Origin of the sequence: Pseudomonas sp. SJZ103 (genome assembly GCF_007828335.1) — a bacterium.
Classification (GTDB): domain Bacteria; phylum Pseudomonadota; class Gammaproteobacteria; order Pseudomonadales; family Pseudomonadaceae; genus Aquipseudomonas.
The window spans coordinates 1-55,636 of record NZ_VIUN01000018.1 but is presented as its reverse complement, the minus strand read 5'-3'; the positions used below and the strand labels follow the sequence as shown (position 1 = coordinate 55,636).

General features: G+C 60.8%; 55 protein-coding genes and 3 pseudogenes (1 of these 58 cut by a window edge). 21 read left to right on the top strand and 37 right to left on the bottom strand.

Annotated features, from left to right (window positions below; translation table 11 throughout):
• The 4 genes from glsB to FBY10_RS27750 form a co-directional block, all read right to left on the bottom strand.
• A protein-coding gene (glsB, locus tag FBY10_RS27765; RefSeq protein ID WP_145338449.1) for a glutaminase B crosses the window boundary here: on the bottom strand, nt 1-338 show its start. It extends 571 nt beyond the left edge of the window; 338 of the gene's 909 nt are visible here — the first part of the coding sequence; its start codon is at nt 336-338; its stop codon lies off the left edge, out of view.
• Between the two features lie 80 nt (nt 339-418).
• Nucleotides 419-805: a hypothetical protein gene (locus tag FBY10_RS27760; protein WP_131699890.1), complete on the bottom strand. Its 387-nt coding sequence runs from the start codon at nt 803-805 to the stop codon at nt 419-421.
• Nucleotides 795-1,190 (bottom strand): hypothetical protein, encoded by a 396-nt coding sequence (locus FBY10_RS27755; RefSeq protein ID WP_256663600.1) that lies wholly within the window; start codon nt 1,188-1,190, stop codon nt 795-797. The genes FBY10_RS27760 and FBY10_RS27755 overlap by 11 nt, the downstream gene beginning before the upstream one ends.
• Before the next feature lie 59 nt (nt 1,191-1,249).
• On the bottom strand, nt 1,250-1,594 hold the full coding sequence (locus FBY10_RS27750; protein ID WP_090402992.1) for a hypothetical protein: 345 nt from the start codon (nt 1,592-1,594) through the stop codon (nt 1,250-1,252).
• Nucleotides 1,595-1,685: 91 nt separating this feature from the next.
• On the opposite strand from FBY10_RS27750, the gene FBY10_RS27745 reads away from it, so the two are divergent.
• On the top strand, nt 1,686-2,021 hold the full coding sequence (locus FBY10_RS27745) for a hypothetical protein (RefSeq protein WP_032889532.1): 336 nt from the start codon (nt 1,686-1,688) through the stop codon (nt 2,019-2,021).
• Nucleotides 2,022-2,220: 199 nt separating this feature from the next.
• Here the strand turns inward: FBY10_RS27745 and FBY10_RS27740 are convergent, their stop codons facing one another.
• Genes FBY10_RS27740 through FBY10_RS27730 form a run of 3 tightly spaced genes read right to left on the bottom strand, consistent with a single transcriptional unit; the run spans nt 2,221 to nt 5,460 of the window.
• A complete protein-coding gene (locus FBY10_RS27740; protein WP_145338447.1) occupies nt 2,221-3,696 on the bottom strand; it encodes an FGGY family carbohydrate kinase in 1,476 nt (491 codons plus the stop codon).
• A 5-nt stretch (nt 3,697-3,701) separates the two neighbouring features.
• A complete protein-coding gene (locus tag FBY10_RS27735; RefSeq protein ID WP_131699886.1) occupies nt 3,702-4,634 on the bottom strand; it encodes a transketolase family protein in 933 nt (310 codons plus the stop codon).
• The gene (locus FBY10_RS27730) at nt 4,624-5,460 is read right to left on the bottom strand and encodes a transketolase (RefSeq protein ID WP_145338446.1); all 837 of its coding nucleotides are present in this window, start codon (nt 5,458-5,460) and stop codon (nt 4,624-4,626) included. The genes FBY10_RS27735 and FBY10_RS27730 overlap by 11 nt, the downstream gene beginning before the upstream one ends.
• Before the next feature lie 362 nt (nt 5,461-5,822).
• On the opposite strand from FBY10_RS27730, the gene FBY10_RS27725 reads away from it, so the two are divergent.
• From FBY10_RS27725 to tal, 7 genes are all read left to right on the top strand, one after another.
• Nucleotides 5,823-6,830: an ABC transporter permease gene (locus FBY10_RS27725; RefSeq protein ID WP_131699884.1), complete on the top strand. Its 1,008-nt coding sequence runs from the start codon at nt 5,823-5,825 to the stop codon at nt 6,828-6,830.
• Nucleotides 6,831-6,880: 50 nt separating this feature from the next.
• A complete protein-coding gene (locus FBY10_RS27720) occupies nt 6,881-7,813 on the top strand; it encodes a sugar ABC transporter substrate-binding protein (protein ID WP_131699883.1) in 933 nt (310 codons plus the stop codon).
• 15 nt (nt 7,814-7,828) lie between these two features.
• On the top strand, nt 7,829-9,340 hold the full coding sequence (locus FBY10_RS27715; RefSeq protein WP_145338445.1) for a sugar ABC transporter ATP-binding protein: 1,512 nt from the start codon (nt 7,829-7,831) through the stop codon (nt 9,338-9,340).
• 163 nt (nt 9,341-9,503) lie between these two features.
• Entirely contained in the window at nt 9,504-10,268 is a 765-nt protein-coding gene (locus FBY10_RS27710; protein ID WP_145338444.1) for an SDR family oxidoreductase, read from the top strand.
• 11 nt (nt 10,269-10,279) lie between these two features.
• Nucleotides 10,280-11,080, top strand: coding sequence for an SDR family oxidoreductase (locus FBY10_RS27705; protein WP_145338443.1), 801 nt, complete (start codon nt 10,280-10,282; stop codon nt 11,078-11,080).
• Between the two features lie 45 nt (nt 11,081-11,125).
• Nucleotides 11,126-12,079, top strand: a complete 954-nt coding sequence (locus FBY10_RS27700; RefSeq protein WP_145338442.1) for a sugar-binding transcriptional regulator — start codon at nt 11,126-11,128, stop codon at nt 12,077-12,079.
• A 22-nt stretch (nt 12,080-12,101) separates the two neighbouring features.
• Complete coding sequence (gene tal, locus FBY10_RS27695) at nt 12,102-13,025, top strand: transaldolase (RefSeq protein WP_145338441.1); 924 nt, start codon at nt 12,102-12,104, stop codon at nt 13,023-13,025.
• Between the two features lie 39 nt (nt 13,026-13,064).
• Here the strand turns inward: tal and FBY10_RS27690 are convergent, their stop codons facing one another.
• Together FBY10_RS27690 and FBY10_RS27685 are read right to left on the bottom strand one after the other, a co-directional pair.
• The gene (locus tag FBY10_RS27690) at nt 13,065-14,249 is read right to left on the bottom strand and encodes a sugar transporter (protein WP_131699878.1); all 1,185 of its coding nucleotides are present in this window, start codon (nt 14,247-14,249) and stop codon (nt 13,065-13,067) included.
• Nucleotides 14,250-14,514: 265 nt separating this feature from the next.
• Nucleotides 14,515-15,513, bottom strand: a complete 999-nt coding sequence (locus FBY10_RS27685) for a bile acid:sodium symporter family protein (RefSeq protein ID WP_145338440.1) — start codon at nt 15,511-15,513, stop codon at nt 14,515-14,517.
• An 85-nt stretch (nt 15,514-15,598) separates the two neighbouring features.
• Here FBY10_RS27685 and FBY10_RS27680 point away from each other — a divergent pair, with 85 nt between their 5' ends.
• On the top strand, nt 15,599-16,387 hold the full coding sequence (locus FBY10_RS27680) for a helix-turn-helix domain-containing protein (RefSeq protein WP_145338439.1): 789 nt from the start codon (nt 15,599-15,601) through the stop codon (nt 16,385-16,387).
• A gap of 255 nt (nt 16,388-16,642) precedes the next feature.
• On the opposite strand, the pseudogene FBY10_RS27670 reads toward FBY10_RS27680, so the two are convergent.
• A pseudogene (locus tag FBY10_RS27670) lies at nt 16,643-16,924 on the bottom strand (sulfonate ABC transporter substrate-binding protein); the annotation flags it as partial.
• Nucleotides 16,925-17,052: 128 nt separating this feature from the next.
• On the opposite strand from FBY10_RS27670, the gene FBY10_RS27665 reads away from it, so the two are divergent.
• A complete protein-coding gene (locus tag FBY10_RS27665) occupies nt 17,053-17,484 on the top strand; it encodes a hypothetical protein (RefSeq protein ID WP_145338438.1) in 432 nt (143 codons plus the stop codon).
• Nucleotides 17,485-17,493: 9 nt separating this feature from the next.
• On the opposite strand, the gene FBY10_RS27660 is transcribed toward FBY10_RS27665, so the two are convergent.
• The 3 genes from FBY10_RS27660 to FBY10_RS27650 form a co-directional block, all read right to left on the bottom strand.
• The gene (locus tag FBY10_RS27660) at nt 17,494-18,438 is read right to left on the bottom strand and encodes a class I SAM-dependent methyltransferase (RefSeq protein ID WP_145338437.1); all 945 of its coding nucleotides are present in this window, start codon (nt 18,436-18,438) and stop codon (nt 17,494-17,496) included.
• An 11-nt stretch (nt 18,439-18,449) separates the two neighbouring features.
• A complete protein-coding gene (locus tag FBY10_RS27655) occupies nt 18,450-19,823 on the bottom strand; it encodes an iron-containing redox enzyme family protein (protein WP_145338436.1) in 1,374 nt (457 codons plus the stop codon).
• 149 nt (nt 19,824-19,972) lie between these two features.
• Nucleotides 19,973-20,722, bottom strand: coding sequence for a glucose 1-dehydrogenase (locus tag FBY10_RS27650; protein WP_131699873.1), 750 nt, complete (start codon nt 20,720-20,722; stop codon nt 19,973-19,975).
• A gap of 144 nt (nt 20,723-20,866) precedes the next feature.
• Between FBY10_RS27650 and FBY10_RS27645 the strand changes: the two genes are divergently transcribed.
• Nucleotides 20,867-21,727 carry an AraC family transcriptional regulator gene (locus FBY10_RS27645; RefSeq protein WP_145338435.1) on the top strand — a complete coding sequence of 287 codons (861 nt, stop codon included), beginning with the start codon at nt 20,867-20,869 and terminating at the stop codon, nt 21,725-21,727.
• 24 nt (nt 21,728-21,751) lie between these two features.
• On the opposite strand, the gene FBY10_RS27640 is transcribed toward FBY10_RS27645, so the two are convergent.
• Genes FBY10_RS27640 through FBY10_RS27630 form a run of 3 tightly spaced genes read right to left on the bottom strand, consistent with a single transcriptional unit; the run spans nt 21,752 to nt 23,887 of the window.
• On the bottom strand, nt 21,752-22,729 hold the full coding sequence (locus FBY10_RS27640; protein WP_145338434.1) for a trans-acting enoyl reductase family protein: 978 nt from the start codon (nt 22,727-22,729) through the stop codon (nt 21,752-21,754).
• Nucleotides 22,726-23,127 (bottom strand): VOC family protein, encoded by a 402-nt coding sequence (locus tag FBY10_RS27635; RefSeq protein ID WP_145338433.1) that lies wholly within the window; start codon nt 23,125-23,127, stop codon nt 22,726-22,728. The genes FBY10_RS27640 and FBY10_RS27635 overlap by 4 nt, the downstream gene beginning before the upstream one ends.
• A 16-nt stretch (nt 23,128-23,143) precedes the next feature.
• Nucleotides 23,144-23,887: an SDR family NAD(P)-dependent oxidoreductase gene (locus FBY10_RS27630; RefSeq protein WP_145338432.1), complete on the bottom strand. Its 744-nt coding sequence runs from the start codon at nt 23,885-23,887 to the stop codon at nt 23,144-23,146.
• Nucleotides 23,888-24,025: 138 nt separating this feature from the next.
• Here FBY10_RS27630 and FBY10_RS27625 point away from each other — a divergent pair, with 138 nt between their 5' ends.
• Nucleotides 24,026-24,913, top strand: a complete 888-nt coding sequence (locus FBY10_RS27625; RefSeq protein WP_178116806.1) for an AraC family transcriptional regulator — start codon at nt 24,026-24,028, stop codon at nt 24,911-24,913.
• Nucleotides 24,914-24,933: 20 nt separating this feature from the next.
• Here the strand turns inward: FBY10_RS27625 and FBY10_RS27620 are convergent, their stop codons facing one another.
• The 15 genes from FBY10_RS27620 to FBY10_RS27550 form a co-directional block, all read right to left on the bottom strand.
• Nucleotides 24,934-26,010: a chemotaxis response regulator protein-glutamate methylesterase gene (locus FBY10_RS27620; protein ID WP_131699869.1), complete on the bottom strand. Its 1,077-nt coding sequence runs from the start codon at nt 26,008-26,010 to the stop codon at nt 24,934-24,936.
• Nucleotides 25,973-26,506, bottom strand: coding sequence for a chemoreceptor glutamine deamidase CheD (gene cheD / locus FBY10_RS27615; RefSeq protein WP_131699868.1), 534 nt, complete (start codon nt 26,504-26,506; stop codon nt 25,973-25,975). The genes FBY10_RS27620 and cheD overlap by 38 nt, the downstream gene beginning before the upstream one ends.
• On the bottom strand, nt 26,503-27,312 hold the full coding sequence (locus FBY10_RS27610) for a protein-glutamate O-methyltransferase CheR (protein ID WP_131699867.1): 810 nt from the start codon (nt 27,310-27,312) through the stop codon (nt 26,503-26,505). Before FBY10_RS27610 ends, cheD begins: the two co-directional genes overlap by 4 nt.
• Nucleotides 27,313-27,321: 9 nt before the next feature.
• On the bottom strand, nt 27,322-27,861 hold the full coding sequence (locus FBY10_RS27605) for a chemotaxis protein CheW (RefSeq protein WP_131699866.1): 540 nt from the start codon (nt 27,859-27,861) through the stop codon (nt 27,322-27,324).
• A 36-nt stretch (nt 27,862-27,897) separates the two neighbouring features.
• Nucleotides 27,898-29,556 carry a methyl-accepting chemotaxis protein gene (locus FBY10_RS27600; protein WP_131699865.1) on the bottom strand — a complete coding sequence of 553 codons (1,659 nt, stop codon included), beginning with the start codon at nt 29,554-29,556 and terminating at the stop codon, nt 27,898-27,900.
• Nucleotides 29,557-29,585: 29 nt separating this feature from the next.
• The gene (locus tag FBY10_RS27595) at nt 29,586-31,622 is read right to left on the bottom strand and encodes a chemotaxis protein CheA (protein WP_145338431.1); all 2,037 of its coding nucleotides are present in this window, start codon (nt 31,620-31,622) and stop codon (nt 29,586-29,588) included.
• 40 nt (nt 31,623-31,662) lie between these two features.
• The gene (locus FBY10_RS27590; RefSeq protein ID WP_131699863.1) at nt 31,663-31,950 is read right to left on the bottom strand and encodes a lipid asymmetry maintenance protein MlaB; all 288 of its coding nucleotides are present in this window, start codon (nt 31,948-31,950) and stop codon (nt 31,663-31,665) included.
• A 23-nt stretch (nt 31,951-31,973) separates the two neighbouring features.
• On the bottom strand, nt 31,974-32,342 hold the full coding sequence (locus FBY10_RS27585; RefSeq protein WP_065873103.1) for a response regulator: 369 nt from the start codon (nt 32,340-32,342) through the stop codon (nt 31,974-31,976).
• A gap of 9 nt (nt 32,343-32,351) precedes the next feature.
• The gene (locus tag FBY10_RS27580) at nt 32,352-33,263 is read right to left on the bottom strand and encodes a methyl-accepting chemotaxis protein (protein ID WP_371921005.1); all 912 of its coding nucleotides are present in this window, start codon (nt 33,261-33,263) and stop codon (nt 32,352-32,354) included.
• A gap of 1,267 nt (nt 33,264-34,530) precedes the next feature.
• Complete coding sequence (locus FBY10_RS27575) at nt 34,531-36,273, bottom strand: ABC transporter substrate-binding protein (protein WP_131698013.1); 1,743 nt, start codon at nt 36,271-36,273, stop codon at nt 34,531-34,533.
• A gap of 32 nt (nt 36,274-36,305) precedes the next feature.
• On the bottom strand, nt 36,306-36,578 hold the full coding sequence (locus tag FBY10_RS27570) for a DUF2160 domain-containing protein (protein WP_027607297.1): 273 nt from the start codon (nt 36,576-36,578) through the stop codon (nt 36,306-36,308).
• 10 nt (nt 36,579-36,588) lie between these two features.
• Nucleotides 36,589-37,389, bottom strand: coding sequence for a carbohydrate ABC transporter permease (locus FBY10_RS27565; protein WP_003174634.1), 801 nt, complete (start codon nt 37,387-37,389; stop codon nt 36,589-36,591).
• Nucleotides 37,390-37,399: 10 nt separating this feature from the next.
• Complete coding sequence (locus FBY10_RS27560) at nt 37,400-38,266, bottom strand: carbohydrate ABC transporter permease (RefSeq protein ID WP_131698014.1); 867 nt, start codon at nt 38,264-38,266, stop codon at nt 37,400-37,402.
• Nucleotides 38,263-39,360 (bottom strand): ABC transporter ATP-binding protein, encoded by a 1,098-nt coding sequence (locus FBY10_RS27555; protein WP_145338429.1) that lies wholly within the window; start codon nt 39,358-39,360, stop codon nt 38,263-38,265. Before FBY10_RS27555 ends, FBY10_RS27560 begins: the two co-directional genes overlap by 4 nt.
• A complete protein-coding gene (locus tag FBY10_RS27550; protein WP_090402916.1) occupies nt 39,360-40,454 on the bottom strand; it encodes an ABC transporter ATP-binding protein in 1,095 nt (364 codons plus the stop codon). The genes FBY10_RS27555 and FBY10_RS27550 overlap by 1 nt, the downstream gene beginning before the upstream one ends.
• Nucleotides 40,455-40,717: 263 nt before the next feature.
• On the opposite strand from FBY10_RS27550, the gene FBY10_RS27545 reads away from it, so the two are divergent.
• Nucleotides 40,718-42,535, top strand: coding sequence for a sigma-54-dependent Fis family transcriptional regulator (locus FBY10_RS27545; protein WP_131698016.1), 1,818 nt, complete (start codon nt 40,718-40,720; stop codon nt 42,533-42,535).
• 246 nt (nt 42,536-42,781) lie between these two features.
• Here FBY10_RS27545 and FBY10_RS27540 read toward each other — a convergent pair whose 3' ends face one another.
• Nucleotides 42,782-44,893 (bottom strand): TonB-dependent receptor domain-containing protein, encoded by a 2,112-nt coding sequence (locus FBY10_RS27540; protein ID WP_145338428.1) that lies wholly within the window; start codon nt 44,891-44,893, stop codon nt 42,782-42,784.
• A 239-nt stretch (nt 44,894-45,132) separates the two neighbouring features.
• On the opposite strand from FBY10_RS27540, the gene FBY10_RS27535 reads away from it, so the two are divergent.
• Nucleotides 45,133-45,561 carry a helix-turn-helix domain-containing protein gene (locus tag FBY10_RS27535; RefSeq protein WP_256663599.1) on the top strand — a complete coding sequence of 143 codons (429 nt, stop codon included), beginning with the start codon at nt 45,133-45,135 and terminating at the stop codon, nt 45,559-45,561.
• Nucleotides 45,539-45,835, top strand: a complete 297-nt coding sequence (locus FBY10_RS31920; RefSeq protein ID WP_256663598.1) for a cupin domain-containing protein — start codon at nt 45,539-45,541, stop codon at nt 45,833-45,835. Before FBY10_RS27535 ends, FBY10_RS31920 begins: the two co-directional genes overlap by 23 nt.
• A gap of 251 nt (nt 45,836-46,086) precedes the next feature.
• Here FBY10_RS31920 and FBY10_RS27530 read toward each other — a convergent pair whose 3' ends face one another.
• The gene (locus FBY10_RS27530; protein WP_145338427.1) at nt 46,087-46,356 is read right to left on the bottom strand and encodes a hypothetical protein; all 270 of its coding nucleotides are present in this window, start codon (nt 46,354-46,356) and stop codon (nt 46,087-46,089) included.
• 124 nt (nt 46,357-46,480) lie between these two features.
• The gene (locus tag FBY10_RS27525; protein WP_131698019.1) at nt 46,481-47,230 is read right to left on the bottom strand and encodes a hypothetical protein; all 750 of its coding nucleotides are present in this window, start codon (nt 47,228-47,230) and stop codon (nt 46,481-46,483) included.
• Between the two features lie 516 nt (nt 47,231-47,746).
• Between FBY10_RS27525 and FBY10_RS27520 the strand changes: the two genes are divergently transcribed.
• Nucleotides 47,747-48,703 carry a hypothetical protein gene (locus FBY10_RS27520; RefSeq protein WP_131698020.1) on the top strand — a complete coding sequence of 319 codons (957 nt, stop codon included), beginning with the start codon at nt 47,747-47,749 and terminating at the stop codon, nt 48,701-48,703.
• An 82-nt stretch (nt 48,704-48,785) separates the two neighbouring features.
• Here the strand turns inward: FBY10_RS27520 and FBY10_RS27515 are convergent, their stop codons facing one another.
• Together FBY10_RS27515 and FBY10_RS27510 are read right to left on the bottom strand one after the other, a co-directional pair.
• Nucleotides 48,786-49,007: a hypothetical protein gene (locus FBY10_RS27515; RefSeq protein ID WP_306100931.1), complete on the bottom strand. Its 222-nt coding sequence runs from the start codon at nt 49,005-49,007 to the stop codon at nt 48,786-48,788.
• Between the two features lie 134 nt (nt 49,008-49,141).
• Entirely contained in the window at nt 49,142-50,038 is an 897-nt protein-coding gene (locus FBY10_RS27510) for a hypothetical protein (protein ID WP_145338426.1), read from the bottom strand.
• 607 nt (nt 50,039-50,645) lie between these two features.
• Here FBY10_RS27510 and FBY10_RS27505 point away from each other — a divergent pair.
• From FBY10_RS27505 to FBY10_RS27495, 4 genes and pseudogenes are all read left to right on the top strand, one after another.
• Nucleotides 50,646-51,368, top strand: a complete 723-nt coding sequence (locus FBY10_RS27505; protein WP_256663597.1) for a metallophosphoesterase — start codon at nt 50,646-50,648, stop codon at nt 51,366-51,368.
• A 70-nt stretch (nt 51,369-51,438) separates the two neighbouring features.
• On the top strand, nt 51,439-51,591 hold the full coding sequence (locus FBY10_RS31605) for a hypothetical protein (RefSeq protein ID WP_167657080.1): 153 nt from the start codon (nt 51,439-51,441) through the stop codon (nt 51,589-51,591).
• 104 nt (nt 51,592-51,695) lie between these two features.
• A pseudogene (locus FBY10_RS27500) lies at nt 51,696-52,184 on the top strand (Na+/H+ antiporter NhaA); the annotation flags it as partial.
• A 253-nt stretch (nt 52,185-52,437) separates the two neighbouring features.
• Nucleotides 52,438-53,892: a TrkH family potassium uptake protein gene (locus FBY10_RS27495; protein ID WP_131698023.1), complete on the top strand. Its 1,455-nt coding sequence runs from the start codon at nt 52,438-52,440 to the stop codon at nt 53,890-53,892.
• A gap of 505 nt (nt 53,893-54,397) precedes the next feature.
• Here FBY10_RS27495 and FBY10_RS27485 read toward each other — a convergent pair.
• Nucleotides 54,398-55,183 (bottom strand): substrate-binding domain-containing protein, encoded by a 786-nt coding sequence (locus FBY10_RS27485; protein ID WP_145338425.1) that lies wholly within the window; start codon nt 55,181-55,183, stop codon nt 54,398-54,400.
• A 212-nt stretch (nt 55,184-55,395) separates the two neighbouring features.
• Between FBY10_RS27485 and FBY10_RS31600 the strand changes: the two are divergent.
• Nucleotides 55,396-55,545 (top strand): annotated as a pseudogene (locus FBY10_RS31600) (DNA-binding response regulator); the annotation flags it as partial.
• Between the last annotated feature and the right edge of the window lie 91 nt (nt 55,546-55,636).

The window sequence follows — 55,636 nt, the reverse complement described above, 5'->3', positions numbered from 1 at the left end:
CCGGCATTGATGAAGGGGTTACGCGGGCGGCCGCGTTCGAATTCCAGTTGCACCAACGAGTTGAACGGTTGCCCCGAAGGCTCGTGCCCCAGGCGTTCCCAGATGGTTTCACCGCCGTGGTCGATGGCCTGCACCAGGCTGAACACCTTGGAAATGCTCTGCACCGAGAACAGCGTATCGGCGTCACCGGCGCGGTAGGCCGAGCCGTCATTGCCGTACACCGCGATGCCCAGCTGGTTGGCCGGTACATCGGCCAGCGCGGGAATGTAGTCGGCGACTTTGCCGAGGCCGATCAGGGGGCGCACTTCGTCGAGGATCGACTCCAGCAGCGCCTGCATGTCTTGTCCTGTCATCTGTCTTTGAATCGGTGGAAAGCGGGGTGCGGAGGATACCTGAAACACGCAGGCCAGGTGGCGTACTACAGAACGTGAAGACCCTCCTCGTCCCGGTAATACATAAGGGACTCGTACTGAAACGACATCAAGAAACAGGCCTCACACCTCGCAGTCAGTTGCTCAACCAGTTGCCTGACGTCAGCCAATGGATCAGCGTCCTGCGGCGCAGGCCCCTTGATGCGCAGATAACCACGAACGGCCACCGGAAATGCCAGATCGCTCGGGCCTTGCGCCCGAATATCAGGATCATCCACTTCATAGCAGCCGCTCAGAAAAAGACCTGAATGAAAGTGCGCCACCACCGACTGTTCATTCTGTTCCAGTTCAGCAACGCCCACCGCGTTCACGGCGTCAGCCAGATGGACCAGGGACATTCGCTTATCAGCCTCAAGATGAATATCAAGCCCCATGGAGCACAGCCTCCAACCGTGTGTACAAGCGTAACCCCTCAGTCTCGTCAGCATTGGCATCGAGAAACACCAGATCCTCGCAAAGCCCAGACGGCAACGAAATACCCACCACAAAATCACGCCCTGTTGCGCCAGCCAGGGCTTTGGCAAACAGGACCAATTGGTCAATTTGAGATTGGCTGACGCAAGGTAAAGGAAGGTTGAGCCCGATAAACCAGTCATTCAGATCATCAGGCGCCAGGTCGGGTTTACGCTCGTGCTGATGATTCACAAACACGGCGCAATATTGCGCCCAATCGCTGACCAATGCGCGAAAGGCGTCGACCAATACCGGTTCGATTGCTTGGTTGTCAGATCCATCGACGTAACAATAAAGCGTGTGCATGGTGCGCATCCTGGTCCGCGGGCGGGCAATTCTAGCGCGAACGCGGCGAACACCTCGATTCAATGCGCCCTGAAACCCCACACAATCTCCACCACCCGCTCGGCCACCACCAGATAAACCAGGATCAGCAACAGCTGCAAGGCCAGGTGATAACGCAGCTTGGCCAACCGGCGAATGCCATCGCTGACGTTCAACAGCATCAGCACTGTCGACAGAATGATCAGTCCCCACCCCGCCACGCTGGAAGCAAACACCCCGATAAACAGGTCCTGCTGCCCCACGAGGGTATTGGTGCCCGCCGCAAACAACAGCGCGCACACCAGCAGGTTTTTGACGTTGTCGAAGATCTGCGTGCTCAGGTCGTTTTCCAGCAGGGCCACATACCGCTTCCATAACGTGCGCATGAGTCATTACCGGTTAGGGATCGCTCGTCAATCAAAGTAGTCCATATGCCCGTACACTGCACCGCTGCGCTTACTCCACGAGGACTTTTGCATGAAATTGATGATTGGCCTGGCCGCTTTACTGCTGGTATCGGCCTGTACCACGACCCCACCCGCCCAGGACGCTGCGGCGTCCACCTGCCTGGCAGGCGGCGGTACCATGAAGCAAGTCGGCAAGCTGCAGAGCTGGAAATGCATCACGCCGTACAAGGATGCGGGCAAGGCATGTACCGATTCGAGCCAGTGTGAAGGCGAGTGCCAGACCAGTGTCACCACCCAGTCCGGCAACGGCCCTGTGACCGGCGCGTGCCAGGTGGATAACGGCCACTTCGGCTGCTCGGCGACGGTGGAGAAAGGCAAGCTCGGCCGAGCGATCTGCGTGGACTGAGCCACACCACCGAACCTATTCGGCGCGCGGGGCCAGGAAACCGTGCGCATCGGTCACCAGAAATCCTCCACGCTGATCACCCTGCCGATGCATTCTTCAAGGCGGGGTTGTTGCCGAAGGCGGTGGATGCCAAGGATGTACAGACCTGGCGGCCTTGAAGGCTTGCACCGCCCCTCCCACAGTTGGTTTGCATATGACGTTAGAAGAGTGTGCGGGCCAGAGCCTTTTTCCACTCTGCGTAGCGCCCGGCCATCGCCGGATCCTCCTGCGGCTCAAAGCGCTCGCGCTGGCGCTCCAACTGCCCCAGCGCCGTATCACTCGCCCACACCCCCAACGCCCGACCCGCAAGGTGCGCTGCGCCCAGCGCCGAGACTTCCGGCGACAGGCTGCGCACCACCGGGCGTTGCAACAGGTTGGCGAGGAACTGCATCAGCCAGCGGTTGCGCGTGGCGCCGCCATCCACCCACAGTTCCTTGAGCGGGCTGCCGATGTCTTGCTGCATGGCTTCGAACACATCGCGAATCTGATAGCCGATGGATTCCAGCGACGCGCGCAGGATGTGCGCGCCGGACGTGGCTTCGGTCAACCCGCAGATCAGCCCACGGGCGTCGGCCTTCCAGTGCGGTGCGCCGAGACCGGACAGCGCCGGTACAAAGTACACGCCGCCGTTATCCGGCAGTTGCGCGGCCTGTTCGGTCAAGGCGTCCAGGGACTCCCCGGCCACCAGGCGCGACGCCCACTGCACGGCAGCGCCGGTATGGACGATATTGCCTTCCATGCCGAAGGTGGGTTGGCTGCCGTCATGCCAGGCCAGGGTGGTCGACAGGCCATGGGTGGAGGCAATCGGCCCACTCATGGGCGTCATCAAGGACGAACCGGTGCCGAGGGTGGCCTTGACCAGCCCCGGCGCAAAACCGCCCTGCCCGTACAGCGCCGCATGGGAATCACCGATCATCGACATCACCGGGATACCGGCGGGCAAGCCGCCCACGGCGACCGTTTCGGCGAAGAACCCGGCGCTCGGCTGGATCGGTGCCAGGGCCGCAGCAGGAATGCCGAACAGCGCCAAAAGCTCAGGATCCCAGGCACAGGTATGCAGGTTGAACAGTTGGGTGCGCGCGGCGTTGGAATAGTCGGTGGCAAACACCTGGCCGCCGCTGAGTTGCCACAACAGCCAGCTGTCGACCGTGCCCAGGCAGATATCGCCCGCAGCAGCGCGGGCGTGGCCATCCTCAAGGTGATCGAGAATCCAGCGGAATTTGCCCGCCGAGAACATCGGGTCCAACGCCAGCCCGGTCTTTGCCAGGATCAGCGCTTCATGGCCTTGCTCATGCAGTTGCGTACACAACGCCGTAGAGCGTCGGCATTGCCAACTGATGCACGGCGACAATGGTTCACCGGTATGCCTATCCCAAGCCACCACCGATTCACGCTGGTTGCTGATCGCGAGCGCAGTGATCGGACGATCCACCTGGGCCAGGCATTCTTCAACCGCCGCCAATGTGTTTTGCCAGATCAGCAACGGGTCCTGCTCGGAAAAACCGGCCTGGGGATGGCGGATGCTCAAGGGCCGCGAACCGCGCGCAATTACCTGGCCAAGTTCGTTGACCAGGACTGCCTTGGCGTTGCTGGTGCCTTCATCTATCGCGAGGATCAGCGGGGTGTTGTTATTCATTGAGTTCACCGCAACCGAGTGGCAGCCGCCACGATCCCAGCCGCGTCGATGTTATGCAAGGCGCGGGTCGGTTCGCGGGCACCGGCGGCGGCGTACTCGCCGTCGCCGATACCCAGGCGGATCAGGGCAATGCCCAACCCGGCTTCGGCCAGCACTTCGGCGACCAGGCTGCCGACGCCGCCGTTGATGTTGTGTTCTTCCACACTGATGACCGCGCGGGTGCCGCTCAAGGCGCTGAGCAACACATCACGCTGCAAGGGCCGGATCGACGACAGGTTGATCACCTGCGCCTGGATGCCCTGCTCCGCCAGCAATGCCGCTGCATCCACCGCTTCATGCACCACCGAGCCCAGGGCCACGATGCTCACATCGGCGCCCTGGCGCAGGATGTCTACCTGACCGGGCACAAACTGATAGTCGGCGCCGTGCACGTCGGGCAAGGCTTTGCCGTCGAGGCGGATATACACCGGGCCGTGGTAGCGCAGCGCGTAATCGATGATCTGGCGGCACTCGACGGCATCGGCCGGGGCGAAGATCTGCACATTGCCAAACCCGCGCATCACCGAAATATCGTCGAGGCTGTGGTGGGTGCTGGCGAGCGGGCCATAACTGGTGCCGGCATTCAGGCCGAACATCTTCACGTTGGCCTGGTTGTAGCAAACGTCCACCTTGATCTGCTCATTGGCCCGCGAGATCAGGAACGGCGCCGCGTTGCAGGTGGCGGCGATCTTGCCCCCCAGGGCCAGGCCCGCCGCGACGCTGACCAAGGATTGCTCGGCAATGCCGACATTGATCAGGCGCTCGGGAAAGCGCTGGGCAAACGGGCCGATCTTGGCCGTGGAGGTGGAGTCGCTGACCACCGGCACTACGTCCAGCCCGGCCTCGACGGCAGCGATAAACGCTTCCACCATGACGCTCGCCAAATGTTCACTCGCCATGGTTCAACTCCTCCAGTGCTGCGTTGATTTCATCACCCTTGGGCACGCGGTGGTGCCATTCGGGGCGGGCTTCGATAAACGACACGCCCTTGCCTTTAATGGTGTGGGCGATCAGCACCTGGGGCGCGCCGGTCTTGGTCTGCATGGTTTCCAGGGCTTCGATCAATTGGCCGACGTCGTTACCGTCGCACTCGCTGACGCGGAAGCCGAAGGCCGCCCATTTCACGTCCAGCGGGTCCAGCGGCATGATCTCGGCGGTCAACCCCGCCAGCTGCAGCTTGTTCTTGTCGACGATCACAAACAGGTTATCCAGGCCGTACTTGGCCGCCGCCATCGCCGCTTCCCAGTTGGAGCCTTCGGCCAGTTCGCCGTCACCGGTCAGCACGTAGATGCGTTTTTTGCTGCCGGACATCTTCGCCGCCAAGGCCAGCCCGACCGCCACCGGCAAACCGTGGCCGAGGGCGCCGGTGTTCAGTTCGATGCCGGGGGTTTTCTGGCGTACCGGGTGGCCGGGCAGGTGCGAGTTGAAGTGCTGGTAGGTGGGCAGCCACTCGGTGGGGATGTAGCCCGCCTGCGCCAGGCAGCAGTACAAACCGCCCACGCCGTGGCCCTTGCTCTGGATATAAATATCGCGTTCGGGGTCTTCGGTGCGTTCCGGGCCGATGTTGAGGATGCGGAAATACAGGGTGGCGAGGATGTCGGTTTCGGAAAGATCCGCCCCGGTGTGGCCGCCGGCCGGTGAGTCGGCATTCAGGCGGATCACATGGCGACGGATCAGGCGGGCCTGTTCCTTGATCTGGTGGGCGTCGTACTGGAAGGCATTCATGCAGCGGCTCCTTTGAGGCTGACCACGCGGGGTGAAAGTGTCCAAAGCTGTCTTTGAATATTTATTCAGCAGTGACAATATATTTCTATTTAGACGCCGATCCTCTGGCAGGTCAAGTGAGCGAACCGCCGAAAAATCAAATAAAGCTCGGAAATATCCCTCGGACAAACGGCCAAAATCCCACGCCGGCTCATCTAGCCCGTGGCTTTGCGTCGGGCAAAAACACCGGATCAGCGGCATACAAGAAAAATTAAGCGCTTGACTTTGACACGGTGTCACTGGAATCTGAATTAACAGTCAGGCACGCATAAATATTCACGACGCCTGAAAGCACTCCAAAAAAAATAACTCAGGAGAACACTGTGGACGCCAAAGCTATTGTCCAGCACCCGGCCGAACTCAAGCCGCCACCTCGCCCACGAATTGTCAAACTGCTGCCCAGCAATATCGGCGGTCCGTTGATCGGGCTGGTGTTGCTGGTGCTGGTCTTCTCCTTCAGTTCCGAATACTTCTTCTCGTTGCGCAATGGCCTGAACATCCTCGATCAGGTCACGGTGCTGGGCATCCTGGCGATCGGCATGACGGCGGTGATCGTGATCGGCGGCATCGACCTGTCGGTCGGCTCGGTGCTTGCGTTCTCGATGATGATGCTCGGCTGGCTGTATCAGGATCAGGCGGTGCCGCTGGGCTTTGCGATTCCGATCTCGATTGCCAGCGGTATGCTCGCCGGGCTGGTCTCCGGCGCGTTGATCACCTACGCCAAGCTGCCCCCCTTTATTGCCACGCTGACCATGATGTCGGTGGCCCGGGGCCTGGCGAATATCCTCACCGAAGGCCGGCAGATCGTCGGCTACCCGGACTGGTTCACCAGCCTGGCCACAGTGCGCCACTTTGGTTTCCTCTCGGCCACCGTGGGCCTGTTCCTGGTGATGCTGGTGGCGGCCTGGGTGTTCCTGCGCTTTCGTGCCGGTGGCCGTAACCTCTACGCCATGGGCGGCAGCCCGGAAGTGGCGCGGTTGTCGGGCATCAAGGTGCGGGCGATTACCTTGTGGGTGTACGCCATCAGCGGTGCGCTGGCCGGCATCGCCGCCGTGACCCTGGCCGCGCGCCTGGACTCCTCGCAACCAAGCGCCGGGCTGAGCCTGGAACTGGACGCCATCGCCGCCGTGGTGATTGGCGGCGCCAGCCTCAGTGGCGGCGTCGGCAGCATCGGCGGCACCCTGGTGGGCGTGCTGATCATTGGCGTATTGCGCAATGGCCTCAACCTGCTGGGGGTTTCACCCTTTATTCAACAAGTGGTGATCGGTGTGGTCATCGCCCTCGCCGTCACCATCGACACCCTGCGACGCCGCTCCAGCACTGCCCGTTAAACCTGTTCGACAGTTGACACCCTCCAACAATAAAACCAGGAGTCACCGACATGTTCAGCCCCAAGAAATTGCTGTTGGCCACCGCTCTCGCCGCCGCCACCCTCACCGCTGCCGGCACCACCTGGGCCAAGGATTTGACCATCGGCCTGGCCGTGGCCAACCTGCAGGCCGACTTCTTCAACCAGATCAAGCAATCGGTGGAAGCCGAGGGCAAAGCCAAGGGGGTCAAGGTGATCACCGTGGACGCCCAGGGCAACTCCTCCACCCAGGTCAGCCAGATTGAAGACCTGATCACCCGCCAGATCGACGTGCTGATCTACATCCCGGCCGGTGCCACTGCTGCCGGTGTGCCGGTGAAAGCCGCCAAGGCCGCGGGCATCCCGGTGATCGCCGTGGACCGCAACGCCCCCGACGCACCAGGCGACACCTTTATCGCCAGCGACAGCGTGGCCGGCGCCAAGACCCTGGCCGAGTACGTGGGCAAGATCACTGACGGCAAGGGCCGCATCGCGATCCTGCAAGGCCAGATCGGTACCACCCCCGAGAATGATCGCGCCAAAGGCTTTGAAGAGGGCCTGAAAGCCTTCCCGGACCTCAAGGTCGTCGCCCAGCAACCGGCCGAATGGACCCAGGACAAAGGCTTCGCCGTGGCCCAGGACCTGCTCCAGCGTGACCCGAACATCACCGTATTCTTCGGCCGCGCCGATGCCATGGCGCTGGGTGCCGCCCAGGCGGTGAAAGTCGGCAACCTCGATCACAAGGTGGTCGTGGTCGGTTTCGACGGCGACGTGGCCGGGCTCAAGGCCGTGCAAAGCGGTGTGCTGAACGCGACCATGACCCAGCAGACGCAGAAAATGGGGCGCCTGGCCGTGGCCTCGGCCATCGACCTCAAAGCCGGCAAGACCCTGCCCAAGGAGCAACTGTTGCCCACCGTGCTGACCACTAAAGAAAACGTCGCGCCGTTCCTGCAACAGCACCCGTAAGCCTTGGAGGTCGTCATGCAAGCAGCAGCCGTGGACACCGCTCGATCCGACGCGGTGCTGTGCCTGCGCAACATCAGCAAGGCCTACGGGCCGGTGCAGGTGTTGTCGCAGGTCAACGTGGACATTCGCCCCGGCGAGGTATTGGCCCTGCTCGGTGAGAACGGCGCGGGCAAGTCGACCTTGTCGTCGATCATCGCCGGGCTGGTGCAACCCGAAGCCGGGGGCAGCATGACCTGGCTCGGCGCGCCCTACGCGCCGGCTTCACCGGGGGCCGCGCTGGGTGCCGGGATCGGCCTGATCCACCAGGAAATCCGCCTGCTGCCGCAACTGTCGATCGCCGAGAACATCTTCGTCGGCCGCCTGCCCATGCGTCGTGGACGGGTGGACCGCGAGTACATGGAGGCCCAGGCGCAGATCCAACTCGAACGCCTGGGCCTCAAGGTGCCCGCCTCGCGCAAGGTCGAAGGCCTGAGCGTGGCGGCCCAGCAACTGGTGGAAATCGCCAAGGCGCTGACGCTGAAGGCCAGCCTGTTGATCCTCGATGAACCCACCGCCGCATTGGGTGGCGAGGAAACCGAGCTGCTGTTCAAGCAGGTGGAACGGCTCAAGGCCGAGGGCGTGTCGTTTATCTATATCAGCCACCGCCTGGAAGAAATCGCACGCATCGCCGACCGCGTGCTGGTGCTGCGCGACGGCCGGCAGATCGCTTTGCACGCCACGGCCCAAGTGCCGGTGCGTGAGTTGGTGGAGCAGATGGTCGGGCGCAGCCTGGAGCGGATATTCCCTGCGTTGCAGGCGCCGCAGGACCAAGTGATGTTGCAGGTCAAGGATTTGAGCTGCCGTGAGTTTGCCTTGCACGGCATCGACTTCAGCGTGCGTGCCGGCGAGGTATTCGGCATTGCCGGGGTGGTCGGCGCCGGGCGAACCGAACTGGTGCGTACCATTGCCGGCGCGGCCCAGAACATCCAGGGGCATATGCTGCTGGATGGTGAGATCCGTCAGTTGCGCTCGCCCTTCGAGGCGATCCAGGCCGGCGTGGTGCTGGTGCCCGAAGACCGCAAGCAGCAAGGCGTGGTGGTGGAGCATCGCATCGAAGACAACCTGATTTATGGCAACACTGATTTGCTGGATAAACACGGTTGGGTGTTCCCTGCCCCACTGCGCGAATTCGCGCGCACGGCGGCGGCGCGACTGGGGGTGAAAGGTGCGCCGCAGTCGCGGATTTCCAGCTTGTCCGGCGGTAACCAGCAGAAGGTGATCATTGCCAAATGGCTGGCGCGCAACCCCAAGGTGTTCATCCTCGATGAGCCGACACGCGGCATCGACGTGGGTGCACGGGCGGCGATTTATGAAGTGATCTCGGATCTGGCAGCCAAGGGCATGGCGGTGATTGTGGTCAGTTCCGACCTGGATGAAGTGCTGGGGTTGTCCCATCGGGTGATGGTGATGAGCCGGGGACGGCAGATGGGGATTCTGGAGCGCGGCGAAGCCACCCCGGTGTCGGTGATGGAGATGGCCACCGCATAACCAAAGACCTGCAAAGATCCAACTGTGGGAGGGGCGGTGCGACGATTCGACTTGCCCCCGATGAGGGAGTGTCAGTAGATGCATCTGTCACTGAACCACCGCTATCGGGAGCAAGCCCCCTCCCACAAGGGGTCTACTGTGATTTCAAAAATTGGAGTTATTCATGCAACTTTTTAGTCTTCAGGGCCAAGTGGCCTTTGTCACCGGCGCCGGCAGCGGCATTGGCCAAGCTATCGCCGTCGGGCTAGCCGAAGCCGGCGCGGATGTAGCCTGCTTTGATCTTCCGGGCAGCCCCGGCATTGCCAGCACGGTAGAGCGCATCCAGGCCCAGGGCCGTCGCGCCTTGGCCTTGAGCGGTACCGTCACCGAGCGCGCCGCCCTGGATGCAGCGGTCGCGCGCACCGAGCACGAACTCGGCCCACTCAGCGTCGCCGTCAACTGCGCCGGCATCGCCAATGCCCAGGCCGCCGAAGACCTGGAGCTGCAACGCTGGCAAACCACCCTGGACATCAACCTCACCGGCATCTTCCTCAGTTGCCAGGCCCAGGCGGCGGTGATGTTGCCGCGTGGCAAAGGCGCCATCGTCAATATCGCCTCCATGTCCGGCAGCATCGTCAACCGCGGCCTGTTACAGGCGCACTACAACACCTCCAAGGCCGGGGTGATCCACCTGAGCAAAAGCCTGGCGATGGAATGGGCCGACAAGGGCCTGCGGGTCAATTGCATCAGCCCCGGCTACACCGCCACGCCGATGAATTCACGCCCGGAAGTCGCCGACCAGGTGAAGATCTTCGAACAGACCACGCCCATGGGCCGTATGGCCAGCGTGGAAGAAATGGTCGGCCCGGCGATTTTCCTGGTCAGCCAGGCTTCGTCTTTCTGCACCGGTGTCGACCTGTTGGTCGATGGTGGTTTTGTCTGCTGGTAAGGAGTTTTGTCATGTCGCAACGTTTCAGCGGTAAAACCATCGTGATCACCGGCGCCTGCCGTGGCATTGGTGCCGGCATTGCCGAGCGCTTCGCCCAGGAAGGCGCCAACCTGGTGCTGGCCTCCAACGACCTGGAACGCGTGACGTTCACCGCCGACCAATTGGCCCGGGAATACAACGTCGACGCCCTGGCCCTGGGGATCGACGTGACAAGCGAAGCCGACATTGAAAAGCTCTACCGCGAAGGCCACGCGCGCTTCGGCAGTATCGACGTATCGGTACAGAACGCCGGCATCATCACCATCGACCACTACGACAAGATGCCCCGCGCCGACTTCGACAAGGTGCTGCAGGTCAACACCACCGGCGTGTGGCTGGGTTGCCGGGAAGCGGCCAAGTACATGGTCAAGCAAGGCTGCGGGCGCTTGATCAACACCTCGTCCGGCCAGGGCCGCCAGGGGTTTATCTACACCCCGCACTACGCCGCCAGCAAAATGGGCGTGATCGGCATCACCCAGAGCCTGGCGCTGGAACTGGCGCGGCATAACATCACCGTCAACGCGTTCTGCCCCGGCATCATCGAAAGCGAGATGTGGGACTACAACGACCGCGTGTGGGGCGAGATCCTCAGCACCAACGAAAAACGCTACGGCAAGGGTGAATTGATGGCCGAATGGGTCAAGAACATCCCCCTGCGCCGGGCCGGCAAGCCCTCGGATGTCGCCGGTCTGGTGGCCTTCCTGGCCTCGGATGACGCGGCCTACCTGACCGGCCAGGCGATCAATATCGACGGCGGCCTGATCATGTCGTAAGGGTTTGGTATCCTCACGGCCATTGTGTCAACAACCGAGGCTTTCATGAGCCAGATCGAAGAACAGCGCCTGATCACCAAGATCGCGAGCCTCTATTACGAAGAAGGGCTCAAGCAGTCCGAGATTTCCGCCCAGCTGGACCTGTCCCAATCCTTTATCAGCCGCGCCCTGCGCCGGGCGCTGCAGGAAGGCGTGGTGAAGATCAGCGTGATGCGCCTGCAAGGCCTGCACCTGGAGCTGGAAACCCAATTGCAACGCCGCTACGACGTGCGCCAGGTGATCGTGGTGGAAGCCACCGAGCCCGGCAACGATGAAAGCATCAAGCAAGCCATCGGCTCGGCGGCTGCGCATTACCTGGAGACCAGCCTGTCGCCCCAGGACCATATCGGTATTTCGTCGTGGAGCAGCACCATTCGCGCCATGGTCGGCCACTTGCATGCCCAGCCGGGCAAACAAGGCGCCCAGGAAGTGGTACAACTGTTGGGCGGCGTCGGCAACAAAGGCGCGTTTGAAGCTACCCTGCTCACTCAACGCCTGGCCACCCTGCTCAACTGCCCGGCGTTTTTGCTGCCGTCGCAAAGCATCGAGCAATCGGTGGAAAGCAAGCAACGCATCGTGCAGATGGAAGAGGTCAAGGAGGTGCTGCAACGCTTTGACAGCATCACCCTGGCGATCGTCGGCATCGGCGACCTGGAACCCTCGCAACTGCTGCGCAACAGCGGCAACTACTACACCGAGGACATGCTGCGCCTGCTGGCCGAGCGCGGTGCCGTCGGCGATATCTGCCTGCGTTACTTCGATGCCCAGGGCAAGCCGGTGCTGGAAGAAGATGAAGAATTCGTGGTCTCGGTGGCGCTGCCCAAGTTGCGCAGTATCCACCGCGTGCTCGGCCTGGCCGGCGGGCTGAACAAGGTCCAGGCCATTCGTGGCGCGCTCAAGGGCGGCTACCTGGATATCCTGATCACCGACCTGGACACCGCACAGGCCCTCAACCAATAACCTTTTTTGGAGAATGCCGCTCATGACGTCCAAGCTCGAACAACTCAAGCAATTCACCACCGTGGTCTGCGACACCGGCGACCTCGAGGCCATCAGCCGCCTGCGGCCGGTGGACGCCACCACCAACCCGTCGCTGCTGCTCAAGGCCGCCGCCATCCCGGAATACGCCGAGCTGCTGCGCAATGCCGTCAACATAGCCAAAGGCGACGTCGGCCTGGCCTGCGACCACTTCGCGGTATCAGTCGGTGCCGGCATTTTGAAGGTGATTCCCGGGCGTATTTCCACCGAAGTCGACGCGCGCCTGTCCTTCGATGAAGACGCGCTGTGGGCCAAGGCCAACCAACTGATCGCCCTGTACGACCAGGCCGGTATCAGCCGCGACCGCGTGCTGATCAAACTGGCCTCCACCTGGGAAGGCATACGCACTGCCGAGCGCCTGGAAAAAGCCGGCATCCAGACCAACCTCACCCTGCTGTTCTCCTTCGCGCAAGCCCAGGCCTGCGCCGATGCCGGGGTGTTCCTGATCTCGCCATTCGTGGGCCGCATCTACGACTGGTACCGCAAGAACACCGGCCTGGACTACACCGGTTCTGATGACCCAGGCGTGCAATCGGTGACGCGCATCTACAACTACTACAAGGCCAACCAGATCAACACCGTGGTCATGGGCGCAAGCTTCCGCACCCTCAGCCAGATCGAACAGCTGGCGGGTTGCGATCGCCTGACCATCAGCCCTGAGCTGCTGCAGAAGCTCGACGAAGACCAGGGCAAGCTGGCGCGCAAATTGGTCCCGGTGACCGAAGGCGAAGCGCGTCAACCAATGAACGAAGCGCAGTTCCGCTGGGCCTCGAATGAAGATGCGATGGCCACCGAGAAACTCGCGGAAGGGATTCGGCAGTTTGCTCGGGATCAGGAGAAGTTGGAGGCGGTGTTGGCAGCGCTGTAACGCGGGTACCGTGCAGGAGCGAGCTTGCTCGCTCCCGCATCAGCTTTTCGCGACACCCGTCCCAAACTTCCGAATCGCCAGGCAATACCCCACCAACGCCAGCGCCGCCAGCAACCCGCCCGCCGCGCCGACCCAGGCGAAGCCAAACTGGCTGCCGACCCAGCTGCCCATCAGGGCGCCGCCGCCGATGCCGATGTTGTAGATGCCGGAGAACATCGCCATGGCCACGTCGGTGGCGTCCGGGGCCAGCACCAGCACCTTGGACTGCATGGCGAGGCCAAAGCCCATGATCGCCATGCCCCAGAACACGCTGAGGATCACCAGGTACGACTCGGCGCCGCTCAACGGCAGCATCAGCGCCAGGCACGCAGCCAGGATAAACACCGCGCCGACCACGAACAGGTGGGGATTGAAGCGGTGCACCAGGCTGAACAGCAGCGAGCCGATGATGCCCGCGCCGCCGAACACCAGCAGGATCAGGGTCACCGCGCTGCCGCTCATGCCGGCCACGCCTTCGACGAAGGGTTCGATGTAGCTGTAGGCAGTGAATTGCGCGGTCACGGTCATGGCGGTGAGCACGTACAGCGCCACCAGCGCCGGACGCTTGAACAGCAATGGCAGGCTGCGCAGGGAGCCGGAGTTCTGGCTCGGCAGCAGGGGCAAGGTGCGCGCCAGCCAGAACACCAGCGCGGCGGCGAACGCGCCGATCACCAGGAACGTGGTGCGCCAGCCCATGGCTTCGCCGAGCAGACGGCCCAAGGGGATGCCCAGCACCATCGCCAGGGACGTGCCGGTGGCGAGCAGGCCGAGGGCTTGCACCTGCTTGCCTTCCGGCGCCAGGCGTACCGCCAGGGAGGCGGTGATCGACCAGAACAGCGCATGGGACAAGGCAATACCGACGCGACTGACCATCAACAGGCCGAAACTGGTGGCCACGCTGGAGAGAATATGGCTGGCGATAAACATGCAGAACAGCACGATCAGCAACTTGCGCCGCTCGACGTTACGCGTCAGCAGCATCACCGGCAGCGAGGTCAGGGACACGATCCAGGCATAGATGGTGAGCATCAGGCCGACGCTGGACACGGGCATGTCGAAGCTGGCGCCAATGGCGCTGAGCAGGCCGACGGGGACGAATTCGGTGGTGTTGAACACAAAGGCGGCCAACGCCAGGGCGATGACCGGTTGCCAGTTGGCTTGGGGGGTTGCGGCTGAATGGCTCATTGAAGGGCGAGGTACTCTGGCGATGATCAAGCGGCCACCCAGGACAAGCGCCGCCGCCTGGCATTCTATAGGTTTCTCGGTCGCCTGTTGACGCTCATCCCCCTCAAAATACCCTCAGTTTTGTCACGGTAGGGTCACAGTCGCCAAGTGGTTCCCTGCCAGAATCGGCTGGCCAGCGCCATCCACCCGCACATAGCGCTGCTCCGGGCCACTGCGCGCATTTGTCGCACAACCTGGCTCGACGATGCTGCCCCTGGGTGATAGATCACGGATCCACCTGCCCCATCAGCGCCGGAATGCTTTCCGGCCGGTTGGCATAACGCTGCGCCAAGGCCGCACAGACCATCAACTGGATCTGGTGAAAGAGCATCAACGGCAAAATCAGCACGCCCATGCTCGCCCCGGCGAACAGCACCTGGGCCATTGGCACCCCGGTGGCCAGGCTTTTCTTCGAGCCGCAGAACAGGATGGTGATGCGGTCTTCCTGGTTAAAGCCAAAGGCCTTGCCCAACAGCGTGGATGCCACCAGCACCAACGCCAGCAACACGCAGCAGGCCACCACCAGACCGCCCAGTTCCCACAGCGGGATCTGGTGCCAGATGCCCTCATTGACCGCTTCGCTGAATGCGCCGTACACCACCAGCAGGATCGAGCCCTGGTCGACGAACTTCAGCCAGGCTTTATTGCGCCCCACCCACGCGCCGATCCAGCGGCGGGCAATCTGCCCGGCGATAAACGGCAGCAGCAACTGCACGCTGATTTTCAGGATCGCATCGACGGTAGAGCTGCCTTCGCCGTGCACATTGAGCAACAGCGTCACCAGCAACGGTGTGAGGAAGATGCCGAACAGGCTGGAGGCCGCCGCGCTGCAAATCGCCGCCGGGATGTTGCCCCGCGCCAGCGAAGTGAAGGCAATCGCCGACTGCACCGTGGCCGGCAAGGCGCAGAGGTATAGCATGCCCATGTACAGGTCTTTGCCGATCAGCGGCGACAACACCGGTTTGAGCGCCAGGCCCAACAGCGGGAACAGCACAAAGGTCAGGCTGAACACCAGCAGGTGCAGGCGCCAGTGACCAGCGCCGGCGACGATGGCCTGGCGCGACAGCTTGGCGCCGTGCAGGAAAAACAGCAGCGCGATGGCCAGGTTGGTGACCCAGCCGAAGGCCACGGCGGTCTGGCCACTGGCGGGCAGCAGGGAAGCGAGGATCACCGTGGCGATCAGGGTCAGGGTGAAGTTGTCGGGCAGAAAACGGGGGCGAGTCATAAGCGAATCTTCCGGGGGTTGCCAAGAGCGTCATCGCGACTCTAACGTAACGGCTTGTTACCGACTAACGCCAATGAGCCAGTAAATGCCGCCTAAAGGACATGCCAATACCGTGCGCCGCAGTGTGCCTGGGCTCGCCAGCCTGCCACGGCCGGTGTATGGGCGCACTGAATCGCTGCCCAACCGCGCGCTGACCCGTCGGCACAGCCACCCGTGGGTGCAATTGTCCTACGCGATTTCCGGGGTGCTGGAGATCCAGACCAGCGCCGGCCGCTTCGTCGCTCCCCCCCAGCGGGCGGTGTGGATCCCGGCGGGCATGCCGCATCGGGTGTACAGCTCGCCCCATACGGAGATGCGCAGCCTGTACCTTGATTGCAGCGTCACTGCGTGGGCCGCCGAGCGCTGCCAGGTGCTGGAAGTGAGCAGCCTGCTGCGCGAGTTGATCCGCAGTTTCAGCGAGTTGCCGGTGGAATATGCCGAGGATGGCCCGGATGGGCGCTTGGCCCAGGTGGTGCTGGACCAGTTAGCGGCAGCGCCCCAGGTGGACCTGATGCTGCCCTTGCCGCTGGACCCGCGCCTGCGGCAAATCTACCGCAGCCTGAACCTGCACCCGGAACAGCAGACCACCCTCGGGCACTGGAGCCAGAAGCTGGGGGTCAGCGAGAAGACCCTGAGCCGGTTGTTCTTGCGTGACACGGGCCTGACGTTTCGGGCCTGGCGCCAGCGTTTAAGGCTATTGAGCGCCCTGCCCGCCCTGGAGCAAGGCGAGCGGGTGACGGATGTGGCGTTGAACTGTGGCTATGAGTCCACCTCGGCGTTTATCAACGCGTTTCGGCAGCAGTTCGATGCCACACCGGGTGAGTTCTTCCGCTGACACTTCAAACGCTGAACGCCCGGCAGATAGGGCAACTGTGGCGAGCGGGCTTGTCCCGCGTTGGGCTGCGTAGCAGCCCCAGTAAGGAAGAACGCGGTGTATCAGACACTCGGTGGAGGCTGGTTTTGGGGCTGCTTCGCAGCCCAACGCGGGGCAAGCCCGCTCGCCACAGTTACAGTGTTCCTCCTTAACTGACCGGTATTAGGGCAAGCCCCCTCCCACAATGTTGACCGTATTTCCAATGGGGATCGACGTTCAGCTGCCGTCACCGCCATGGGCCTCTTCAAAGAAGTGGTCCTTCCAGCTCGCCGCCTTGTTTTTCAGTACGCCCAATTCCTGCAATTTATCGGCATAGATAGAGGTACGCTGCGGCACGATGGTGAAGTCGATTTCCGGGTCCTGGACGATTTTTTCCACCAGGTCCAACGGCAGCTTCGACTGCTCTACGCGGATATACGCCTTGGCCACTGCGGTTTTGTCGGCCTTGATGATCTGCTCGGCTTCGGCCAGCGCGGCGTAGAACGCCTGGTAGGTCTGTAGCGGCGGTTTTTTAGACAGCAAAAGAATATCGGGGCCTATTGTTATGCAAATGCCCCCAAAACGACGCGTGGCTGTTATTGTGCCGCGCTTTGAAAAAACAGCCGCACACTGCGAGGACATGCACGTTGAACACTGACGAAAAAATGACCGGGGACCTGTTCGAGGTGGATAAGCGCCTGTCACTCAAACCCGTGGTGGACTTCAACAGCTACCTGCGCAGCGCCTTCGGCGATGGCGCATGCACCTGCATACGTTGCACCGCCAGCGGCGGCGATGAGAGTGGCTACGCGTTCCAGCACACGTTCAGCTTCGACGGCAAACCGAGCCAGCGCCGCTTTGCCTCCACGGCGGGCAGTGATGTGTTGATGGCACTGAAAAAGGCCTGGTTGTCGTACACCAAGGCCGAGCTGCCTTCGAGTGGCGCACTGGCGCTGGAGACGGTGAAGGAGTTTGTCGAGCCGCAATTGCACAAGCGCCTGGCGCCGCTGTTTCTGGCCAGTGGGTTGGTCAAGGATGTGGACGGCGAGTTGCACCTGCAGCCACAAGCCACGGCCTGAACATCACCGTCAGCGCAAACGGGTGACGGTGAGTGCCACCACGGCGATCCGCTCCACACGCTCATAGCCGGGCTTGGCCAGTTCTTCGCCGAACACATCAGGGTCGAGTTCGCGGTAGGTCCAACCAAAGGCATCGCTGCCCAGCAACGGCATGACGGCGGCCAGGAACGGGTCTTCCCCGGCGACAATCGCCACGCCGGTATAGAGCACCAGGCTGCCGCCCAGGGCCAGGCGCCCCAGGGATTCGGCGGCGATGCGCACCGACAGTTGCTCGCCCAGTGCGCCGCCGCCATGCCGATAGGCTCGCTGGCGGTCGTCATTCATATAGGGCGGGTTGGCGACGATCAGGTCGAATGTTCCTTCAACGCTGCCCAGCACATCGCTGTGGTACGCGGTGACGTTCGCCAACCCGGCCAGCTCGGCATTCACGGCCGTCAGGCGCAAGGCGCGTGGGTTGATGTCCACGGCCAGCACCTCGGCGTCAGGCCGCGCACGGGCGACCACCAGCGCGCCCACACCGGCGCCGCAGCCGATGTCGACGGCGCGTTTGATCGGCTCGAAGCGCTGTTGCAAATGGGCTTCGATCAAGTGCGCAAACCGATAGCTGTCAGGCCCGAAAAACACCGCGTCCGCTTGCGTGGTGGGGTACGCCGAGTGGGCAAACAGCAGGTCGTCCAGGCTCGACCAACGCATCGCACTGCGCCACAGCGCATCGTGTTTTTCGACCACATCGGCCTGCTGCAGCTCCTCACGAAACGCATCGGGCAATAGCGCGCGGTCAAACGGCAGCGACCATCCGAATACATCGCGCAGGTCCCTCGCCAGCGACGTCCCCATACGCTGAAAAAACCGTTCATGGGTCAAGGGCGTTGGTGTGATGAACCGGTAGCCATTTTCCTTCAACCCCCGCCCCAGGTTCAGCAGGGCGCGGTCGGCGAGTTGTTGTGCAGACATGGACAAACTCCTCAGCGCAGGCGCGCACCCAGTTGGATAAAACGGCGAGTGGCATACAACCCGGCAGGCATGCAGTGACGTCGCGCCGACAGCCACGGGATCAGCGCATTGAGCTGCTGCTCATCGGGCAGGTTCCACAGCGAATCCACCAGCGCCTGGGTGTCCGGATCGGACGGGCGATGCTGCGCGCGCGCGGAACGGCTGCCGCGTCCGGGCCGTACCGGGGCCACGCGTTGATCGCTGATCCAATCGCCCGCGATCCAGTCGTGCAGCACCTGTTTCTCATAGCCGCTGAACACGCCGAACATCGCCGCACCGGCGCCTTCGATCAATTGCCAGAAGCGACTCTCGGCCGGATCCTGGTTGCGCTTGATCCAGCCCTTGTCTTCCAGGGCCTGGAGAAAGGCGCCGATCTGCCCCTGCCGAGCCAGCCATTGGTTGACAGTCTTGCCTTCGAAGCGGCAGTAATCCGAATGCATGTGCTGGCCGAAAGTGCGCTTGCGCTCAAGCATGCCGACCACTTCGTTATTCAGGTTGAAGTCGTGGATAACGGCGGTGGTTCCTGGGCCGAGGTCATTCAGGCGATACCCCTCGGCCACGCGACGGTAGAAGTCCTCCCTGCCCTCGCCCAATGGCAACAGGTTCAACACCGACTGCGCCGCCTTGCAGGCATGTCCGCTGCTCGCATTGTCGATGGTGACGTGGAGGGTGAAGTAATACGGGTCGATGCCCAGTTCGCTCAACTCATACGCCGTGATCAGCAGGTGCAACGGCAACTGCTCATAGCCGAGGTTGAAGCCGATGATCTCCGGCAGGAAGTCTTCGGCACACAGGCCCAGCGCCAGTTGCAGGGCGCCTTGCAGGTAGTGGTCATCCTCAAGGCCGGCATCGCTGTCGGCATCATGCTCGCTGAGTAATTTGCGGTAGATCACCACATGATTTTGCGCCGCTTCCCCGTCACCCAACTCCTCGAGGTAGGTGGTGAGCAGGCCGTCGAAGCGCGGGTCCTGCCAGTAGCGCAGCAACCCGTTGAGCCACGCACCGTCGACCAGCTTGGTCGGCGCCACGCGCTGCAGGAAATACAACGCATGGGCCTTGTTCTGGAAGTAACGACGCGGCTGGCCCTGCTGGCGTTGCTCAAGGTAATCGGCATAGGCCTGGCCGACGTCGGCGCAGCGCTGTTCGATCCAGGCGGGCAGTTGTTCGGGTATCGGGGGCAGTTCACTGGGTGCGGCGCGCACCTGCGCCAATTGCGTCCGTAGAAATTCCCGCGCAACCTCTTCTGCGCCAGGGGGGTCGCCATACAGGTGTTGGTACAACCGCTGGTACTGACCCGGTTGGGTGATGGAGGCCGGCTGGCCCGACAGCGCTGTAAGAAGCGTCATGATGGCAGTTTCCGCAAAGTCCGATACAACCAGGCCTCCCGACAAGGAGGCCCCGCAAGCGCGCTCAACACCACACGCGTCTAAAAGTGCAGAGCCTGGGGGCATGCGAAAAATTCAATCGGGGTTATGCGGGTGCGGATCAGTGGTCGTCAGTAGCCCACGCCACGTACGCCGCCCGAGGCACGGATCGACTCACCTGTGACCCAATGCGCCGCCTCGGAGGCCAAGAATACGGCCAGCGGTGCAATGTCCTCGGGCTCGCCGAAACGCCCCAGCGGCGTGCCGGCAATCAGCGACTGACCAAATTCGCCAGCGAAGTTGCCTTCGGTGGCAGGCGTATGGGTATGGCCAGGCAGGATCGAATTGACGCGAATACCGCGCGGTCCCAACTCACGGGCCAGGGCAAACGTCAGGGTATCCACCGCCCCCTTGGTGGCCGAATAGACGCTGGAGGCGAGGTACGGGTCGGTGCTGAGGATCGAGCTGATATTGATGATACTGCCGCCCTGCCCCAGCAACTTGACCGCCTCACGTACCGCCAGCAGGTAGCCCAGTACATTGAGGTTGAACTGCTTGTGAAAGGCCTCTTCAGTCAGGTCTTCAATCATCTGGAACACCGCCACGCCCGCGTTGTTGACCAGGATGTCGAGCCTGCCGTATTCGCTGCGCACCGTGTCGAACAGGCGTGTCACATCGGCAGCCTGGCTCATGTCGGCTCGCACGCCGAACGCAGTGCCACCGTGGGCGCGAATATGGGCGACCACCGCATCGGCGTCAGATTTGCTGTTGGCGTAATTGACCACCACCGTCGCCCCTGTTGCTGCCAGGGCCTTGGCGATACCGGCACCAATGCCTTTGGAGGCGCCAGTCACGACTGCGATTTTTCCATTGAGTGTCATAGCTGTTTTCCCAGGTTGAGTGATAGTGCTGACCCCCAGTATTCGGGCAAGGCCTGAAACGGCGGTTGCCGGTTTCTCTCCCATGCTTGCCTATTCTTCGCACGTGGCTTGCTTTGCGCTCCGGCACGGCTCATGGTCAGCGCCATGAACGACAACCTGAATGAACTGCGCCGTCTGGTGATGCGCGCAGAAAACACCTGGACCGACACCGGCCTGCCCCGCGTCGCCATGGTCCAGGCCGAAGCCTGCGCAGATCAGTTGTACCCGCCGATGGTGCACCTGGTGCTGCAAGGCTCGAAAACCCTCTCGATTGGCGATCAGATCTCGACGTGCGGGCCGTCCAGCTATTTTGTGGTGCCGGTGGAGGTACCCGCCACTGGCCAGGTCCACGCCGGTGCACCCGGCCTGTCCTACCTGGCACTCAGCCTGACCCTGGAGCCTGCGGTGATCGCGGCCGTGCTGGCGGATGAAGTCCCCCCCGACGAAAGCCTGGGCGCGCACCGGTTCGCGGCGGTGCAGGCCACCGACGAATTGCTGGATGCCTGGCTGCGCATGCTGCGCCTGATGGATCGGCCCAGCGAAGCGGCTGTGCTGGCCCCCCTGATCGAACGGGAGATTGTGTTTCGCGTATTGCAGGGCCCGTTGCGCTCAACCCTGGTGCAAATGGCCCGCCCCGAAGGGCGCCTGGCGCAGATCCGGCGAGCCACCGCGTGGATTCGCGAGCACTACACCGAACCCTTTCGCGTGGAACCGCTGGCGGCCATGACCGACATGAGCGTCGCGGCGTTCTATCGGCACTTCAAGGCCGCGACCGCGATGACGCCGATTCAGTACCAGAAGCGCTTGCGCCTGTTGCGGGCGCGCTGGTTGCTGCTGTTCGACAGCCTGGATGCAGCGTCTATCGCGTTCCAGGTGGGCTATGAAAGCGCCTCGCAGTTCAGCCGCGAATACGCACGACTGTTTGGCCTGCCACCGATCAAGGACGCGGCGAGGTTCAAGGTCTAGCCCCCCACCGGTACTGCCTGGAAATTAAAAATCGCTGATGCGCGTGCCTGCAATCGTCTGGGCAAAGCCCACGCCAAACAGGTGTGCAGGGCTTTCAAAACCGCTGCGGCGCTCACCGCCAAGCACCCGCCGCGCGGCTTCTACTGCGGCGAGGGGCGTGTAGCTGTAGCCATTGACGGTCTCGATGACCGAGCGCGCCACGCTGCCATCCGCGCCGGTCACTTCGGCGATGGCGCGGGCGCGATGGGCGTCACGCTCGACCTGTGTGGGGCCGTCGGGCAGTTGTGACAGGTCACCTTCGGGGAAGGCGTCGCCACTGATGTGCACGAACATCGCGATATCCGCGATCGCGGTGGAATGCCAGGCGGTCACCAGGTCGCCGAAGGACAGCGGCGCGCACAGCACCGGGCCATCGCCGAAGTCGAGTAACTGTGGCTGTGCGTCCGGGGTCGCGATCAGTTGGCCGTCGACCCTTGCCATAACGCCCGCGCCGATGATTTCGCCCACGCTCAGCGCCGAGCCTCGGGACATCGAGCCCGGCACTTGCAGGGCGATGCGCAACGATTGGGGCTGCCGCACGCGCTGGGCGACATGCATGGCCAGACAGTCGGTGGGCACGACGTCCCAGCCGACACCGGGCAGCAACATGACGCCGGCTGCGGCGGCGTCGCTGCCGAGTTGCTCGGCCAAGCGATAGACGTTGATCTCGGCGGTGATATCCAGGTAGTCGACCCCAGCCTTGATACAGGCCTGCATCAAGGTGCCCGCCGTGTGCGCGAAGGGCCCGGCGAAATTGAGCAGCACATCTATACCGTCCAAGGCGTCAGCGCTGGGCGCCTGCGCAGAGAAGACACGGTATTGCACCTCGAGTTGAGCGGCGAGTGACGCCAGCCGTTCGGCATTGCGCCCGGCGATCACCAGGGCCAGGCCCAGTTTCTTGGCGTGTTCGGCGGCCATGCGTCCGGTGTAGCCGGTGGCGCCGTAGATCATCAAGGTCTTCATAGGGTGTGCTGCCAGTTCTTGTAGACGAATTCGAGGCTGTACCCGTCCGGGTCCAGTACCTTGGCGGCGTAGTAATTGGGGTCGTAGTGCAAGCGTGCTCCGGGTGCGCCGTTATCGCGGGCGCCATGGGCCAAAGCGGCGGCGTAGGCGGCCTCCACCTCGGCACGGCTGTTGGCGACGAACCCCACATGCACGGCGCGGCCATCGACCACACCTGCGCGCAGCCAGAAAAACATGCGGCCATGGGCACCGAAACCTTTGAGATCCGGGTGACCGGCAGGCCCGTCCTTGCCATCGAAGTCATGGCGAGCGGTGATGCCCAGGGGCGTCAGCGCGGCGGTGTAGAAACCCACGGAACGCGGGATGTCACTGACTGAAAGAAAGAGATGATCAAGCATGCGGTAGCCTCGCGATTCAAATGATGTAGCCGCCCGCGACCTCAATTGTCTGGGCATTGATCCAACGGCCTTCTTCCGACAGCAGCATTGCGATAACCCGTGCCACGTCTTCCGGTTCGCCTACACGGCCCAGGGCGGTTTGCCCGGCCAGCAGCGCTTCGAACTCATCGTTCAAGCCACCGCCCAGTTCGGTGCGGATGGCGCCGGGTGACACCGCGTTGGCGCGGATACGGCGCTCGCCGAATTCCTTGGCCATGTAGCGGGTGAGTACGTCGAGGCCGCCCTTGAAGGCGGCATATGGCGCCACACCGGCGGTAGCAACGCGGGTGGTGGCGCTGGTGAGGTTGACGATGCTGGCGTGTTCTTCCAGCAGCGGCAGCAGGGTCTGGGTGAGGAAGAACGGGCCCTTGAGATGGACGTTGAACAGGCCGTCGAATTGCGCTTCGGTCACGCTTTCAAGCGGGTTGAACAGACCATAGCCGGCATTGTTGACCAGCCCGCCCAAAGTGTTTGCACCCCAAGTGGTACGCAGGGTCTGCACCACGGCGTCACGGAAGGCTGCGAATGTACCGGTAGCGCTGACGTCCAGCTGCAGCGCCGCCGCTTTGCCGCCGGCCGATTCGATGCGCTGGACCACCGCGAGTGCCGCCTCGGGGTTGCGGTTGTAAGTGAGGATCACGCCGTGACCTTGGCGCCCACACAGTTCGGCGGTACTGGCGCCGATGCCACGGCTGCCTCCGGTAATCACGATAACGCTCATGGCTTGCTCCACTGTCGAAAAGTTGAGTGACCACAATAGCCATCGCCCTACCCCGTGACGCAGCCGTTCCTACTCCAATCCTGCCTGTTTCTGCTTTTTGCTTGCGCAAGGTCTGCAGGAAGGCACAGCATGGCCAGCATGAATATTCAATTGATCGAACTGCGAGCCCTGGCCGCCAAGGCCGAAAACCGCCGCACCGAGACCGGTATCCCGCGGGTGGCGATGGTCCAGGGCGCGATTCCCGAGCATATGCTCGCGGCGGTGTATGACCCGATGATCAACCTGATCCTGCAGGGCAGCAAATCCCTGACCGTGGGCGATCGCACGTTGCACTACGACCCGGCGACGTATTTTGTGATGTCCATCGAGTTGCCCGCCGTGGGCGTGGTCAACCCGACGAGTACGGGCGAACCGTACCTGGCGGTCAGCCTGACCCTGGACCCGGCGGTGCTCACCACCTTGCTCAATGACCTGCCCGCGCCCAGCGGTCGCGGCGAACAGGACGCGGGGTTTTCAGTGGCGGCGGTGACGCCTGCGTTGATGGACGCCTGGGTGCGCATGCTGCGCCTGATGGGCGACCCGGTGGCCATCGCGGCCTTGGCGCCGGTGTATGAGCGGGAAATCCTCTACCACGTGCTGCAAGGCCCCCATGGTTGGATGCTGCGGGAAATCGCCGCGCCGGATACCGCCATGGCGCGGGTCAGCCAGGCGATCCAGTGGATACGCCGGGACTACGCCGCCCCGATCCGGGTGGAGGCCTTGGCACAGAAGGCAGCGATGAGTGTTTCGGCGTTTCACCGGCACTTCAAGGCGGTGACCAACTTGAGCCCGTTGCAGTACCAGAAACGCGTGCGCCTGTTAAACGCGCGCACGTTGATGTTGGCCAGTGCGAGCAGCGTGACCAAGGCCGCGTTCGAAGTGGGGTATGAAAGCGCGACCCAGTTCAGCCGCGACTATGCGCGCGTCTTCGGGCTGCCGCCGGCGCGGGATACGGCGCGGATTCTGGCGCAGAGCAAAGGACAGTGAACACAGGCCAGCGCTCGATTTCACTTATACAAGATCGCCTGGTGGATATCCTCCAGCGCCATGATGCGTTGGGCAGCGTTGAGCTTGATAGCTTCCTTGGGCATGCCGAACACCACGCAACTGGCCTCGTCCTGGGCCACCGTGGCGGCTCCGGCCTCGAGCATCTCCTTGAGCCCGCGCGCGCCGTCGTCGCCCATGCCGGTCATGATGATGCCGGTGGCGTTCTTGCCGGCGAACTTGGCCACCGAGCGAAACAGCACATCCACTGATGGCCGGTGCCGGTTGACCAACGGTCCATCAATGACCTGAGCGTGATAATAGGCGCCGCTGCGGGTGACCATCAGGTGCTTGCCGCCAGGGGCGATCAGGGCCAGGCCAGGCAGGATGCGGTCGTTGTTGCGCGCTTCGCGCACCTCGACCTCGCATAAGCTATTGAGGCGTTCGGCAAACGAAGCGGTGAATTTTTCTGGCATGTGCTGCACGATCACCATGCCTGGGCACACCCTCGGCAATGCCGTCAGTACCGCCTCCAACGCTTGGGTGCCGCCGGTAGACGTGCCGATGGCGATGATACGTTCGGTGGTCTGTGCCATGGCATGGCCATTGGCGGCAGGCAGGATCGCATCCGCACTGAGCTTGCTGGCCGGGACCAGTGCCGGGCTGGCGCTGCGCTTGCCCAGGTTCCTGACGTTGGAATTCGCTGCGGCGCGGATCGCTGCCACCAGCTCGGCCGCCGACTCGATCAGGAAACTCTTCAACCCGGTGCTGGGCTTGGTGATGATTTCCACAGCACCCGCCGACAGCGCCTGCAGGGAGGTTTCGGCGCCTTTCTGGGTCAGCGAGGAACAGATCACCACCGGTGTCGGCCGCTCGCTCATGATTTTCTTGAGAAAGGTGATGCCGTCCATGCGCGGCATTTCCACGTCCAGCACGATCACATCCGGCCATTCCCGGGCGAGTTTATCCATGGCGAAAATCGGGTCGGAGGCGGCGCCCATGACGTGAATATCCGGCGTATCGCTGAGGATCGCCAGCAGTACCTGGCGAACCACGGCCGAGTCATCGACCAGCAGTACACTGATTTTTTTGGTAGGCATCTTGTTGAATTATTCCCATTGGTTGGTGCCGGACCCAGACGTTGCCGTTCCACAGGTCGAACATGATCGTGCGGTAACCGGTACTGCCCATGTCCTGGGCTGTCAGGTGCAAGTGATAGTGCTCGGCCAGGGCCAGCGCTGCGCGAATATTCAGGCTGGCCACGTCCTGCGTTGGCAGGCGGCGCTGCTGCTCGGGAAACATCTTGCCGCCGCCGAACAACTTGACCTGGTAATCCTGTGCATACGTGCCATTGACCTTGGCGTGGAGCAGCAACAGTTCCAGGGCTTCGTCGGCATACCTGCCATCCAGGGGCTGATGGTCGCGCAGGCGCCCCGGCAGCATGAAGTGACACATGCCGCCGATCAGCCGTTGCGGGTGCCAGAAGGTGATCGCCACGCAGGAACCGAGCAAGGTGCGCAGGCGCGTCGACTGCGTCGCAAAGCTGACCTGCCCAGGGGCTAATACCACTTCGGCCGTACCGGCAGGCTTTTTCATGGCTTGCGGTAAATCGACGGTGCCACCAGCTTCAGGGTGTCATTGACGCCGTGGAGGCTTTCCGAGTGACTGATGATCAAGTAGCCGCCGGGTTTGAGCAGCGGCAGCAGGCGCGCGATTACCTGGCTCTTGGTCTGCTGGTCGAAATAAATCATCACGTTGCGCAGGAAGATCACCTCGAACTCACCCAGGGCCGGCAGCGCTTCGTTAAGGTTGACCTGGACAAAATTGACGCGGCTACGCAAGGCCTTGTCGATCAGCAAGGTGCCCTCCTGGCGACCAATGCCCTTGAGGCAGTACTTGGCCAGCAGCGGCTGGGGCAATGTCTCGGTGCGCTCCATGGAGTAATGGCCAGTGCGCGCCTTAGCCAGCACTTGGGAACTGATGTCCGAGCCGACCACTTCCCAGGGCGTGCTGCCAAGGCTCTCGGCCAGGGTCATCGCCAGGCTGTAGGGCTCTTCGCCCGAGGAACTGGCCGCGCTCCACACGCGAAACACCTTGCCCGGCGCGGCATGGGGCAGCACCTGCTGACGCAGGAAGTCGAAGTGCTTAGGCTCGCGAAAAAAATAGGTTTCGTTGGTGGTCAGCAAATCCAGCGCAACCTGCAGTTCGCCCTTGCGCTCACCATTCATGATCAACTTGAAATACTCACCATAGCTGTGCAGCTCATAGTGCTTGAGGCGCTTGAACAGGCGTCCGGCCACCAGGGCTTTCTTGGCCGGCGACAGGTTGATGCCGGCCGCGCGGTACAGCCAGGTCTGGAACTGACCGAATTCACGGTCGTCGATGGAGACGGTGTCTGGCATGGTCGGGTCTCAACGCGGGTCGAAGTCGAGGGCCGGCGCCTGGCCGGCCTCGGCGAGACTGGACATCTCATCGATGGACAGCACCTTGTCCACCTCCAGCACGATCACGAACTTGCCGTCGACCTTGGCCATGCCGCTGATGAAATCAGCGCGAATTCGCGCGCCGAAGTTGGGTGGCGGTTCGATCTGCGTGGCCGGGATCTCCCGCACGGCAGACACCGTATCAACCAGCAGCCCGATGTCCTGGGGCTGCCCATCCTCGGTACTCGCCTCGATGATGATCACGCAGGAGCGCCGCGTGATCGCCGAGTTGGCCCGCCCAAAGCGCGCCGACAGGTCGACCACCGGCACCACCGCGCCGCGCAGGTTGATCACCCCGCGCACGAAAGCCGGCATCATCGGCACCACGGTCAGGCTGCCGTATTCAATAATTTCCTTGATCCCCAGAATGCCGATGGCGAACATTTCGCCGCCGAGCATGAAGGTCAGGTACTGCGCATCCTCATCTACCGCCACCGCGGTCTGCCGAGTCGTCATTACTGCGCCCATGTCACTCTCCCTAGTAGGCCCGTATTGATCGTGGGATCAGAAGCGAGTGAAATCCGCTTCGTCCGGGGCACTGGCCATGGTGTAGGCGAACGCCTTGCGCTGCGCCGGTGTTTTTGGGCGTGGCGCCTGACGGTTGGGCTTGCTGCCCGGGCTGTCCACGCCGCTGCTTTGAACCGCGACCCTGGGCGCTGAATCCAGCACGAAGAAGCTCATGGCCTGTTGCAGTTGCTCGGCCTGGCTGCTCATTTCTTCGGCCGTGGCCGCCAATTCCTCGCTGCTCGAGGCATTTTGCTGGGTGACCTGGTTGAGCTGGGTCATCGCGGTGTTGATCTGCGCGACACCGGCGGCCTGTTCCTCGGACGCGGCGCTGATTTCCTGCACAAGGTCGGACGTCTTGTTGATGGAAGGCACCATTTCGTCGAGCAACTTGCCGGCTTTCTCGGCCATGTCCACGCTGCTGGAGGACAGTTCACCGATTTCCTGGGCGGCTACCTGGCTGCGTTCAGCCAGCTTGCGCACTTCGGCGGCTACCACGGCGAACCCCTTGCCGTGCTCGCCGGCCCGAGCGGCCTCGATAGCGGCATTGAGTGCGAGCAGATTGGTCTGGTAGGCAATGTCATCGATGATGCTGATGCGCTGGGCGATTTTCTTCATCGCCACCACCGTCTGCTGGACCGATTCGCCGCCCTCGGTGGCTTCCTTGGCGGCCTTGCTGGCCATGCCATCGGTGACCTTGGCGTTTTCGGTGTTCTGGTTGATGCTGGCGCTCATCTGCTCGACCGACGCACTGGTTTCCTCGACGCTGGCGGCCTGTTCACTGGTGGCCTGGCTCATCGATTGCGCGGTGGCGCTGACCTCCTCGGAGGCGCTGGCCAGGTTATCGGCGGCGTTACGCACTTCGCCGATGATATGCGCCAGCTTGCCGACCATGTTGCGCATGGCGTTGAGCACCATGCCGGTTTCATCTTTCCCACCGGGCTCGATGTGCGCGTTGAGGTTGCCTTCGGCCAATTGCTCGGCGGCGCTCGCGGCTTGGCGCAGCGGGCGGGAAATGATCCGCGCAATGAATACCGCCAGGCCCAGGCCGATCAACAGGGCCGCGCCCAGTACTGCAATGATCGACACGCGTGAGCTTTCGTACAGCGCCGAGCCCTTGTCACCGGCGGCAGTGGCGCCAGCATCATTGATCTCGACCATTTTCTGCAGGCGAGTGGTCACCTCATCAAAATGGCTCCTGGACTCTCCCCTGAGCAAACCGCGCGCCTGGGCTTCCTGGTTCTGCCGGGACAACTCGAGCAACTGCTTGCTGGATGCCAGGTAGGCGTCCCAAGCGCTTTTCACGCTGGCCAGGAGCTGCCGATCTTCATCGTTCGAGAGCAATTGCTCGTAGGTGCCCATGCGGGTTTCGAACTGTTGGCGCGCATCGCTGGCTTCGCGTTCGGCCTGGGCCTTCTCCTCGGCAATCTCGGTACCGATGTGGTTGTTTTCTTTCAAGCGGTAGTTGGCGGCAAAAAAACGCATGCCTGCCGCCGCGCGCATGGAGGGCATCCAGTTGCCCTTGATGTCCTGGGCGGCCTGGTTGACGGCACCGAGCTGAAGGATGGCGAAGCCGCCCATGGCCCCGGTGAGCGCCAGGACCACCAGGAACGAGCTGATCAACTTGGTGGAAATTTTAAGATCGTAGAACCATTTCATCGGGGAACCTCCATGGAATTGCAGATACGTCAGCGGGCGACGACCGGTAGCGACTGAGGCGCCTGGGTCGTGCGGGCTTCCAGTTGTACGATTTGGTTGAGCAGTGCCGGTACATCCAGGATCAGGGCCACCGCGCCGCTGCCCAATATGGTCGAGCCGCTGATGCCGCGCAGTGCGCCGAACAACTTGCCCAAGGGTTTGATCACGGTCTGAAACTCACCGAGCAGGTCATCCACCACCAGCCCGGCCTTATGCTCGGCGTAGCGCACCACCACCACATTCTGGCGTCGGGCAACGGGGCCTTCATGGCTGAAGTGGTCACGCAGGTGCACCAGCGGCAACACCTCGCCACGCAGGTCCAGATAGCCCGTGTCGCGGCTGGACTGGCGCTGGTGTTCATCCAGCTCGATACATTCCTGGACCATGTCCAGCGGAATCACGTAGGTGGATTGGTCGATGCCGACCAGGAACCCATTGATGATCGCCAGGGTCAGCGGCAAGCGAATGCGCACCACGGTGCCCTGGCCGGGGCGGCTGTCGAGGTCGACGGTGCCGCGCAACAGAGTGATATTGCGCTTGACCACGTCCATGCCGACGCCGCGCCCGGACAGGTTGGTCACCGCCTCGGCGGTGGAGAAACCCGCTTCGAAGATCAGGTTGTAGATCTCCTGGTCGGTGAGCACCGCACCGCTGGCCACCAGCCCGCGTTCCTGGGCCTTTTGCAGGATGCGTTCGCGGTTGAGCCCGGCGCCGTCGTCGGCGATCTCGATGACGATGCTCCCCGAGTCGTGGTAGGCATTGAGGCTCAGGTGGCCCTTGGCCGACTTGCCGGCCGCACGCCGCGCATCGGCGCTTTCGATACCGTGGTCCATGGCGTTGCGCAACAGGTGCATCAGCGGGTCGCCGATCTTCTCGACCACGGTCTTGTCCAGTTCGGTTTCCGCGCCGCTGATGATCAGTTCGATGTCCTTGCCCAGCTCCTGGCTGATATCGCGCACCACGCGGCGGAAGCGGTTGAACGTGTCGCCGATGGGGATCATGCGCAAATGCAGGGCGCCATCGAGGATCTCTTCCACCAGCCCCGACACCGTCGAGGAGGCCTCTTGCAAGGGGTCGTTGTTACAGGATCGGGCCAACAGGCTCGCGCCGGCGCTGGCGATGACCAGCTCGCCAACCAGATTGATCAACTCGTCGAGCTTGTCGGCGTTGACGCGCACGTAATTGCCGTCGCGGGTTTTCGCCTCACCGGCTGCCGGCCGCTGCGGTGCGGCCGTCACAATGCCTGGCTCGGCCTGCGTGACCGGGTCGCCAGAGACGGCCGCCGTGCTGGCGGGCGCTTCGTCGACGGCACTGATGTGCACTTCACAGTCGTCACGCACAAAGTCGAACACTTCGTTGAGGGTGGCGTGGCTGGCCGTCGAGCGCAGGTCGATCTCAAAACCCAGGTAGCAGCTTTCCGGGTCCCAGCGGTCCATGGGCGGGATGCTGTCGGTCAGTGTGGTGACCTGCATCATCTGCCCCAAGGTCTCGAGGTAGCGCAGAAATGACAGCGGGTCCATGCCATTACGGAACACATCCACGCCGAAGCGCAGGGAGATGTGCCAGAGCACTTCGACCGCCGCGTCGTCGGCCACCTCAGCGGTTTCGACGCTGGCAGTGGCGGTTCGCATCGGCTGATAGGCACTCAGCGCCTCGCGCAATGCCTCACCGCGCTCCAAAGCGGCAGGCGTCGGCACCTCACCGCGGTTGGCGACTACTTCGACCAGTTCGAGCATGTGGTCGCCGCACTTGAGCAGCAGCGCGATCAATGCGGCGTCCACCGCCACATTGCCTTCGCGCAGGCGGTCAAGCACGTCTTCGACGATATGCGTGAACCCCACGATCGACGCCAGACCGAAAAGGCCCGCCGAACCCTTGATGGTGTGCGCGGCACGGAAAATCGCGCCGATGGCATCCTGGTCGCCGGGCTCGCTTTCCAATTGCAGCAGGGATTGCTCCATGGCCTGCAACAGCTCGCGAGCCTCTACGATGAATGTCTGCTGTGCCTGATCGAGATTGATGCTCACCGTGACTTTCCTTGTCGATCAAAAAACGTGGGGACGCTGACTATGAGGCCGCGCTGCGACACAGTTGGAGCGCCTGCATGACTACCTGGCTCTGGCCGGTCACGCTCAAGGCGGTACCGGCGATGCCGGCTTCACGCCGGATGACCGCGAGCAACTGCAGGCCGGCGCCATCCATTTCCGTGACCTCTGACAGGTCCAGCTCCAGGCGTGGCGCCGCGCCCATCTGCGGCAGCAGCGCAGCCGCCAGTTCCGCTACGGTGTAGATCGTAAGCTCGCCGTCAATGCGCACGCGCGCAGTGTCGTCGACTGTTTCAGTGGTTATCGGCATGGGAGCCTCCCTGGCGCCGGGGATCAGGGCAGGATCAGTTTAGACACGGCTGCCAACATCTGCGCAGGCTGGAACGGCTTGACCACCCAGGCCTTGGCGCCGGCGGCCTGGCCCTCGGCCTTCTTCGACTCCTGGGACTCGGTGGTCAGCATGATGATCGGGGTGAACTTGTAGTTGGCCAGCTTCTTGACCTCCTTGACGAAGGTGATGCCGTCCATGTTGGGCATGTTCACGTCGCTGATGATCAGGTGCACTTTCTGCCCGGTCAGCTTGCCCAGGGCATCCTTGCCGTCGCTGGCCTCGATGACGTCGTAACCGGCGCTTTTCAAGGCTATGCCGACCACTTGCCGCACGCTGCTGGAGTCGTCGACCACTAATACATTCTTCGCCATGATGTGCTCCTAAAAGAAGGTGATGTCTTGAGAATTCTGCTGTACGGCCGCCTCTCCATGATGGAGGCGCCGCTGCTCGTCGGTGGCGTAGGTGGCTTCCATGCGCGCCAGCCATTGGCGGGCGTCGACGGCCACCGGCTGGTCCGGGGCCTGGCTGGCCTGCAGGAGGTGCTCATGCAGGGCGTGCATGTTGTCTCGCACGTGGCTGAGGATCTGGCTGACCCGGTCCTGGAATTGCAGGTTGACCAGCACCTCGGTCATCTCATCCCGGATCCCGTAGCTTTCCTGCTTGAGCAGGTCGGCGGATTCGGCCAGGCGCCCGGTAATGTTCTGGAAGCGTGCGAGCACCACTTGAATACTGTTTTCGGACTCGGCCACCGAATGGCTGTCCTGGTCGGCACTGCTGGACGCGGCCTGGACCAATTGCGTAATGGCGTTATTGATGATGTCGACCTTGGCCGACATCTGCTGGCCGGTTTCACTGGATTTGCTCGACAGGCTGCGCACCGCGTCGGCCACCACTGCAAAGCCGCGACCGGCCTCACCGGCACGCGCCGCCTCGATGGCTGCGTTGAGCGCCAGCAGGTTGGTTTGTGCGGCAATCGCCGCCACATCAGCGGCCATGGTGCGCAGTTCGCCGGTGTAGGCGGTAAGGCTGCGGACCTGGGCCAGGGTTTGGTCACGGCTGGTTTGAGTGGCCTTGAGCGAGTTGATTACCTGGCTCAACTCGCTGTCACTGCGTGCCAGCACCTCAAGTGCGCCGTCGGCGGCCTGCCCATCCAGTTCGCCGGCTGCGTGCTGCGAGGCTTGTACCGTTTCCTGCAATCGCGTGGCGATCCCGGTGAAACGGTTGGCCAGGCTCACAATCGCTTCTTCGGTCTGATGGCGCGAGCTTTCCACCTGCTTGGCCCAGATGGGCATGGCGCCGAGCAACACCTCATCGAGCTGTGCACGAGAGGCCATGCCGTTGTGCGCCGCGTCTGCATCTGACTGATCCGCCTGCGCCCGCGCAATCGCCCGCAGCATGGCGTTGCGCTGCGAAGCCGCGCTCCAGGCACAGGCACCGAGGCCGATCAGCACCAGTACCGCGCAGGCCAACAGATTGGCCGGCGAAGTTGATTGCACGAGTATCCACAAAACGGCAGGCACGACCGGGATCAAAGCGAACCAGCGAAAACGTGGATAAACGGGAAGAGGCATGCTGCTGGAATGGCGCTGGGGCATGAGTTCGATCCTTGAACGTTGTTGCGGATGTAAGTGACATAGTTGTTATCTGCGCTGTAACTCGCAACTTGAGGCGACTTAGGTGCCTTCCGTCTGGTTTATGAACCGTAGGTGACAGATCGGTCAGTTCTGGGTCCTTGTTCCTGAAGGATCAGCGGTGGTTTACCGAACAGGGGGTTGTCGCAGCGCTGGCTAGCGAGTCTGTCTTTCAGGCTGAAAAATCTCTTTGTGGTGAGGGAGCTTGGTTCCGTGGCGGCCTCTGGGCCTACCATGTCGTTGGGTTTGACCGAGTACATATCCGTTGCTGCGGTCACGGCGGCTATGGGTTCCGCCCTTACGGCGGGTCACTTTGGAAAAGCCCCAAAGTAACCAAAGGGCTCTTGCCCCACCACTCGGTACCTCGCCCAGCCTGCGTTCGGCCAGCGTGGTTAACGGGCCGCCTGAGATCAAGATTAAAAGCCAGAGCAAAAGCAGACCGAGGTCCATCTGATATATGGAGATCCAAATGTGGGAGGGGGCTTGCCCCCGATAGCGCCGGGTCAGTTAAAAAATAAGTGACTGACACTCCCTCATCGGGGGCAAGCCCCCTCCCACATTTACCGAGTACACCAGACCCAACTCTGGTCGGCTCTATGCCGAGCCTAGGCGAGGCACCGAGTGTTGGGGCGATGGCCTTTTGGTTACTTTTGGCGCTCTTCCAAAAGTGACCCGCTGTAAGAGCGGAACCCTAAGCAGCCGTTACCGCAGCAACGGATATGTACTCGGTCAAACCCAAATACAGGGTCGGCCCGAAGGCCGCCACGGAAGCAAGCTCCCTCGCCACAGACCACTGAAAATTGTGTAGATACCCATACCCAGGATTGCCTGAACAACCCGCGTCATCGGTCACAGAACTGCGCCTTCATGTTTGCGCCAAAACAAAACGGCACCTGGGTGCCGTTTTGTGTTTCATGCCCGGGCACGTTTACTTACGCGCTGCCTCCCACTGCTTGAGCAGGTCGCCGTAGGCCACGGTTTCGCCTTTCGGTTTCTCGTTGGCCAGTTTCGGTTTCGGCGCGCCCGGCTGGTCAAACCAGTATTGCGCGTCACGCTCGGGGTTCATTTTCGGGCCACATACCGGCTGCACTTTGGAGCGTTCCAGGCGCGTCATGATCGCGTCCTGCTCCTTGGCCAGGTTGTCGAGGGCCTGTTGCGGGGTTTTCTCGCCGCTGGCGGCGGCGGCGATGTTGCTCCACCACAGTTGCGCCAGACGTGGGTAGTCCGGCACGTTGGTACCGGTCGGCGACCACTCGGTCCGGGCCGGGCTGCGGTAGAACTCCACCAGGCCACCGAGTTTCGGCGCCATGTCGGTCATGGCCTGTGAGTTGATATCGGACTCACGAATCGGCGTCAGGCCGACGATGGTTTTCTTCAGCGACACGGTTTTCGAGGTCACGAACTGCGCGTACAACCAAGCGGCGAGTTTCTGCTTCTCCGGCGTCGACTTGAGGAAGGTCCAGGAACCCACGTCCTGATACCCCTTCTTCATGCCCTTTTCCCAATAAGGCCCGACGGGCGACGGTGCCATGCGCCATTTCGGCGTACCGTCGGCATTCACCACCGGCAGGCCCGGCTTGACCATGTCAGCGGTAAACGCGGTGTACCAGAAGATCTGCTGGGCGATGTTGCCCTGGGACGGCACCGGGCCGGATTCGGAGAAGGTCATGCCCGCCGCTTCCGGTGGCGCGTAGGCTTTCATCCAGTCCACGTATTTCTGCGTGGCGAACACAGCGGCCGGGCCGTTGGTGTCGCCGCCACGGGTGACGCTGGAGCCCACCGGGTGGCAGTCCTCCACGCGGATGCCCCACTCGTCCACCGGCAAGCCGTTGGGCAGGCCTTTGTCGCCGCCACCGGCCATGGAGAACCAGGCATCGGTAAAGCGCCAGCCCAGGGATGGGTCTTTCTTGCCGTAGTCCATGTGCCCGTAGACGCGCTTGCCGTCGATTTCCTTGACGTCTTCACTGAAGAATTTGGCGATGTCTTCATAGGCCGACCAGTTCACCGGTACGCCGAGCTCATAGCCGTATTTTTCCTTGAACTTGGCTTTCAGCTCCGGACGCTCGAACCAGTCGGCGCGGAACCAGTAGAGGTTGGCAAATTGCTGGTCGGGCAGTTGGTAGATCTTGCCGTCCGGCGCGGTAGTGAAGGAGATACCGATGAAGTCCTTGATATCCAGGGTTGGCGAGGTGAAGGCCTTGCCTTCGTTGGCCATCAGGTCGGTGATGGATTCGGTCTTGCCATAGCGAAAGTGCGTACCGATCAAGTCGGAATCGTTGACCCAGCCGTCATAGATATTCTTGTCGGACTGCATCTGGGTTTGCAGCTTCTCCACCACGTCGCCTTCCTGCAGCAGGTCGTGGGTCAGCTTGATGCCGGTGATTTCACTGAAGGCCTTGGCCAGCACCTTGGATTCGTACTCGTGGGTGGTGAGGGTTTCCGACACCACATTGATCTTCATCCCACGAAACGGTTCCGAAGCCTTGATAAACCACTTCAACTCCTCAAGCTGCTGGTCGGCCGTGAGGGTCGACGGCTTGAATTCGCTGCCGATCCATTTTTTCGCGGCATCTTCGTACGCATCGGCCCAGGCCGTGGCGCTCAAACCGCTGAGGGCCAGTACGGCGGCCAATGAAATGCTATGTCGCAGCTTATTGTTCTTATTCAACATAGAGACCTCCTGGTTGTTTATTCATAAGGGAACTAGCCCCAACGCATCACACTCAACAGCCATACCAGGGAGAGCGCGGACGCTACCCAGATGCTCCAGTCGGTAACGCCGATCACCAGCAAATGCAGGTAGGCGCTGCCGAGAAGACCGATAAACAAGCGATCACCACGGGTGGTGCTGATCGGCAGGACGCCGCGCCGCGGGATGCTCGGCGAGCGCAGCTCCCAGGTGGTCATGCCCGCCAGAATCAGGGCAATGCCGCCAAAGAACAGTGCAGTGGGGGTGGTCCAGGCCATCCATTCCATCATCGACTCCTCAGACCCGGCCCAGGGCAAAGCCCTTGGCCACGTGGTTGCGAACAAACCAGATCACCAGCATGCCGGGCAGGATGGTCAACACCCCCGCCGCTGCCAGCACGCCCCAATCGATACCCGACGCCGACACCGTGCGCGTCATCACCGCCGCGATGGGCTTGGCGTTAACCGAGGTCAGGGTGCGCGCCAGCAGCAGCTCGACCCAGGAAAACATGAAGCAGAAAAACGCGGTCACACCGATACCGGAGCCGATCAACGGGATAAAAATCTTCACGAAGAACTTGGGAAAACTATAGCCGTCGATGTAGGCAGTTTCGTCAATTTCCTTGGGCACTCCGGACATGAAGCCCTCCAGGATCCACACCGCCAGTGGCACGTTGAACAGGCAGTGGGCCAAGGCCACAGCGATGTGCGTGTCGAACAGGCCGATGGACGAATACAGCTGGAAAAACGGCAGCAGGAACACCGCTGGGGGCGCCATGCGGTTGGTCAGCAGCCAGAAGAACAGGTGCTTGTCGCCCAGGAAACGATAGCGCGAGAAGGCATAGGCTGCCGGCAACGCCACGCTCAGGGAAATCACCGTGTTCAAGCTCACGTAGTACAGCGAGTTGAGGTAACCGGTGTACCAGCTCGGGTCGGTGAAGATCACCTTGTAGTTGGCCAGGGTGAAATCCTGCGGAAACAGGGTCAGCCCGCCGAGGATTTCGGTGTTGCTCTTGAAGGACATGTTCAGCAGCCAGTAGATCGGCACCAGCAGGAACAGGATGTAGATCAGCAGCGGAATAACCTTGCGCTTGCTCATGTTGGCGGCCTCAGCGGTTGGCGTCGGAGTGGGTCATGGCGGTGTAGAACAGCCAGGACACCAACAGGATGATCAGGAAATACACCAGGGAAAACGCTGCCGCCGGGCCCAGGTCGAATTGGCCTACGGCCATCTGGGTCAGCGTCTGACTGAGGAACGTCGTGGCGTTACCAGGCCCGCCGCCCGTGAGGACGAAGGGCTCGGTGTAGATCATGAAACTGTCCATGAAGCGCAGCATCACCGCGATCAGCAGCACGCTTTTCATCTTCGGCAACTGGATATGTCGGAACACCGCCCACGCCGAGGCCCGATCGATACGCGCCGCCTGGTAGTACACATCCGGGATGGCCCGCAGCCCGGAGTAGCACAGCAGCGCCACCAGTGAGGTCCAGTGCCATACGTCCATCACCAGCACCGTGACCCAGGCGTCCATGGTGTTGGCCGCGTAGTTGTAGCTGATCCCCAGGGCGTTGAGGCTGTAGCCCAGCAGGCCGATATCGGCGCGGCCGAAGATCTGCCAGATAGTGCCCACCACGTTCCACGGAATCAGCAGCGGAATGGCCAGGATGATCAGCACCAGCGACGACCAGCGGCCCTTGGTCGGCATGGTCAGGGCGATGGCGATGCCCAGGGGGATTTCGATCAGCAGCACGCAGGCCGAATAGATGAACTGGCGCAGCAGCGAGTCATGCAGGCGCGGGTCGAGCAGCACCTGTTTGTACCAGTCGGTGCCGACAAAGTAGCGGCTGGACTGATCGAAGATGTCCTGCACCGAATAGTTGACCACGGTCATCATCGGGATCACCGCACTGAACGCCACCAGCAGGAACACCGGCAACACCAGCCACCAGGCCTTGTTGTTCTGCACCTTGTTCATGGCAGCACCTCCAGCAGGTAGTCGTCGGCATACACCATCAGCCACTGCGCGGGGAAGCTGATACAGGCCTTGCCCTCCGGCACCGGTTTGTCTTCGGCCAGGCGTATCTTCAGCGGGGCGCCGTCGAGGTTGAGGGTCATGATCTTGTAGGTGCCGAGGTCTTCGAGGTGAGTGACATCGGCTTGCAGGGCGTCAGCGTTGTACTCGTCCCAGACGTGGATAAATTCCGGGCGAATGCCCACCTGCAGCTTCGTGTAGTCGGTGCTGGCAATGCGTTGTTGCATAGTCTCGGACAACGGCAGGTGAGTACCGGCAAACCGCACACCACCGGCCTCGGCCTGCACCTCGATCAGATTCATCCCCGGGCTGCCGATGAAATAGCCGACAAAGGTGTGGCTCGGCCGCTCGAACAACTCACGGGGGGTGCCGAACTGCACGATCTGCCCGCCGTACATCACCGCGATCTTGTCGGCGAAGGTCGAGGCCTCAAGCTGGTCATGGGTGACGTAGACCATGGTGATATTGAACTGCTCGTGAATCTGCTTGAGCTTGCGCCGCAGCTTCCATTTCAGGTGCGGGTCGATCACCGTCAGCGGTTCGTCGAAGAGGATGGCCGACACGTCGTCACGCACCAGGCCACGGCCCATGGAGACTTTCTGTTTTTCATCGGCCGTGAGGTTGCGGGCTTTTTTGCTCAGCAGGGTTTGCAGGTCGAGGACTTCGGCAATCTCCTGCACCTTGCTGTGAATTTTCGCCTCGGCCATGCCCTGGTTCCGCAGGGGAAAGGCCAGGTTATCGAACACGGTCATGGTGTCGTACACCACCGGGAACTGGAACACCTGGGCGATGTTGCGTTTTTCCGGGGAGAGGTCATTCACCACTTTGCTATCGAACAGCACCTGCCCTTCGGACGGGCTGAGCAGGCCGGAGATGATATTGAGCAAAGTCGACTTGCCGCAGCCCGACGGCCCTAGCAAGGCGTAGGCACCGCCCTGCTCCCACACGTGGTTCATTTCCCGAATGGCGTAGTCCTCAGGACCGCTCGGCGTAGGACTGTAGCTGTGCGCCAGGTTCTGCAAATGGATCTCGGCCATCAGGCAACCCTCGCAACGCGGCGCCCGGGGGCCTGGACCAAACGGCCCTGGCCATCGAACACAAACAGTTTATGGGTGGGGATATACACGCGGATCGGCGCGTCGACGTCGTACTCATGCACCCCCGGCAGGTGCAGCACCAGCAGGAAATGCTCGCTGCGCACGTGCAGGAAGGTTTCCGAGCCGCTGATCTCGGCGACTTCCACGGTCACCGCCAGCTCCAAGTCGTCGTCGTTGCTCGGCACCAGGCTGATATGGCTGGGGCGCACGCCGAAGCGGAATTCGCCTTCGCCGATGGGGCGCAGGTCGACGTTCAGCGGGAAGTGCACGAAATTGGCGAAGCTCACCTCGTTACCGCTGATACGCCCCGGCATCAGGTTGATCGGCGGCTCGGAAAACAGCTCGGCGGCCAACACGGTCTGTGGCTGGTGATAGACCTCGGCGGCCTTGCCACTCTGGATCACCCGGCCTTCGTGAAGAATGGTGGTGGTGCCGCCCAGGGCCAGGGCCTCGTTGGGCTCGGTGGTGGCGTAGATGGCAATGGTATGCCGCGCCTTGAACAACTCGCGCATTTCCTGACGCAGCTCTTCGCGCAGTTTGTAGTCCAGGTTCACCAGCGGCTCGTCGAACAGGATCAGCTCGGCATCCTTCACCAACGCGCGGGCCATGGCCGTGCGTTGCTGCTGGCCACCGGACAACTCCAACGGGTGGCGCTGCAGGAATTTCTCGATGCGCAGCATCTTTGCGGTTTCCAGCACTTTGCTCTGGATCAGCTCGTTGGACACACCGGCCTGGCGCAACGGCGAGGCGATGTTTTCGAACACGGTCATGGTCGGGTAGTTAATGAACTGCTGATACACCATCGACACGTTGCGCAGACGCACCGGCTTTTGGGTGACGTCCACGCCGTTCATCAGGATGCGGCCGCTGTCGGGCTTATCCAGGCCCGCCATCAGGCGCATCAGGCTGGTCTTGCCGGACAGGGTGCGGCCAAGCAAGACGTTGAAGGAACCGGCTTCGAAGCGCAGGTTGGCGTCGTCGATCCAGGTTTGACCTTCGACGACACGGGAGACATGTTCCAGGGTCAATGACATGACACGACCTTTTTATTATTGGAATGAATCTGGCCATTCGTCAGAGCGAGTTTCGTGCCAAAAACGGCAGGTGCTTGATCCACAAGGAAATGGGTGAAACGTGATGTTCAGGAGCGAACAGAAATGAACAGATCAGGCTGACCAATTGAACAATCCGGAGGTTGACAATGAACAGTTATGAACAACACTCTTTGAACCCGATTGACTTGGTTACACCCGTTGGATTGTGCAAGCCCCCAAAACAATAAAAAGAAGGTCGCCCCATGGCCGAACCCCTGGCTCACGACACCCTTATCCAGGAATCCTGGCGCCGTTGCCGCGCCTTCGGCCTGGACCACCAGAGCACGCCGAGCTTCGATCAACTGCCCGCCGAGGGCATCAGCCAACTGCTGGAAAGCCAACATTCCCTGGTGCAGACCACGCATCAGGAAGTCCTGCCCTACTACGAAAACATCCTGAGCAACTCCAACTGTCTGATCATGCTGGCTGACAACCAGGGCCAGGTGCTGACCAGTTGGGGCACCCAGCGCTTTATCGAGCCCAAGCTGGCCCGGGGATTCAGCGCCGGGGCCAGCTGGATGGAACGCTCCAGCGGCACCAATGCCATCGGCACCGCGCTGGCCTGCGCCCAGGCGGTGCATATCGAACACGACGAACACTTCCTCAAGGCCAACCGCTTCATGACCGGCTCAGCGGCGCCGATCTTCGATGCCCAGCGCGAAATCATCGCGGTGCTGGATGTGTCCAGCGACAGCTACCTGCCGCCCTCTCACACCTTGGGCATGGTCAAGATGATGAGCCAGACCGTGGAAAACCGGCTGATCCTCAACCTGTTTCGCGGTGAGCACTTCCAACTGACGTTCAACACCGGCCTGAGCAACCTCGACAGCCAATGGGCCGGCCTGCTGATCTTTGACGAGAGCGGCCAGGTGCTCTCGGCCAACCGTCGTGCCGACAACTTGCTGGGTATCAGTCTGTCGCGGGTGATGATCGACAGTTTGTTCAAGGTGTCGCTACTGGAGTTGCTCAATCAGCCGGAGGGCCTGCCCTTTTCGCTGCAGGCGGCGGGACGCAATCGCTTCCAGTGCCTGCTGAAACGACCGAAGCAGATGCCGGTGCAGGCGCGGGTGTTCAGCGAGCCCGTTGCGCCAAAGCCCGCCGCGATTGGTTTGAAGACCCTGCACTTTGGCGATGCGCGCGTGGAAAAAGCCGTGCGCCAGGCCGAGCGTTTGCTGGAGAAGGACATCCCGCTGCTGATCCACGGTGAAACCGGCGTGGGCAAGGAAGTTTTCGTCAAGGCCCTGCACCAGGCCAGTTCCCGCAGCCAGCAGGCGTTTATCGCGGTGAACTGTGCGGCGATTCCCGCTGAGTTGGTGGAATCGGAACTGTTCGGCTACGAAAAAGGCGCGTTCACCGGCGCCAACCAGAAAGGCAGCATCGGCCTGATCCGCAAAGCCGACAAAGGCACGCTGTTCCTCGATGAAATCGGCGATATGCCGCTGCCGACGCAAGCGCGCCTGTTGCGGGTATTGCAGGAGCGTTGCGTGCAGCCGGTCGGCAGCAGCGAGTTGTTCCCGGTGGATTTGCGCATCATCTCGGCCACTAACCGGGCCTTGCGCGAGCGGGTCCAGGCCGGGCGTTTTCGCGAGGATTTGTACTACCGCATCGGCGGCCTGACCCTTGAACTGCCGCCATTACGCGAACGCAGCGACAAGCGGGCGCTGTTCCAGCAGCTGTGGCAGCAGCACCGTGAGCCCACCCAATGGGCCGGGCTCAGCGCCGAGGTGCTGGCGTTGTTCGAGCAGCACCCGTGGCCGGGCAACCTGCGTCAGGTGAGCAGCGTGTTGCAGGTGGCGCTGGCGATGGCCGAGGAACAGCCGATCCGCCCGGAGCATCTGCCGGATGATTTTTTTGTCGACTTGAAAGTGACGGCGCCGCTGCCCGCCAATGAGTACCTGGATGACAGCATCGACCTGACCCAGCGCTTGAAGGCGGCCGGTGGGAACATTTCCCACCTGGCGCGGGAGCTGGGCGTGAGCCGCAACACCCTGTACAAGCGCCTGCGCCAAGGCAATGACTGAACGCCTGTAGCCGTCCTCTATCGCGTAGCCGTTTCTTGCGCATCCCGTAGCCATCATTGCGAACCCTCAAACGATACTGGGGCAAGGGGCTCACATGCGCCGAAAGCACCACGAATCAAATGCGGGAGGGAGCTTGCTCCCGGTAGAGGGTGGGGCAGTCAGCTTATCTGTAGCTGATACACCGCTATCGGGGGCAAGCCCCCTCCCACCGTTTGATCTCCATGCAGCAGGTACCTGGGTGTCCTCTTAGCGCCAGCTCCACGACACTCCGGTGTAGATCCCGCGTCCATCGGCCGGTGTGGAGCGTGCGACATCCAGACCCTTGTCGTCGTAGCCCGGCGTGACGGTGTTGGCGTAGCGGCGGTTGGTGAGGTTGCGCAGGTCGACCCAGGCTTGCCAGTCCTGCTTGGGTGCGTCGTAGCCAAAGGTGGCGCCCAGGAGGGTGTAGGACGCGGCGTAATAGGAATTGGCGTAGTCCACCGCCACCCGTGAGGAATACTCGGTGTTGAGGCTGGTGTAGAAACCGGTCGGGTGGCTGTAGCGCAGTTGCGCCTGATAGTAGTGCTTGGGGATGCCCGGCAAGCGGTTGCCACCGAAACGGTCGTCGTCGCGGTAGTGGAAATCGCTGAAGGTATAGGCCTGGCGCACATCGAGCTTACCGCTGCGACCACCGTCCCACAGCGGGCTGAGCAGGCCCAGTTCCACGCCCTGGTGCACGGTGGGGCTGGCGTTGGACTCGGCGACGATGGCATTGCTGGTCGAGGTCTGGGCCTGGGTTTCCACGGTGAGCAGTTCGTGACGCACTTCGGAGCGGTACAGCGCCAGGTCCCACTGGCCGAGCCATGCTTCGCCACGGCCACCGATTTCCAGGGTGGTGGCTGTCTGGTTTTTCAGGCTGACGCCTTCGCGGGCCAGGCCTTTGGCTGCACCACTGGCAAAGTATTTGTTGGAACCCCAGATCATCGACCATGCGTGCGGTGGCTCGACCGAACGGCTCAGGTTGCCGTACACCTGCAACCGCGGGTTGAAGTCATAGCGCAGGCCGATGCGCGGTGCGTAGTCCCAGTCATGCTGGCTAAGCGGCGCCTGGCCTTCGGGATAGGTGACCTGGGTTTCACGGCGGGTGTAGATCGCGGCCAGGCCGGTGGTCAGCCACAGGTCTTGGACCAGCTCCAGGTCGTTACCGATATGCAGCACGGTGTCGGAGCCCAGGTAGCTGTAGTCGCGGGTCTTGGTGCCGGGGGCGTAGGTTGCGGTGTTGCCGGCTGGCGTGCGCACGTATTCCGATGCGCCGTTATTGGGCATCGCCTGGGTGGTGCGCAGGCCGAGGGTGGTTTTGCTGTCGTGGCCGAAAAACGTGTCCTGGCGGATGTAATTCAGGGTGCTGCTGATATCGGTGTAGGCCACCTTGAGGCGGTTGGTGCCTTCGCGCAGGTCCATCGGGTAATCGTGGTACGCCAGCCCGACTTCCAGGCGCGAGCTGTCATCCAGCTGCAAGGTGGTCTTGTTGGCGATCCAGGTGGAGCCCGGTTGCAGGCGCTTGGAATCACGGGCGGCGTTGAGGCTGTTGGCGGCGCGCGGGTCGTGACTGATCTGGGCGCGGGTGAGTTTGCCGGGGGTGTCGTTGGTGGTTTCGCGGTAACGGAAATAGAAGCGGGTTTCCAGGTCCGGGTTGAAGCGGTAGCCGAAGTTGGCGGCCATGCCTTTGCCGGTGGCGGCGCTCTGGCGCTGGTAGCCGTCGGATTCCGAGTCGGTGAGGCTGATGTAGTAGTCGGCATCCCCCAGCACCTGGCCCGAACTGATCTCGCGCTGGGCATAGCCACGGCTGCCGGCTTCGTAGCGCACTTGCAACGTGGGCGCGTCGTAGCCGGTATGAGTCACGTAGTTGACCGCGCCGCCCAGCGCCAATGCGCCCCGATCGAAGCCATTGGCACCGCGCAGCACCTCGACGCGGCTTTGCCACAACGGGTCCTTGAGTTCGTAAGGGGTGCCGCCGGGGCCGGTCAGCGGCAAGCCATCGAACATTTCGTACAGCCCTGAAGCATGGGCACCCGGGCTGCGGTTCAGGCCAGAACCGCGAATGGACAGCTTCACCCCTTCATTATTCGCCGCCTTGGCGTACACCCCCGGCTGGTACTTGAACACGTCTTCGTTGGTGCTCACCCGCCCCTGCTGCACGCTGCTCATGTCGATGTAATTGGTGGCGCCGGGCACGCTCTTGAGCTGCGCCTGAGCCACTTCGCCGGCGCTGGCCTCCGGCGTGGTGACTTCGACCGGCGCCAATTGCAGGTCTTCGGCGTGCACCTGCGAGCTTAACGTCAAGGCGGCAAATAGGAACGGAGGTGGGCGCAGCAGCATGGGCGGATCCTTGGAATTCGGGGGCGTGAACGGCTGGGCCATCACGCGAACAGTGATGGGAAGGCAACGATGCTCGCCAAGTCACGCCTTAATAACGGACCAGCCCCTTCCCACAACAGCATCAGACCGGATTTATTTTTTAAGTCCAAAATCGAATTAATACATGCAAGCTCAGTATTTAAGGAAATAACCAGTACGTATTACTTCGGGTCATCGAGTCACCTATGAGATCGCCTCCCATGCCTGCATCCTCCACCGTCATCGACTTTACCCTCCATCGCAAACGGCACTTGTCACTGGATGCCCTGGCACGCGCCTGCGGCGTGAGCCGGGCGATGCTGGCACAGGTCGAATCCGGGCGCAGCGTGCCGTCGATCAAGGTGTTGTGCAAAATTGCCAAGGGTCTGAAGGTGTCGGTGGCGGCGTTCCTGGAAGATCGCGCGTTCGAAGGGGTTGAAGTGTTGCCGGCGCAGCAGAGCAAACGCCTGGTGAGTGCCGATGGCGCGTTTATCAGCCAGGCGCTGTTTCCCTACGATACGGCGCGCCAGTCCGAGTTCTATGCGATTCGCCTGCGGGCGCTTGGGGAGGAAGTGTCCAAAGGCCACGGGCCGTGGCATCCAGGAAAACCTGGTGGTGGCCCAAGGTGTGCTGGAAGTCAGCGTCAATGATGAACGCTACCTGCTGTCCACCGGCGATTCAATCCTGTTCTACGCCGACCAGCTCCACCGCTACCGCAAATCCGGCGGACAGCGAAGCCGTGGCGTTCCTGGTGATCACCTACCCAGAGCGGCTGGATTAATCACGCAAAAAAACGCCCCCGACTTATCGGGGCGTTTTTTATGGCGCGGGACCTGTCAGCAGGTGCAGCACATCATCGGCATCATTGGCATGGAGGTGTTCATCGGCATCTGCATTGCATTCATCATGTTCGAAACTCCGTAATCGACAGGAAATGGCTAGGTTCTGGCGCCGATTCCAGAGAGGCCGGAGGGCTGCGCAAGACGCCGGCAGAGCAGCAGGAATGGAGGTTCCCAGGGATGCTTAGTCGAACAAAACAGCTGTACCAGGCGTGATGACGATCAATCTGACGCTATTGCGCCACTTATATCCGCTACATGACGTTAATAGACGTCATGGGTATTCGATTGAGGAATCTCGTCCAATCTTAAGGAAATAAACGATCTAACGGATGACTAGGCGTTGGGCTTCTCCAGAGACTGCATCAATTCATCGGCCTCCGACCCCGGTGGCAACCTGAACCCATGCATTTCATCAGCGGCAAGAATTTCACCCAGAGCGGTGAGCAACTGCGCCTCTGTCGGCGAGTCTCGCAGCAGTTTATGCGCGGGCAGCAACAACTCGGAGGGAACGCCCTGAACGCTCGCGGCGTCGATCACAGCGAAGAGGATAAAGCGCAGGCGTATTTCGCGGTCCGTCGGCCAAGCTGTTTTTCGCTTACCCAAGGTAGGGCCTCGTTTTTTCAGAAAAATCCGAGGCTATTGTGCACAGACAGGTGTTTCAAGCATCGGGATGCAAGATAGGCAGATTCCTACATCCAAAGGAGAAACAGCATACCGAACAACCCAATTACTGCACCGGCAGGAAATTCATCAACAACAGGCTTTGTGCATAGTTAAGCCCAATACGGCGGTAGCGTTCGTCGAGCATCTGGGTCAACAGGTCAAGGCGCGCAACAATCTTGCCGAACTCGACGGCGAAACTCAGGTTGCTGCCCTCCTCCGAGATCTCGTTGGAAAACAGGAGCAGGACGCCATTTGCATCCTGGCGCTTGCTGAGCAACCAGGTGGCCTTCTCGATGTTGCGCGCGGCGTTGCTGACGAACTGCGGGTTGATCGAGTCGGTAATGTAGAACTCGGTACGCCCACCGTGGGCGGTCACTATCATGCTGCCGATGGCATAGATAAAGGCACCGACCCGGTCGCCCTTGAACTCGGGGCTTAACGAATAGCTCAACGCGGCCAGGTCGCGACGGTCCCCCAGGGCAGGCAGGGACCGACGTTGCTCGATGGCCTGGCGAATTTCCCGCGCAGCGCTCACCGCATCCGGATAACCCGACTGGCGCCACTGGTTGGGGTTGCGCAGATAGAGCTTGTTCATGAGCAAATACAGGCTTTGCAAGTTGTCGCGCATGCCCAGAGTCGCCATGCGATCGACACTGGTCTGGAAGAACTCATCAGGTTTGCCGTTGCTGAACTGCTTGGCTATGTCCCGACCCTGCTGTTGGGTGCAGCCACTGGCGCAGAGCATTAACACTACGGCCAGCCACAGTGGCCGACGCACTCGTCGAGTCTTGAATAAAAGTAACGTGCGAGCCATCGGCACCCGATCTGGTTCTTTCGCCCGCGCGGGAAATCGGCAGGGCTGGGACAAAGATAGATTGGAGAAATGAAAAAAAGTGCGATGGGCTGGGCAGATAGTTGTAAACAGTGCCTGGCGGGCCATGGGTCGGCAAAGTCGTGAAAGATTCGTTTCAGGACCTATACTCAATAGTTGCGAGTGTTGTCGACGCTCCAGGGAGGACTTACATCGCATGCGGCACGCTCATCCGCAACCGTACAGGAGGGTAGCGTAGATGAAACATCCCATTCGAGCTCAGATTTTTGTGCAAGTGATTTGCCTGCTTTCGGTGGCTCAGCTGTTCTGCTGAGCCTTGCGTCACTGCCGTTGAAATCAGCTGCGATTGCGGCCGGATGGGTCGCGCGCTTTATTTGGGGGCCATCAACTCAAATCACACCTGCCGCGCCCGGGTCGCAGACGGGGATTACGCTGATAGGATGAGCCCCACTCAACTGCCGTTTCAATCAGGAGTCATGCGTGGGTAAAGGAATAAAAATGTCGTCGGCATTGGATGCGCTGGGCCATCCGCACACTATCGAGGCACTTCAAACGCTCAGCGATCGTAACCGCACTATTCCATCGCTGGTGTGTGACGGCGGCAACTGCCGTGCACCGGTGCGCTTTGTGCCGCGCGGACTCGTCAACCGGGCGGGAAAGGAACCATACGACCGCGCCGCCTACATCGGGCTGACTGCCGGCCGTGACTCCGACCACAAACCCGGGTGCAAATACGACGCCATCGGCCAGTTGAAAATTATCGTCGCGGCCGAGTCCGATCCCGACTTTATCGGAGCGCTCAACGCCGGCGCTTCCGAACTGCGCCTGTTACTGCTGCACAATAACCTGGGTGGCAAATCACTCTCTGGTGCTCAGTTTACGACTTCAGCAACGGAGGGCTCTGCCACGCAGAGACAGCCCAAGCTATATCAGCCAAGCGGCAAAAAACTTGCCAGCTACCTGCGCACTACGGCTGATCTGCTTAAGCTGCGTGAGCGGTGCGAAGCGGATGATGAACTGGCTCAACACCTGGTACTGCGCTTTGGTACTAAGAAAATTCGCTGGTCAGACTTTTTCTTTGAAAAAAACCGCTACGAAGATGCATGGCGAATGCTGGAACGCCTGGGGAGCGAGTGCCACCCCTTCGCCGTGGTGGGCACGGTCGACCGGGTTTACGTGCCAGATGAAGGCAGCGGCCGGGTCATGAGCTATCTGAATCTCACGGCTAAATACGAACGGCCCGACGCGGAAAATGTGACAAGCGTCTTCAAGGTCAGTGTTGGAGATAAAGACGGCGAGTGGCTGCAGACGCTGGTCAAAGGCACAGAAGTCATCGTATTTGGCGTGTGGAGCAGTGGCTCGCCGGAAAAACGAGCAAGCGGATCGAAAATCTACCTGAATCACACGCTGACGTTGTACACCAAGTTCAAGGAGCAGTTGGTGGTCGTGGCGTGAGAGGTGCCGTCACAGACGGGCACAGACTCACACCACGCAGGCGTAATGGCTTGGCTGTAGGGACTCTATTCGCATGCGTGTGTCATTTGTCCAGGTTCAATAGTTCGTGCATCCGCCCCCCTATCAGTCCCCGCAACCACTCGGCATGAAACGCCATTTCGTCCAGGCAGATACCCTCACCCAATTGATAGTCGAACACCTTGTCCTTCGGTCCCTGACACACGACACGGAAATGCCCATCGCGATCAAACCGGGCGAGCACGTAGGGGCAGACGTAGATGATGTCGCTAAATGGCACACGCACTTCGCAGGCCCTGCCGAGCGGTCGGTAGCCTTACTTGAGCAGGGCAATCACCGTGCAGACAAGCATGATCGCCAGCGCCGGCCAGCCTGCGCCGCGATAGATCATCGTTTAATCCTCATAAATGACACGATGGCTCAAACCGGCTCGCGTGCTTGCTCTTCAGTCGCAAGCACTGCATCGAGTGTATTGAGGAAGAGGTCGTGGCTCAGAATGCCGGTGGCGATGGTCGACAACACGGGTTTGCCGCTCTCGTCCTTGATCACCACCTTTTCAGTCCAGGCATTGAGGTCGACGGTACACAACGACGACATTGGCACCTTGCGCCCCTGGTATTCGAGGAAATCCTGGCTCACCACAATCGGCGTCGTGGTGATTTTGAGAAAGTTGCCGCTGACGCGCTTGCCCCAGACCTGCCCGGAGCTGATGCAATTGAACCTGACCGCCCCGCCCGACTCCAGCGTCGCCATCACCTCCCGCAGACGTGCGCGTACGTGCAACTCACGAACCAACTCCTGGAAGTCGTGAAAGCCCTTGAGGCTCTCGATCACTCGATGAAACGGCTCGCTGGCATTACGACGGTAGGCCAGGTTGGTGATCATGCCGGTCAGCACGGTTTGCCCGGAGCCAAATAGATACAGGTCGTCAATCTCGGCAAAGGCGGTGTATTCCCGCTGATCGTTGATGATGCGCTCGATGCCGTGCTCATACACTGCGTAGCGCGGCGCACGCAGTTTCCTGTGCCAGGCGTAAGCGGCAAATACACCAAGCCCGAGAACGGCCAGCAAAGCGCTGGTGGCGTAGATCAAGGTATGTGGGTCACTGAAACTGAAGGCCATGCCACGGGACGTTTGGAGACTGACCGGCCCCTCATTGCCCGGTGGCAGGATCGTGCCCAGATACAACACAAACCCGGCGAGACCTAACAACACAACGCCAAATATCAAACTGAAAATCAGAAAACCCTTGCCGTGACGGAAACTGGCGATCAGTTCGCCGGTGGCGGAAGGCGCTTGGGAGGGGGATGACTGCATAAAGCTTACGTCCTTGTAATGGGTAGCGCGCGCCGCGGTTTACGCAGAGCCGATTGAGCCGTGCCCCCATTGGGCAGGCTTGGCACAGCAGGTTGGAACATGGCTAATTAACATCGTTCCTTGTGCGTAGGGGTTAATGCGGACGGGTTCACATAGTTCGCGGCACTGGGTTGGTTTTTTGCGCGAGGAACAGTGGACTGCCCCCGGCACCGTAGATATCTCCAGCCTATGGAAAAGCTTGGAATTGCGCGGACTACAGTTCAGAAGTATTGGAATACATAAGCCTGCATAACATCAGCAATCCTGCAATTTACGCAAATCGATGTTTATGGCGCGCCCTCTCGGGTCGGCTGTCGTAAACCATGCCATGGCTGACGCCAAGTCATGGCTCCTTGGGCTTCCATCATCGCGCCTCCGGCCTTACTGGCCTGCGCGCTCCGCTTGCTCTGGTCATTTCAATCGACGGAAGAAACTCGGGATGCCTCAGCCCTGCGCACTGGAGTGTAGTCATCCTGTCTGTCCATCTTTCTGTTGGAAGGTGCGGTCACTGGGGGGACAATACGGGTTTGGTCACCTGGTGGCTGGCCATTGAGGAAGGAACCCGCGCATGAGTCAGAAAGTTCTGAGGCTTCCCCGGAACGAGGTAGGTCGCGACTTCGTCGTCGGTGACATCCACTTCAAGACGATTGACCTCCATAAAGGATTGTTGAAGCTAGGTTTCGACAAGGCAATCGACCGAGTCATCGGGGTGGGTGACCTCATAGATCGCGGGCCGGGAGTCCTCGACGGGCTGAAGCTTCTTGGTGAGCCGTGGTTCTTCACTGTTCAAGGTAACCATGAGCAGATGCTTATCAATGCTTACAGGGAAAATCCCAGCGCTCGTTACGTAGCTCATGGTGCAGGCTGGTGGTCGACCATAGCCGACGAATCGAAGGAGATGATAATTGGAAAGCTTGAGAGCCTTCCATCCGTCATTGAAATCGAGTCGCCTCTCGGCTTGGTTGGAGTTGTTCACGCGGACATTCCTGCTGGGATGTCATGGGTCGAGTTCACTCGAGACATATCAATCCCTGCTGTCGAAGAGATCGCGCTATGGGGGCGCGAGCGGATCAAAAAGCACCATCGAGAAGGTGTCAAAGGAATCTGGCGTGTGTGCACGGGACACACCTGGATTCCAGAGCCTATTCGGCTAGGGAACGTTCTTGCACTTGATTGCACCGGAGGGGGTGATGGGTCACTAGCTGTATATGGCGTTCAGGCGGACACGATTTATGTGGAGGGGCGCCCCGTGTCACTTGACCAATCGCGAACCACGTGCCCATTGTGGTGAGTGCCTGCTTTCGAAAGATCCCGACGAAGCCGGTTGGAAAGTAAGCCGGTCAGCCCCTAAGGAGCCACGAATGGATGCCATTTGGCGCGTGCCGGGCAGAGCCTATCAAGTCGCTCGTTATCCTGAGCGCCTGCTCATTGAAGAGCGCGCCGAAGCTCTCTCAGCCGCAGGCTATCCGCTGCCAGGTGATGATCCGGCCATGTGTACGCTGAGCAAAGGCTGAAAGCTGCCAGAGCGGCAGCTAGTTCATCCCAGGTAGGTAGCGTTAGCGAAAACACTGCGGCTGAGCTCTCCGCAAGAGAGGTATCCCAGGCACTGAGGGAGGCGATTTTTGTTCCTGCGCTGATCTACATCGCAATCAACTGGGGTAATTCCGAGACCTTGAAGGGCTGGGCTATCCCAGCCGCTACCGACATCGCGTTCGCCCTGGGCGTCTTGTCTTTGCTGGGTAAGCGAGTCCCGACTTCGCTGAAGGTTCTCCTCGCCGCCTTGGCGATCATTGACGACCTGGGTGCTGCGATCGGCTTGTTGGTGGGCAAGCAGATTGGCATCTTCCTATTGGCTGCTCTGGCTATTCGTATGGGCTTGGCCAAACTGCCGGAAGGAAGTAGCTGGACTCAGCTTTACGGCGTAGCGCTGCTGTGCGGCATTGGCTTCACCATGAGCCTATTCATTGGCAACCTGGCGTTCGCCGGATCAGCTCACTTGATTGATGAGGTCAAAGTCGGCGTGTTGATCGGCTCGATTCTGGCCGCGATTGCTGGTGTTCTGGTGCTGCGCCGCAGCAGCACAGAGGGGGAAGTCGCTTCCATGTAAATCATATCTGAAACCGACACTCAGGGAACGCGTTAGCTGCAAGATAGGGCTACCTGAACTACACTGAATTTGCTGAGGGATCAGCCCCATCCGAAACACAAAGTGCCCGGCCTTGCGCCGGTTTTTTTGTTTCTGTAATTCTGGTATGGCCGTGCCTTGGCTTCCTGATGGACTAAAAAATTTTACGGAAAATTTACGGGGCTAAACGGTTGGTCGTCCGATACTGCCCGGCGCTAATTTGGCAGGCTATTTTATGTCCCTCGCAACAATGCGGCTTATCGGCTTCATCTTAGGCATTTTTCTAGTTACTCTCGCTGTGAGCATGGTTATACCCATGATTACGCTTGTGGCCTATGAGCGTAGCGACGATCTGTCTGCCTTCCTCTGGTCGAGCTTTATTACGTTTATCTGCGGCCTACTGTTGATCGTGCGGGGGCGGCCAGACGCTGTCCACCTTCGCCCTAGGGATATGTACCTGCTGACGACTGGCAGTTGGGTGGTGGTATGCACCTTCGCAGCGTTGCCGATGGTGTTCATCAGTGGCATCAGCTACACCGACGCTTTCTTTGAAACTATGTCTGGTATCACAACTACTGGCTCAACCGTTTTAAGTGGTTTGGATACCGCGTCTCCAGGATTGTTGATATGGCGTTCGATGCTGCACTGGCTGGGTGGTATCGGCTTCATCGGCATGGCTGTGGCAATACTTCCATTGCTGCGGGTAGGTGGCATGCGTCTCTTCCAGACTGAGTCCTCAGACTGGTCGGAGAAAGTTACACCTCGCTCCCATGTGGCCGCTAAGTACATCCTCTTTCTCTATCTGGGACTTACTGGAGTCGGGGCTCTTGCACTCTGGGTAGCAGGAATGACGCCTTTTGAGGCGGTCAACCACGCAATGTCGTTGATCTCTACTGGGGGATTCTCAACGTCAGACGCGTCACTTGGCCACTGGACGCAGCCGGCGATTCACTGGGTAGCAGTAGTCATAATGATTCTGGGGAGCTTGCCCTTTACCTTGTACGTCGCGACGTTGCGCGGTAATCGCCGTGCGCTGATCAAGGATCACCAAGTGCGCGGATTCGTGGGGTTCTTGGTCGTCACCTGGCTGACGGTGGGTACGTGGCTGTGTTTTCACAGCGACTACGGATGGTGGGATGCGTTTCGTATCGTGGCCGTCAATGTGACGTCGGTCGTCACAACCACAGGCGTTGCTGTAGGCGATTACACCTTGTGGGGCAGCTTCGCGGTCTTGCTTTTTTTCTATCTGACCTTTGTTGGCGGGTGTTCAGGCTCGACGGCTGGAGGCCTTAAAATTTTCCGCTTCCAGGTTGCAGGTGCTCTATTAGTGAGTAGCCTGAAGCAGTTGATCCACCCTCGCGCGGTGATTCGGAAAAAGTACAACGGCCATCCAGTTGACGAAGAGATCTTACGCTCGCTTTTGACCTTCTCATTTTTCTTCACCATTACCATCGCAATGATCGCCTTAGGGCTCGCCTTAATCGGACTAGATTGGGTTACTGCGTTAAGCGGCGCGGCTACTGCTGTCTGCAACGTGGGGCCAGGGCTCGGCGAAGTCATTGGGCCTGCGGGCAATTTCTCATCGTTGCCTGATGCAGCAAAATGGCTACTCACCATTGGCATGCTGCTGGGGCGATTGGAGATACTCACTGTACTGGTGCTCATTACGCCGGTTTTTTGGAAGTACTAACATTCGCTCGGCGGTGACGCCGCGTTAGTAATCGTGTTTGTCCAGCCAACAACCAAGGACTGTTGGAGGAAATCCGTTTTTCCGGCTTAAATGACCGCATATCCAGTGTTCAGCCTTACGATTTTGCGGGCACACCAAAATTTGATATTGGCACCACTCCATTTTTCGAGGGCTAGCAATCATCGGCGGTAGAAATTACATTGAGCAACAGAAGTATAAGTAAGCGAGAAATACTCGCCAACGCCGACAGGGGCTAGTAAAGATGGACGCATACCAGCGCCGCCGACGCATCCAATTCTGGTTAGGCTCATTCCCAATGTTAGTAGGCTTTACCATTCTAGTTCTCGCCTTGATTCTGTCTGGCAGCGGTGCCTCGTTGAGCCCTCAAGAACTTGATGGCTTAAGCTTGAGTCAGCAAACGAAATCGCCCCCTCAAATAACCGACCATAAAGCAACTACAATCCTGGCAGTGGCCCAATAGCGAGCACACAGCTCCTAGCAGGGCTCATCGAACAGGTGTTAATCCGCCTAGCTTCATGGCACTCCTAGCGGCTTCTGAGCGGAGGAACTTTAATAGCGTGGCAGCCTCCTCTTGCTGCACGCTGCCCGTGGTGATGGCCGCTGAGTACATTGTCATTTTCTGAACCTGATCGGGGATAAGCCCAATCACATCGATGCCTTCCATGTGCATCAGCTCACTCAATTGTTGGAAGCCTATCTCCGCTTCGCCACGGGCTACTGCTTCTGCGACAGGCTTCGCAGAAATCGTTCTGGTCTTAACCCTCAACCTTTCTGAGATGTGCATTTGAGGGAAGAGAATACGTGACAGGTATGTTCCGCTGGGCGTATCCGATAGAGCCAGAGACTTTGCGTTGAGCAACGTCTTTTTGAAGTTCTTCATGGTGCTTATATCGGGCTTTTTAGCGCCTTTGCGGACGGCCATGGCAATGAACGACTTGGCAAGGTCAATTCGACTCGCTTTTTGCAAATGGCCTTGATCTATAAGCTTTCGTAGCTCCCAGTCCTCCATGATTACAACATCTGCTTTTTGACCACTCTCCAACAGATTTTCGATTGCCGTTGGCGTATTGCCTGTGGGCGGGGATTCTTTAGTTACCAGGCTGATTCCTGTCGTTTTTTCATAAAGGGGGGCTATGGATTGAATCGCCGCGATGAAGCCTCCTGTCGTAAAGAGGGTAAGCGTTTTGGTGGGAGTGGCATCCTGTGCCTCAATGCCATCTGCAAATAGAAACAAGCAAGCCAATGCGAGCCTCAATAAGGTCTTCGTCATGACGGGATATCCTGAATCGAGCGTAGAGATGAGATTTAGCAGTGGGGGCGCGAAAAAATAGGCACCTTTCAAGCAAAGACGAAATTAAGGATGGTTAAGAAATATTTAGTTTACCGTCCGATGCACCCTACCTAGGCTGCACTGATCTTTAAAGCCTACGGCGCTTGGAGCTCGCTTGAGCTTTAGGTTTGCAATCGTTGTGTGGAGTAAAAATGAATCGCGCGCTGGTGATAGAGGACGATGAGGTTACAGCCAAGGCTATTGTTAACACGCTGACCTCCCATGGATTCGAAGTTCTATGGACGGCGAACGGTCGTGATGGATTATCAGCGGCCATTTCTGGTGGCCATGATGTGATAACTGAATCGCCCCGGATTCTGTAGACACCTTGCAAGCTCATTGCGTAACGCTTTTCAAACTCTACCGGTGACAGCTGATTGTTGAAACCATGGC

Excerpts from the sequence above, each read along its gene's own strand:
- FBY10_RS27525 (WP_131698019.1), bottom strand. The coding sequence starts at position 47,230 with ATGGCTCGCACGTTACTTTTATTCAAGACTCGACGAGTGCGTCGGCCA.
- FBY10_RS27575 (WP_131698013.1), bottom strand. The coding sequence starts at position 36,273 with ATGTTGAATAAGAACAATAAGCTGCGACATAGCATTTCATTGGCCGCC.
- FBY10_RS27760 (WP_131699890.1), bottom strand. The coding sequence starts at position 805 with ATGGGGCTTGATATTCATCTTGAGGCTGATAAGCGAATGTCCCTGGTC.
- FBY10_RS27720 (WP_131699883.1), top strand. The coding sequence starts at position 6,881 with ATGTTCAGCCCCAAGAAATTGCTGTTGGCCACCGCTCTCGCCGCCGCC.
- FBY10_RS27580 (WP_371921005.1), bottom strand. The coding sequence starts at position 33,263 with ATGCCCATCTGGGCCAAGCAGGTGGAAAGCTCGCGCCATCAGACCGAA.
- FBY10_RS27550 (WP_090402916.1), bottom strand. The coding sequence starts at position 40,454 with ATGTCATTGACCCTGGAACATGTCTCCCGTGTCGTCGAAGGTCAAACC.
- FBY10_RS27605 (WP_131699866.1), bottom strand. The coding sequence starts at position 27,861 with ATGGGCGCAGTAATGACGACTCGGCAGACCGCGGTGGCGGTAGATGAG.
- FBY10_RS27755 (WP_256663600.1), bottom strand. The coding sequence starts at position 1,190 with ATGCACACGCTTTATTGTTACGTCGATGGATCTGACAACCAAGCAATC.
- FBY10_RS27600 (WP_131699865.1), bottom strand. The coding sequence starts at position 29,556 with ATGAAATGGTTCTACGATCTTAAAATTTCCACCAAGTTGATCAGCTCG.
- FBY10_RS27630 (WP_145338432.1), bottom strand. The coding sequence starts at position 23,887 with ATGAGCGTTATCGTGATTACCGGAGGCAGCCGTGGCATCGGCGCCAGT.
- FBY10_RS27750 (WP_090402992.1), bottom strand. The coding sequence starts at position 1,594 with ATGCGCACGTTATGGAAGCGGTATGTGGCCCTGCTGGAAAACGACCTG.
- FBY10_RS27715 (WP_145338445.1), top strand. The coding sequence starts at position 7,829 with ATGCAAGCAGCAGCCGTGGACACCGCTCGATCCGACGCGGTGCTGTGC.
- FBY10_RS27680 (WP_145338439.1), top strand. The coding sequence starts at position 15,599 with ATGCCGCCTAAAGGACATGCCAATACCGTGCGCCGCAGTGTGCCTGGG.
- FBY10_RS27625 (WP_178116806.1), top strand. The coding sequence starts at position 24,026 with ATGAATATTCAATTGATCGAACTGCGAGCCCTGGCCGCCAAGGCCGAA.
- FBY10_RS27650 (WP_131699873.1), bottom strand. The coding sequence starts at position 20,722 with ATGACACTCAATGGAAAAATCGCAGTCGTGACTGGCGCCTCCAAAGGC.
- FBY10_RS27640 (WP_145338434.1), bottom strand. The coding sequence starts at position 22,729 with ATGAAGACCTTGATGATCTACGGCGCCACCGGCTACACCGGACGCATG.
- FBY10_RS27535 (WP_256663599.1), top strand. The coding sequence starts at position 45,133 with ATGCCTGCATCCTCCACCGTCATCGACTTTACCCTCCATCGCAAACGG.
- FBY10_RS27590 (WP_131699863.1), bottom strand. The coding sequence starts at position 31,950 with ATGCCGATAACCACTGAAACAGTCGACGACACTGCGCGCGTGCGCATT.
- FBY10_RS27660 (WP_145338437.1), bottom strand. The coding sequence starts at position 18,438 with ATGTCTGCACAACAACTCGCCGACCGCGCCCTGCTGAACCTGGGGCGG.
- FBY10_RS27685 (WP_145338440.1), bottom strand. The coding sequence starts at position 15,513 with ATGACTCGCCCCCGTTTTCTGCCCGACAACTTCACCCTGACCCTGATC.
- FBY10_RS27710 (WP_145338444.1), top strand. The coding sequence starts at position 9,504 with ATGCAACTTTTTAGTCTTCAGGGCCAAGTGGCCTTTGTCACCGGCGCC.
- FBY10_RS27510 (WP_145338426.1), bottom strand. The coding sequence starts at position 50,038 with ATGCAGTCATCCCCCTCCCAAGCGCCTTCCGCCACCGGCGAACTGATC.
- FBY10_RS27505 (WP_256663597.1), top strand. The coding sequence starts at position 50,646 with ATGAGTCAGAAAGTTCTGAGGCTTCCCCGGAACGAGGTAGGTCGCGAC.
- FBY10_RS27520 (WP_131698020.1), top strand. The coding sequence starts at position 47,747 with ATGTCGTCGGCATTGGATGCGCTGGGCCATCCGCACACTATCGAGGCA.
- tal (WP_145338441.1), top strand. The coding sequence starts at position 12,102 with ATGACGTCCAAGCTCGAACAACTCAAGCAATTCACCACCGTGGTCTGC.
- FBY10_RS27565 (WP_003174634.1), bottom strand. The coding sequence starts at position 37,389 with ATGAGCAAGCGCAAGGTTATTCCGCTGCTGATCTACATCCTGTTCCTG.
- FBY10_RS27620 (WP_131699869.1), bottom strand. The coding sequence starts at position 26,010 with ATGCCTACCAAAAAAATCAGTGTACTGCTGGTCGATGACTCGGCCGTG.
- FBY10_RS27735 (WP_131699886.1), bottom strand. The coding sequence starts at position 4,634 with ATGGCGAGTGAACATTTGGCGAGCGTCATGGTGGAAGCGTTTATCGCT.
- FBY10_RS27635 (WP_145338433.1), bottom strand. The coding sequence starts at position 23,127 with ATGCTTGATCATCTCTTTCTTTCAGTCAGTGACATCCCGCGTTCCGTG.
- FBY10_RS27540 (WP_145338428.1), bottom strand. The coding sequence starts at position 44,893 with ATGCTGCTGCGCCCACCTCCGTTCCTATTTGCCGCCTTGACGTTAAGC.
- FBY10_RS27495 (WP_131698023.1), top strand. The coding sequence starts at position 52,438 with ATGTCCCTCGCAACAATGCGGCTTATCGGCTTCATCTTAGGCATTTTT.
- FBY10_RS27700 (WP_145338442.1), top strand. The coding sequence starts at position 11,126 with ATGAGCCAGATCGAAGAACAGCGCCTGATCACCAAGATCGCGAGCCTC.
- FBY10_RS27545 (WP_131698016.1), top strand. The coding sequence starts at position 40,718 with ATGGCCGAACCCCTGGCTCACGACACCCTTATCCAGGAATCCTGGCGC.
- FBY10_RS27585 (WP_065873103.1), bottom strand. The coding sequence starts at position 32,342 with ATGGCGAAGAATGTATTAGTGGTCGACGACTCCAGCAGCGTGCGGCAA.
- FBY10_RS27655 (WP_145338436.1), bottom strand. The coding sequence starts at position 19,823 with ATGACGCTTCTTACAGCGCTGTCGGGCCAGCCGGCCTCCATCACCCAA.
- FBY10_RS27645 (WP_145338435.1), top strand. The coding sequence starts at position 20,867 with ATGAACGACAACCTGAATGAACTGCGCCGTCTGGTGATGCGCGCAGAA.
- FBY10_RS27560 (WP_131698014.1), bottom strand. The coding sequence starts at position 38,266 with ATGAACAAGGTGCAGAACAACAAGGCCTGGTGGCTGGTGTTGCCGGTG.
- cheD (WP_131699868.1), bottom strand. The coding sequence starts at position 26,506 with ATGAAAAAGCCTGCCGGTACGGCCGAAGTGGTATTAGCCCCTGGGCAG.
- FBY10_RS27610 (WP_131699867.1), bottom strand. The coding sequence starts at position 27,312 with ATGCCAGACACCGTCTCCATCGACGACCGTGAATTCGGTCAGTTCCAG.
- FBY10_RS27745 (WP_032889532.1), top strand. The coding sequence starts at position 1,686 with ATGAAATTGATGATTGGCCTGGCCGCTTTACTGCTGGTATCGGCCTGT.
- FBY10_RS27555 (WP_145338429.1), bottom strand. The coding sequence starts at position 39,360 with ATGGCCGAGATCCATTTGCAGAACCTGGCGCACAGCTACAGTCCTACG.
- FBY10_RS27690 (WP_131699878.1), bottom strand. The coding sequence starts at position 14,249 with ATGAGCCATTCAGCCGCAACCCCCCAAGCCAACTGGCAACCGGTCATC.
- FBY10_RS27485 (WP_145338425.1), bottom strand. The coding sequence starts at position 55,183 with ATGACGAAGACCTTATTGAGGCTCGCATTGGCTTGCTTGTTTCTATTT.
- FBY10_RS31605 (WP_167657080.1), top strand. The coding sequence starts at position 51,439 with ATGGATGCCATTTGGCGCGTGCCGGGCAGAGCCTATCAAGTCGCTCGT.
- FBY10_RS27730 (WP_145338446.1), bottom strand. The coding sequence starts at position 5,460 with ATGAATGCCTTCCAGTACGACGCCCACCAGATCAAGGAACAGGCCCGC.
- FBY10_RS27705 (WP_145338443.1), top strand. The coding sequence starts at position 10,280 with ATGTCGCAACGTTTCAGCGGTAAAACCATCGTGATCACCGGCGCCTGC.
- FBY10_RS27740 (WP_145338447.1), bottom strand. The coding sequence starts at position 3,696 with ATGAATAACAACACCCCGCTGATCCTCGCGATAGATGAAGGCACCAGC.
- FBY10_RS27570 (WP_027607297.1), bottom strand. The coding sequence starts at position 36,578 with ATGGAATGGATGGCCTGGACCACCCCCACTGCACTGTTCTTTGGCGGC.